The organism is Priestia sp. TSO9 (assembly GCF_021029645.1).
Taxonomy (GTDB): Bacteria; Bacillota; Bacilli; order Bacillales; family Bacillaceae_H; genus Priestia; species Priestia megaterium_E.
Window position 1 is genome coordinate 57,672 of the sequence record NZ_JAJEKD010000009.1, and the last position, 57,671, is coordinate 115,342.

The following is a 57,671-nucleotide window of genomic DNA, read 5'->3' on the forward strand; positions in this document are numbered from 1 at the left end:
TTTGCTTTGGACATCAGTTAATTGGGCTTGCTTTTGGGGCACAAACCAAAAAGCTAGCGTTCGGTCACCGAGGAGCTAATCAGCCTGTAATTGATTTAACGAATAACAAAGTGTGTATGACGTCTCAAAATCACAGCTATGTCGTAGACGAACAGACGATTACGTCTACGCCATTAAACGTTCGATTTAAAAATGTGAATGACGGATCGGTTGAAGGTTTAATGCATAAAGACCTTCCTGTTATGTCAGTTCAATACCATCCAGAAGCACATCCTGGACCAAGTGACAGCACGTATATCTTTGATGAATTTATGACGAAAGTACAGCAAGTAGGGAGCGGAAAAGTATATGCCTAAAGACCAAACGTTAAAAAAGATTTTAGTAATCGGATCAGGACCAATCGTAATTGGGCAAGCAGCAGAATTTGATTATTCAGGAACTCAGGCATGCTTGTCATTAAAAGAAGAAGGTTACGAAGTTATCTTAATCAATAATAATCCAGCTACCATTATGACGGACACTCACGTAGCAGATCGAATCTATTTTGAACCATTAACAGTAGACTGTGTGGAGAAAATTATTGCAAAAGAAAAGCCGGATGGTTTGTTAGCAACATTAGGCGGACAGACGGGTTTAAACTTAGCCCTTGAGCTTCATGAACAAAACATTTTGCCGAAATACGATGTGAAACTTTTAGGAACACCGATTGAATCAATCAAAAAAGGTGAAAGCCGTGAAGAGTTCCGCGCATTGATGAATGAACTGAATGAACCCGTGCCGGAAAGTGAAGTTGTTACAAAAGTAGAAGAAGCGTTAGCTTTTGCCAAGAAAATTGGTTTTCCTGTTATTGTACGTCCTGCTTATACATTAGGCGGAACGGGCGGAGGAATTGCTCATTCTATGGAAGAGCTTGAAAAGCTTTCAGCGTCAGGTTTGCGTGAAAGTGCTATTACTCAGTGCTTAATTGAAAAAAGCATCGCTGGATTTAAAGAAGTTGAGTATGAGGTTATGCGCGACGTAAACAATACGTGCATCACAATTTGTAATATGGAAAACATCGATCCCGTAGGCGTCCATACTGGAGATTCGGTAGTCGTTGCTCCTTCTCAAACACTAACAGACGTGGAATATCAAATGCTTCGCTCTGCTTCAGTTAAAATTATTTCATCGCTTGGCATTATTGGCGGTTGCAACATTCAGTTTGCGCTTGATCCAAAAAGCAAGCAGTACTATTTAATTGAAGTAAATCCGCGTGTGAGCCGTTCGTCTGCTCTTGCATCAAAAGCAACTGGCTATCCAATTGCTAAAATTGCTGCAAAGCTATCGGTAGGCTACACGCTTCATGAGTTATTAAATCCTGTGACAGGAGACACGTATGCAAGCTTTGAACCTGCTCTTGACTATGTAGTAGTGAAATTTCCAAGGTGGCCGTTTGACAAGTTTTTCTACGCTGAAAGAACGCTTGGCACACAAATGAAAGCAACTGGAGAAGTAATGGCTATTGACCGTAACTTTACACGTAGCTTCCAAAAGGCATTATCTTCTTTAGAAATTGACTTACAAGGATTAGAAGTAGAAGAACTGCAAGAACTTTCAACAGATGAATTAAAAAGCAAGCTGGGCGAACAAAGCGATGAGCGTATTTTTGTTATCCTTGAGCTTTTACGCCGAGGCACAACGTCTGAGTATATCCATGAAGTAACACAAATTGATTATTTCTATTTAACACACTTTGCACAGCTGATTAAAATGGAAGCCTCTTTAAAAGAAGTACGTTTTGATTCGATTACAGCTGAACACTTTAAACAAGTGAAGGAGCATGGTTTTACAGATGCGTATCTAGCAAACGTATGGAATGTGCCAGAACTTGACGTAAGAGCGAAACGTAAAGCATTACATATTACGCCAAGCTATAAAATGGTGGATACATGTGCAGCGGAGTTTGAATCTTCAACGGCTTATTTCTACTCTAGTTACTACGGCGAAAGTGAGATTGAACCATCAACGAATAAAAAAGTTGCGATTATCGGTTCTGGACCCATTCGTATTGGGCAAGGAGTAGAGTTCGACTACAGCTCTGTACACGGTGTGCTAGCTCTTGAAAAAGAAGGATACGAAACGATTTTAATTAACAATAATCCAGAAACGGTAAGTACGGATTTTGAAGTAGCAGATCGCTTATATTTCGAACCTGTAACAGTAGAAGACGTATTAAATGTTCTTGATGCTGAAAATGTGACGGATGTAATTGTTCAATACGGAGGTCAAACAGCTATTTCGCTTGTTAAAGGTCTAGAAGAAGCTGGCGTTAATTTATTAGGTATTACAAATGATGTCATTGATGCACTTGAAGATCGTGACCTGTTTTATAAGCTCTTAGATGACTGTGATATTCCTCATATTCCAGGTGAAATGGCGAAAGATGCGAAAGAACTTGTACAAAAAGCAAAAGATATGGGATTCCCATTACTCATTCGTCCTTCTTACGTGATTGGCGGAAAAGGTATGCTGACAATTCAAAACGAAACCGAGCTTCAGGCTTGTTTACCGGCTATTAAAGCGTCTCATTTCCCAATGCTTATTGATGCTTACTTCCCTGGAAAAGAAGCAGAAGTTGATGTGGTAGCAGACGGAAAAGATGTGTTGATTCCGACAATCGTTGAACATATTGAAAAAGCCGGCGTTCATTCAGGAGACAGCTATGCGCTTTTACCAGCAAAAACAGTAGAAGCAGCACATAAAGAAAAAATAGTGAGCTACGCTCAAAAAATTGTAAACAAACTTCAATATAAAGGGATTATGAATATCCAATATGTTATTTACAACGATGAAGTCTACATGCTGGAAGTTAATCCGCGTGCCAGCCGTACAGTCCCTGTAGTAAGCAAAGTGTGCAACACGCCGCTTGTTTCGCTATCAACTCAAATATTGCTTGGGAAATCATTGTCGGAAATTAGTGAAAAGCTAGGTTTATTGCCGGATCCAGCTTACACAACTATCAAGTTTCCAGTGTTTTCGACAAGTAAATTATCAGGAGTTGATCCACTTGTTGGACCGGAAATGAAGTCAACTGGTGAAGGAATTGCGATTTCTTCAACGATTGAAGAAGCAGCAAAAAAAGTATTCCATCAGTATGTGTTAAGTAAAAAAGGTGCTGCAGAAGTGTATATCAACGGAGAAGCGCAGGGCCTTGAAGAACTTGTGCAAAGCGCGGGCTTAACTCTTGTTAAAGATAAAGAAGTTAGTGAATGGGTGAAAACGAAAGAAGCTTTATTATATGTAAGTTTACAGCCTGAAGATAAAGAAAGCCGTATGTCAGCGTTAAAACACGGTTTAATGGTTATGACGGAGGCAGAAACGGCTTCGCTATTTTTCCAATCGTTCCAAGTAGATGAATATCACGTTTCATCACTGCAAGAATGGTTTCAAAAAACTAAAAAGGAAGTGACAGTATCATGAGTACAGTATCGGTAAATACCAATTTAAAAGGAAAAGATTTGCTTACGCTTAAAGATTTATCATCAGACGATATTACGTCACTTTTGGAAAGCGCCATTGAGCTGAAAGAAAAGCATAAAAATGGTGAAATCGTAACATCGTTAAAAGGAAAAACGCTGGGGCTCATTTTTGAAAAATCTTCAACAAGAACAAGAGTCTCATTTGAAGCGGGAATGATGCAGCTTGGAGGAAACGCCCTCTTTTTAAGCAGCCAGGATTTACAGATTGGACGCGGAGAAACGATTGCTGATACAGCGCGCGTACTATCTGAATTCATCGATGCTATAATGATTCGTACGTTTGAACACAGCAAGATCGAAGAGCTTGCAGATTACGCATCCATTCCCGTTATTAATGGTTTGACAGATGATTATCATCCTTGTCAAGCTCTAGCTGATTTATTAACGATTTACGAGCACAAGAAATCATTTGAAGGGCTAAAAGTAGCTTACGTTGGAGACGGAAATAATGTAGCGCATTCGTTAATGATTGCATGTGCAAAAATGGGGATAGATATTTCAATTGGATGCCCTGATGGATATGAGCCAAAAGACTTTGTAACAGCTTATGTTAATAAAATAGCTGCTACAACAGGGGCAAAGGTTACGATTACAAAAGATCCTGTAGAGGCTGTGAAAAATGCCGATGCTATTTATGCAGACGTATGGACAAGTATGGGACAGGAAGAAGAAGCACAGCAGCGCTTGAAAATATTTGCTCCTTATCAAGTAAATGAAGAGCTAGCTGCCTATGCTAAGCCAGACTATTTATTTCTACACTGCTTGCCTGCGCATCGTGAAGAAGAAGTAACAGCAAGCATTATTGATGGACCAAATTCTGTTGTCTTTCAGCAGGCTGGAAATCGTATGCATGTACAAAAAGCTTTGCTTCAAGCAATTTTAGGCTAAGAAAAAAACCTTTCTGATATTCTCAGAAAGGTTTCTTTGTTTAAAGGGAATTAATTGTGGGAACACCAATTGTATACTAAACAGAACGAAAGGTGATTTATGATGAAAGTATTAGTTGTTGGAGCAAACGGAACAACGGGAAAACAAGTGGTAGAAAAAGTCGCAAACAGCAAACAGCACGAAGCTTATGCGATGATTCGCGACGAAAAACAAGCAGACGCTTTAAAAAAGCTGGGCGCTAACGTTGTACTTGGTGACTTGGAGCAAGATGTTTCAGATGCTTTAAGAGGTATGGACGCTGTCATATTTGCAGCAGGTTCTGGAGGAAATACCGGAGACGAAAAGACAATCGCTGTAGATCAAAACGGTGCTAAAAATATCATTGATGAAGCAAAAAATCAAGGTGTAAAGCGCTTTGTTATGTTAAGTTCAATGGGAACAGACACACCTGAACAAGGACCAGAAGGCTTACAGCTTTACCTGCGTGCGAAAGCGATAGCGGATGAATACCTAAAGCAGTCTAATCTGCAGTATACAATTGTACGACCAGGAACTTTATCGAATGATCAAGCTACTGGGAAAATTGATATCAATAATGATATTCAAGATAAATCTCAGACGATTCCTCGAGCAGATGTAGCAACCGTGCTTGTAGAATGTCTGAACGAAGAAGCTACGATAGGAAAAACGTTTGAAATGTTAGCTGGAGAAACTGAAATCGAACAAGCTATTAAATTTACTCATTGATACAAAAGGGCGGATCTAAAGGTCTGCTCTTTTTCTCTTCCTAATATGAAAACATCTCCATTATGAAACAGAAATCTTAAGGGAATAGTATAGGAGAACATTTCATTTCAGGAATGAGGAGGCAGGACAATGGGACAAAATCGTCATTTTACACCAGGTCAAAAAGCTCCTAATAACGGAGTGTATATTGAAATTGGTGAAACAGGAAGTAACGTAAATAATCCTCAAAAGGTTAAATTAAAAGCAGGAGAGCGTTTTCCAGAGACGGCAAACGATGATCGCCACTGGACATATACGCGCAAGCCTTAATAGTGAAAAATAAAGAAGCCATTCTAAATTGAATGGCTTTACTTGTTTTCCTATTGCTGGGTATAATGAAATAAAGGTCAATAAAGGTCAAATGTATCGAAGGAGGATGTTTAATGGATATAAATAAAATGACCCAAAAATTGCAAGAAGGCGTGATGGAAGCGCAGTCCGAAGCTATTAAACGAAATCAGCAGGAAGTCGATATTGCTCATTTGCTTTATACGCTCATTCATCAGCAAGATGGTATTGCTCCTCGCATATTAGATCATTTACATATCGATCATCAATCTTTTCAGCAGCAGGTAAATCAATTGCTTGCGAAAAAACCAGCCGTTACAGGAAGCGGTGCTGAAGCAGGGAAGGTTTATATTACAAATAAACTTCAGCAGCTGTTTGTTAAAGCTCAAGAAGAAGCATCTCGTCTGCAAGATGATTATGTTTCAGTTGAACATATCTTTTTAGCGTTAGCCCAGGAACCTTCTTCTAGTGAATATGGCAAGTTATTTTCAAGTCACGGTATAACAAAAAAAGCCTTGCAAGATGTGCTTACTAATCTTCGAGGGAATCAGCGTATTACAAGCCAAAACCCAGAAGTTACATATGAAGCGTTAGCTAAATATGGAAGAGACTTAGTAGCAGAAGTACGAGCAGGGAACATTGATCCCGTCATTGGACGAGATGGAGAAATTCGCCGCGTTATCCGCATTTTATCGCGAAAAACAAAAAACAATCCAGTTTTGATTGGAGAACCTGGCGTTGGTAAAACAGCGATTGTTGAAGGTCTAGCACAGCGTATTGTTCGTAGAGATGTGCCTGAAGGATTAAAAGATAAAACCATCTTTTCATTAGATATGGGAGCTTTAGTAGCAGGAGCGAAATTCAGGGGAGAATTTGAAGAGCGTTTAAAAGCTGTTCTTCAAGAAGTTAAGAAAAGCAACGGTCAAATTCTTTTATTCATTGACGAGCTTCATACAATCGTTGGCGCAGGCCGTACGGATGGAGCGATGGATGCAGGGAATATTTTAAAACCAATGCTTGCTAGAGGAGAACTTCACTGTATAGGAGCTACAACTCTTGATGAGTACCGTCAGTATATTGAAAAAGATCCAGCGCTTGAAAGACGCTTTCAACAGGTGCTGGTTGAAGAACCTTCAGTAGAAGATACAATCTCTATTTTGCGTGGTTTAAAAGAACGATTTGAAATTCATCACGGTGTAAACATTCATGACCGAGCGATTGTTTCAGCAGCGGTTATGTCTGATCGTTATATCTCAGACCGCTTTTTACCTGATAAAGCAATTGATTTAATTGATGAAGCATGCGCAACCATTCGAACAGAAATTGATTCGATGCCATCAGAATTAGATGAAGTAACACGACGTGTCATGCAGCTCGAAATTGAAGAAGCGGCATTAAGTAAAGAAACAGATCAAGCAAGCATCACAAGGTTAGAGGCAATTCGAAAAGAAGTCTCTGATTTAAAAGAGCGTGCAGATACAATGAAGCTGCAGTGGGAAAAAGAAAAGCAGTCGATTCAAACGGTGCAAGATGTTCGGGAGCAGCTTGAAAAAGCGAAGCGAGACCTAGAAGAAGCTGAAGGGAAATATGATTTAAATAAAGCAGCTGAACTTCGCCACGGACGCATTCCAGCTCTTGAAAAAGAACTAAAACAGCTGGAAGAAACAGCAGCTGAAAAAGCACAAGAAAACCGTTTGTTAAGAGAAGAAGTAACAGAAGAAGAAATTGCTGAAATTGTAGGAAGATGGACGGGAATTCCGGTATCAAAACTAGTTGAAGGAGAAAGAGAAAAGCTGTTGAAGCTTGAGTCAATTTTACAGCAGCGTGTAATTGGACAAGACGAAGCCGTATCCTTAGTGACGGATGCTGTGATTCGTGCACGGGCAGGCATTAAAGACCCGAACCGTCCGATTGGATCATTTATTTTCCTAGGACCTACCGGAGTAGGAAAAACGGAGCTAGCCAAAACGTTGGCACATTCTTTATTTGACAGTGAAGAACAAATGGTTCGGATTGATATGTCTGAGTACATGGAAAAGCATGCGGTCTCTAGGCTCATAGGAGCTCCTCCTGGCTACGTAGGATACGAAGAAGGCGGGCAGCTAACGGAAGCGGTAAGACGCAAGCCTTATTCAGTCGTTTTGTTGGATGAAATTGAAAAAGCCCATCCCGAAGTATTTAATGTGCTCCTTCAAATACTAGATGATGGAAGAGCGACAGATTCAAAAGGAAAAGTCATTGATTTTAAAAATACAGTTATTATTATGACGTCGAATATCGGTTCTCAATTTTTATTAGACGGTTTAACAAGTGAAGGCGAGATTACTGAAAACGCCAGAGAGCAAGTGATGGCTCAATTGAGACAGCATTTTCGTCCAGAATTCTTAAATCGAGTAGACGACACTATTTTATTCAAACCGCTAACTGTTCATGAAGTAAAAGGGATTATCGATAAGCTATTGCTTCAGCTTGAAAAGCGTTTATCCGATCGTCATATTTCGTTAACGTTAACAGAAGAAGCAAAAAATTATATTGCAGCCTCCGGGTTTGATCCGGTATACGGAGCTCGCCCTTTAAAAAGGTTTATTCAAAAATATATTGAAACAAAAATTGCTAGAGAATTAATTGCAGGGCAAATTGAAGATTATAGTCAAGTGACAGTTGATGTAAAAGATGATGAGTTTGTTGTCAGCGTATAAGTTTCCTAAAAAGATCATTCATGATAAACTGAATGGTCTTTTTTTGCTATCAAAAGCAGCTCTCCTTTTAAAATAAATAAAAGAAAATACGTGAGAGCTAAGTGTAAAAACTTATTCAGTTTTAGGTTGTAGAATATATCTAATTCATTTATGATAATACAAAATGGGCAAAGGAGCATGAATGAGCACATGAAGGACCGTATAGAGCTTATATATGACGAAGCATACGATTTTATAGATCAGGCATTAACTAAAATAAGAGCGCTGGATAAAAATGATCTTCAAGCTGAAAATGAAGAAGTGCAGGAAAAGGCAGAACGGACAGAGTTTGCACTTCAAGCTGCACGAGATATTTTAGAAAATATGATTATCCCGGGTAAAAAATTGACTTTTATTTACGAAAAAGGTTCTGTAGTAGTAGAAATTCCCGATAAAAAATAAAAACGACTTCCTTTTATGGAAGTCGTTTTTATTTTGGCAATGCAAAGTGCTCATCAATGGATGCATCACTTTTTCGATACTGCCCGGGTGTCATATTGGTCGTTTTGCGAAATACTTTTGTTAAATAATTGGCATTTGCATAGCCGACGTTTTCAGCAATTTCTTCGATTGAGTACTTGGTTTGATGCAGTAGCTCGGCCGCTTTTTGAATGCGAAGCTTCGTTAAGTATTGAATCGGCGTAATCCCAGTCGTTTGTTTGAATAACCGGCTAAAATGATAGCGAGATAAATGAGCTGCATCTGCCATTTCATCCGGACCGATTTCTTCATGATAATGATTACGGGCAAATAAAATAGAGCTAATGATACTTTCAGGCCAATCTTCTGTAAAACTGTCCATGCTTTTAATATATTGGTACAGCTCCATTACAAAGCGGTAAGATAAGCTTGAGGCATGAAATGGATCTGCTATATGTTTTTCACTTGCCCGCTTATATATTTGAGCAAGCAGCTGAACAGGTGCTGATTCAGGATGAAACCGTATTACAGGGGAGTGGGTTGACTGAATATAATCCCAGCATTTTTGTACTTCATCTCCGTATAATGTAAGAAAAATAAACTCCCAGTTTTCACTTTCCTTTGGTAAGTAATAGCGATAATTTCCAGGTATATTGACGATGAATGCTTTCCCAGCATCCACTTTATATTCTTGTCCATCTATTTCAATCATTCCGTATCCAGAAACCGTGTATTGAAAAATATATTTCCCTACGTCTTTTCGCTGATTTCCGCTCCAGTTATAAAGGGGAGAGAAAACTTCATCCCACCCAACAGACCATAGCTGCGCAACTTCATTTGTGCGGGATTCTAAAAACCTGTATGCGTACGTTGAATATTCTTGAGCTTGGAAATGTGAGAGCAAATTTTCACCTTCTTTTTGAAATAAAGTAGTACTTAATTCTTACTTTAACGTAATCGCTTTCATTTTTCTATAATTTTTTGAAAATATCGTGATTATTTTTAGGGAATGTCTCTAAATCTATTATTTTCTTATAATTTGCAAGTCAAGGCTCACATAAAGATAACACCTTTTTGGCGCAAGAGTAGTTCATCGTCAATTCAAAAGAATCATTTTTAAAGGGATAAGCAAAAAAGTACCGATTATCGATAGTAATTTTACCATTGAGGCAAGGAAAATTGGACTTTACAATGTACATATGAATCCGTTTCCAAAAAACTACTTAAAATAGGTGATAATAAATGCTGGGAAAATTAATCGAAGAGTTCAAACAAATATTTCATTCGTCAGAAGCTATTCGCTGCTTTTTTGCGCCAGGACGTGTCAATTTAATTGGAGAACATACTGATTATAATGGAGGGCATGTTTTTCCTTGTTCATTGAGTATAGGAACGTATGCGGTAGTACAAAAACGTCACGATCGACAAATACGTATGTACTCTAAAAACTTCTCTGAAGCAGGCGTTATTGAATCCTCTTTAGAGCAATTAACGTACAAAATCGAAGATGATTGGGCTAATTATCCAAAAGGAGTAATGGATACCTTTAAAAAGCACGGATATGACCTTCCTTTTGGTTTTGATATCTTGTTTTTTGGCAACATTCCTAATGGAGCAGGGCTTTCATCATCCGCATCAATTGAGTTAGTCACATGCGTACTTTTAAATAAAATTCTTGAATTGAATATCGATATGATGGACCTTGTAAAAATGGCGCAGCAAGCTGAAAATGAATTTATCGGCGTAAGCTGCGGGATTATGGATCAGTTTGCAATTGGAATGGGAAAAGAAAATCAAGCCGTATTGTTAAACTGTCAAACTCTTGAATACCAGTATAGCTCGCTGCAGTTAACAGATGCTGTGCTCGTTATTTCTAACACAAATAAGCGAAGAGGGCTGGCAGATTCAAAATATAATGAGCGCCGTATGGAGTGTGAAAGAGCGCTGTCAGATTTACAAACGTCACTTTCCATTAATTCGCTTGGTGATTTAACCAAAGAACAATTTGAAAAGCATAAATCTTTGATACAAAACGAAGTAGATTGTAAGCGCGCTAAACATGCGGTATATGAAAATGAACGCACAAAAGAAGCGGTTGCTAAATTGCAAAACGGTGATTTAAAAGGGTTTGGTCAATTGATGAATGAGTCGCACCGTTCGCTGAGAGATGACTATGAAGTAAGCGGAAAAGAACTAGATGCTCTTGTAGAAGCAGCTTGGCTGCAAGAAGGCGTGATTGGATCACGCATGACAGGTGCAGGCTTTGGGGGCTGTACAATCAGCATCGTAAAAAAAGCACAGGTTGATAGGTTTATTGAGGAAGTAAAAGAAGCCTACTACAAGAAAACAAGTTTAGAAGCTGAATTTTACGTGGTTACCGTTGGAGAAGGAGCGCGTGAACTCACATTAGAAGCAGTATAAGAAAAAACAGATAGAGAAAGGAACGAGTGTATGTCAGTCAACATTCATGAAGAAATCACCCGACTTATTCAATATGGTCTGCAAAAGAATCTATTAACAAAATGGGATATAGATGTGGTGAGAAATAAACTGCTGGAAGTGTTAAAGCTCGATGAATACATCATGGTAAAAGTCAAACAAGAACGTCTGGAACATCCAGCTGCTATTTTAGACAACATGCTTGATTGGGCTGCCAAAAACAATCGAATTGCCGAGAATTCTATCACGTATAGAGATTTATTCGATACCAAAATAATGGGATGCTTTGCAAGCATGCCGTCAGAGGTTAATCGACTATTTTATGATTATTATCAACAAAGTCCTCAAAAAGCCACAAGCTACTATTATAAGCTGTCAAAAGACATTCACTACATTCGCCAAGATCGAATTGCTAAAAACGAAAGATGGGTAACAAACACTGATTTTGGAGAGCTTGAAATTACGATTAATTTGTCTAAGCCGGAAAAAGATCCAAAAGCAATTGCAGCAAGCAAATCGTTGAAGGAAAGCAACTATCCGCTGTGTCTTCTCTGTAAAGAAAATGCTGGTTATGCAGGTCGTATTAACCACCCAGCTCGTCAAAATCATCGGATTATTCCTGTGGAATTGCAGGAAGAGATGTGGTACATGCAGTTTTCACCGTATGTTTATTATAATGAGCATGCTATTGTTTTTGCGAGTGAGCATACACCTATGCATATTTCAAAGCAAACGTTTGAGCGGCTGCTTGCCTTTGTTGAACAATTCCCACATTACTTTTTAGGGTCAAATGCAGATTTACCCATTGTAGGAGGGTCCATTTTAACGCATGATCACTTTCAAGGAGGCTATCATGAGTTTCCTATGGCTAAAGCAAGAATAAATAAATTGTTCTCTCTCAAAGCGCATCCAGATGTGAAAGCTGGAATTGTTCATTGGCCGATGTCGGTTGTTCGTCTTCAAAGTCCGCACCTTGCACCATTAGTGGAAGCAGCAGATTTTATTTTGAAGAAATGGAAATCATATAGTGATCAAAGCGCTGGCATTTTAGCTTTTACAGATCAAACTCCTCACAATACAGTCACACCTATTGCTAGGAAAAGAGGAGATTTGTACGAATTAGATTTAGTACTGCGAAACAATCGAACAAACAGCAAACATCCAGATGGCATTTATCATCCGCATGCAGAAGTTCATCATATCAAAAAAGAAAATATAGGTTTAATTGAAGTAATGGGGCTTGCAGTTTTACCTGGTCGTTTAAAAGACGAAATGAGTCTAGTGGCCAAAGGATTAGTTCAGAATAATCTGAGCGAGTTAGCCAGCAGGCATGATCAAGTGCAAAAACACGTGGAGTGGGCTGAGCACATCAAGAAAAAGTATCCGCATATTGAAGAGAAAAATGTTCACGAGATTCTCCAACAAGAGCTTGGTTTAGTCTTTGCGACTATTTTAGAACATGCAGGTGTGTTTAAACAAACTGCTGAAGGACAGCTTGCATTCAGTCGCTTTATGAATTCGTTAAATCAAGAGTAAATTATTAATAAAAACAGGCAGCTCATTATGAGCTGCCTGTTTTTATACAGTTATGGCATGCTGTTTTAACAGGGTATATAGAGCCTGCGTTCCTTTATTTTCATCGCCTTGTTTTTCAAGCTGTTCATAAAGCGATTTTGCTAATTTTAATCCTGGTGTATACAGCTCCATTTCTTCAGCTGATTCGATGGCAATCTTCATATCTTTAATAAAGTGTTTAATATAAAAGCCCGGTTCGAAGTCTCCTTTAATCATGCGAGGGGCTAAATTGCTTAATGACCAGCTTCCCGCTGCGCCTGTTTCAATACTTTTTAGAACGGTGTCCGGATCTAATCCTGCTTTTTCAGCATAAAGTATCGCTTCGCATACACCCATCATATTGGAGGCAATAGCAATTTGATTGCACATTTTTGTGTGTTGACCAGCTCCAGCGCTGCCTTGAAGAACGATATTTGTTCCCATTTTTTCAAGAATAGGCGTAACGGCAGAGAACGCTTCAGCATCGCCTCCTACCATAATCGCTAATGTTGCGTTTCGAGCTCCAATATCGCCTCCTGAAACAGGAGCGTCAAGCGCATGAATGTGCTTCTCTTTTGCTGCTTGATAAATCTCACGTGCAAGGATAGGGCTTGATGTTGTCATATCAATTGTATAGCAGCCTTTCTTTGCATTATGTATAATACCGTCTTTGCCTAAATAAATCTCTTTTACATCGTGAGGATAGCCTACCATGGTGATAATAACATCAGATTGTTCAGCCACTTCTTGAACGGTTTCTTTCCAGATGGCCCCTTTTTCAAGTAGTGCTTGAGCACGAGTTTTTGTTCGCGTATAAACAAGGACTTCATATCCTGCGTCAATTAAATGCCCGGCCATGCTTTGACCCATAACGCCTGTTCCGATAAAACCAATTTTTTCTTTAGTCACAGCAGTATTCACTCCTAAAATTAATAGTTTGATTATTCTAAAATTATATAGTTAAAGGTTGGGATAATCAATGATTATGAATGTATAAAAATGTAAAAAATAGCTTCAGTCATTTGTTTTGAATACGAGTTAACGAAAGAAATTGCTGAGAAAAGCCTATGCCAAAAGATAAAAAAAGCGCTGGCTTTACAGCCAACACTTTTTAGTGATGATTATTTGCTGGTTTATTCGGTACACCCAGTTCTCCAATCAAAATTACAACTAGCGTGAAAACTACTCCAAGGATGGAAGCGGTTGCGAAACTGTAAGTACCGCCCGTCATTGCAGAGATTACGTACACTGCCATATTCATTAGTAAAAAGCCCCAAACAAAAGCCATTACGACACGCATTCTATTCACCTCGTTTACAGTACAGTTTGATTTCATTTTAGCATATAGCAGTCAAATAAGAAATTGAATTTTTTATGAATAAATAAGGGGCGTGTTCCCATATAGAAACAAAAGAGCAATAAGTCAGAAATAGGCATTATTCTAGTGCGCTTTTTGATGGTTCTATCATACACTGTATGGAACAACTAGTAAGTTACGGAGGAAGAGCTATGATACATCGACGCTTTTTTAGCTTAGATACGCAATGGAATGTCGTACATGTCCCTGAACGACCGAATGGTTTCGGTGTGTTAGTATTGGGTGATAAAGATCATTTTGTTGAAAGTTCAACTAGCTTATGGATTCAGCACGGCGGAAGGTCACAGCTGTTGCAATGTTTACAAGATGAAGGATACACAGTATTTTATTCCAATTTATATGGCCGACATTGGGGGTCTCCTGAAGCATATCACCTTGCAAAACAACTTTATCATTTAGTAATGAAACAAGAAATTTTAAATAAACGAATTCATATTTTAGCTGAAGGAATGGGGGCTCTGTTAGCGCTGCAGCTAATGGAAAATGACGGGAATACGTTCGTTCGATCAGCTGGTTTACTAAATCCATGTATTGATCTTCATACGCATGCAGAACATGAAAAAAACAATAAATTCTTTTATAAACAATTCACGAAGGACTTGACTCAAGCTTATAAAGTGGAGCGTAAGCAAGTATCAAAGTTAATTAAGGAGTACCCTTCTGTTACAGAATTAAAATCAACGCTGCCCGTGAAGATATGGACGGCGCCTAATGCCTCTACTCATTATCCAATTGCACACAGTAAAAAATATGAACTACATCGTGAAGAACTTCACTCTCCGATTATGCTTTCACTTTATTTACCGGAAAAAAACTATTTGTTTGAACGGTCCCTTCTCCAATTTTATAAACAACATGAAAAAGTGTTATAAGCAAAGCTTCTATGATTATACATATCATAGGGGCTTTTTGTATAAGAGATAAAATGAAAAAAGAGTTCATGATGCTTTTACAGGTGAGCTTCTTTGAAATAAGGAATGAGTGGCCTTCATAACTATAGGGATTTAAGCTTTTTGTTGAATAAATGATGAATGAAGAATTGGAGGAAGCGATATGGGAAATGTAGTAGTAATAGGGGCAAACCGCTTTATTGGTTTTCATTTATGTATGGCTTTTTTAGACGAAGGTACAGAAGTAAAAGGGTATACACATTCTGCTCATAAAGAAGAAGATGATTTGCAGGAAGAAATGAAATTTTTCTTAGGGCGAAACGCTAATTATGCATCGACTGAAGTAGGAGAGTCATTAGATATGATTACCTCAGAAACGGATATTGTCTACTTTACGTATTTCGATGGAGGAGATTTTTATCATCCTGATTTTTTAAGACAAGAAATGCAAAAAGCGCAGCAAGTGCTCATTCAAGCGCTTAACAAATGCCGTCAATTCAACATTCGATTTGTATTTGTTTCTACCATGCGCGTATTTGGAGACCAGCAGCGAAAGATTGAAGAAACAACGATTCCAGAACCGGACAGTAGTGAAGGAAGGCTATACGTTCATTTTGAGCGAATGATAGAGAAATATAAAGATGATGGATGGCCTATTATAATTGTTAGAACGCCGACTCTTTACGGACCTTGGCAGCCTTTGTCAATGTGCTATTCCAAAAATATTGCCGGGTACGAAGAGGCATTTAACATTATGGAAGGCACGGATTTTATTATTTACATTGAAGATGCCGTCAGTGCACTTAGACGCTGTAAAACTGCTGCATATTCATATGAAGTGGTTCATTTAGTGGAAGAAAAGTTACAGCCCTGGAGCGCAGGAGCAAATATTACTCATATGGAGGTGAAGGAAGAAGCAGCTCAGGAAAAATATGAAATCAGCAGGAAAGCGAAAGAACTGCTGCATTTTTCTTCAAAAGTAACGGCTAAAGAAGGCATTTATCTGCAAAAAAAACATATGAGAACATTCTTTTTACCTCTTCATTAAAAGGAGAAAGTTGTACTTATAGAATAGATTCGCTAATATAAGGAGGAATACATGTTTTTAATAAAGGAGATTTCACTATGGAAGAGCAAAATATGCAATTCATGCAAATTGCAATGAAGTACTTGCCAGAAGCAAAGCAAATCTTAGACGAAACAGGCGTTGAGTTATCAATGGAACACGTACAGCCGGTGTTGACATTACTAACAAAAGTAATGAACGACGCTTATGAGCTTGGCAAGCAAGATGCATTAGCTGAAAATGAAAACAACTAAAGAAAACAGCTCGGTAGAATCCGAGCTGTTATTTTTGTTTGGAAAATAAATCGACTAAAGGGGCAAACTGTTTAAGAAGAGGAGCTAGTTCTTCGACGGCGAGTATAATTTCATCGATTTGTTTAAATAATCGTTCCCACTCCTCTCGTTCTCTTTCTTCTCTTGATTTTCTGCGCCCAGCTCCAAACATAAAATCAGAAAAACCTTCATTTCTTTGTCTTCTTGCCATGATACTCATTCCTTTCACTATTTTAATGGTGGGTAAGTTCTTACCTAATGTTCCATACTAGAGTAAGAGGGTCCCGTATGATTACTATATGTAGCATGATAGATACCTGAGTAGGACGAACACCTATATAGACAAAAAATAAAAAATGAAGTAAAATTAGTACCAACTCATAATAATTGATTATATAATCGATAAATGAAATGACGGATATAGGTTTTATAGGAATATAAGCCTTTTATTTAAAGGAGAGGTTGATATGAACGCTGGTGTTCTAGGAATTGGACGTTATGTACCAGAGAAAGTTGTAACAAATTTAGATCTTGAAAAAGTAATGGATACATCAGATGAGTGGATTCGTACGCGCACAGGTATTCAAGAGCGCCGAATTGCAGCCGATAACGAGGACACATCTGATTTAGCTTATAAAGCAGCAGTTGAAGCTTTACATAAAGCTAACGTCGAGGCAGAAGATATTGACATGATCATTGTTGCTACGGTAACGCCAGATCAACCGTTTCCTACAGTATCATGTATGCTACAAGAAAAATTGGGAGCAAAAAAAGCAGCTTCTTACGATGTGAGTGCCGCATGTGCAGGGTTTATGTACGGCATGATTACAGCTAAGCAATTTATTGAAACCAATGCTTACAAGCATATTTTAGTGGTCGGTGTAGAAAAGCTTTCTAAGATTACAGATTGGGACGACCGTAACACGGCTGTTTTATTCGGAGACGGAGCAGGTGCAGTTGTAATGGGACCTGTATCAGAAGGACGAGGCATTTTATCCTTTGAACTAGGGTCCGACGGTACGGGAGGCAAGCACTTGTATCAAAACGAGCTTGATCATATTGTCATGAACGGACGTGAAGTATTTAAGTTTGCTGTTCGACAAATGGGGGAATCTGCTGTTAATGTAATTGAAAAAGCGGGTTTAACAAAAGAGGATGTGGATTTTCTTGTACCTCATCAAGCGAATATTCGTATTATGGAAGCTGCAAGACAGCGATTAGATTTGCCTGAAGAAAAAATGTCTAAAACAATCCAATACTATGGCAATACATCAGCAGCATCGATTCCAATTTCAATTGTTCATGAACTTGAAGCAGGGAAAATTCAAGATGATGATTTAATTGTAATGGTTGGCTTCGGAGGCGGCTTAACATGGGGAGCTATTGCTATTAGATGGGGAAAATAACACTACATTTTTAAAGCAACTGAAGGAGATGAATGTACGATGAATAAAAAACGTGTAGTTGTAACAGGACTTGGTGGGCTTACACCAATTGGAAATGACGTAGAAACAGCTTGGAAAAACGCAGTAGCAGGCGTGTCTGGCGTTGGTCCTTTAACAAGACTAGATGCAGATGAATTCCCGGCTAAAGTAGCAGCTGAAGTAAAAGATTTTAACGTGGAAGATTTTATTGATCGCAAAGAGGCTCGTAAGATGGATCGCTTTACTCAATATGCAATGGTAGCTGCATTGGCGGCTGTTAAAGATGCGGATTTGACTATTACAGAAGAAATTGCTCCAAACGTCGGCGTTTGGATTGGTTCTGGAATTGGCGGTATGGAAACGTTTGAAAACCAATATTCAACGTTATTAGAAAAAGGTGCCCGCCGTGTAAGTCCATTTTTCATTCCGATGATGATTCCTGATATGGCAACAGGACAAGTTTCTATTGCTTTAGGGGCGAAAGGCGTGAACTCTTGTACGGTAACGGCATGTGCAACAGGTACAAACTCTATTGGTGATGCGTTTAAAGTCATTCAACGCGGAGATGCAGACGTGATGGTGACGGGCGGTACGGAAGCGCCAATCACGCGTTTATCTATTGCTGGTTTCTGTGCGAATAAAGCACTTTCTACAAATCCAGATCCTGCAACAGCATCTCGTCCGTTTGATAAAGACCGCGACGGCTTCGTTATGGGAGAAGGTGCGGGTGTTATTGTGCTTGAAGAGCTTGAACATGCACTAGCGCGCGGCGCACGTATTTATGCTGAAATTGTGGGCTATGGTTCAACAGGAGATGCTCACCATATCACAGCGCCAGCTCCAGGAGGAGAAGGCGGCGTTCGTGCAATGCGTCATGCCATTGAAGATGCAGGCCTACAGCCAAGTGATATTGATTACATCAATGCTCACGGTACAAGTACAGGATACAATGATAAATTTGAAACAATGGCTATTAAAGAAGTATTTGGTGACCACGCTCAAAAAGTAGCAATTAGTTCAACAAAGTCAATGACTGGCCACTTGTTAGGAGCTGCTGGCGGAGTAGAAGCTATTTTTAGTGTGAAGGCAATTCAAGACGGTATTCTTCCTCCAACAATTAACTATCAAACACCTGATGAAGAGTGCGATTTAGACTACATTCCAAACAAAGCCCGTAAGCAAGAAGTAAAAGCGGTGCTAAGCAACTCACTTGGATTTGGCGGTCACAATGCAACAATCATCTTTAAAAAATACGAAGCATAATGAAAAATTCTAGGCTGATGCCTAGAATTTTTTTTATTTTTAATAACCAAAAGAGTAGCTGTGAACATATCATGAAACAAAAGGATGAAGAAAGTGTGGGGAAAACATGCCGATTGTTTCAACTTCTACTTGGACGGAGCCGAAAGAAATAAGCCGTTATCTTGCGCGCTATTTTAAGAAATTAAAAGAAAAAGAATATATGGAATTACTTTTTAACTATGGAATGTGTCCGCCTTCTTTAATGTTTATAAAAGAATTAGAAGAAATGAAGAAAAGACAGGTTTGGAAGAAAGTTAAAGCACATTATGAAAAGCTTAAAAAAGCATGGAATGGACCCGATGTAGCGGTGCTAGTGCTTCCAAGCAATCCTAGAAATCGAAAAATGCAGCGTGAATTTAATGGAAGAGCAGGTGTCGCTTTTACCGATAAATTATTTGTATTTATGACAAGTCATACATCCGATGAAGAAATGTTAGCGGTACTTACCCATGAATACCATCACGTTTGCAGGCTAAAAGCCATTAATAAATCTGATGAAACGATTACTTTGTTAGACGCTATGATGATGGAAGGGTTAGCTGAAAGAGCTGTAGAGGAGTATTGTGGTAAAAAATATTTAGCTCCTTGGACAAATTATTATACCATTGAAGAAGCTAAAAAAATGTGGGAAAAGCATGTTAAACCTTATTACAATCTGCGCGCTGACGAAAAAAAATATGATCAACTGTTATTCGGCCAAAATTGGTATCCAGAAATGATGGGCTACAATATTGGTTATCATCTTGTTACTTCATGTATGAAGCCTCACACTCTAACTACTACCCAGCTGCTTCCTCTTAGCACCAATACTATCTTAAAAAAATCTGCGTTCCAACTGTAAAAAAACAAGTTCTATATACCTAAAAATAAAAATAGTAAATTTTATCCTATTTTCAACAAAAAATTAGGAGGTTTATGCGTTAAAGTGCCGAAGAGATATTCGAAAATTATTATTTTAAAAATAAAAAATATAATTAATTTTCAAAATATATTGATTTTGTAATGAAATTGTAATAATATCTTATTCAAATATAACAATTTTTAGAAAAATGAGGTGTGTACTATAAATGGATAAAAAGCCCGTCGAATCAACACCTTTACTAGAAGTGAAAAATTTACAAACTGCTTTTTCCATTAATGATTCCTGGCATAATGCTGTGGACGACGTGTCGTTTCAAGTCGGACGAAAGCGAATTGTAGGAGTTGTCGGAGAATCTGGCTGTGGAAAAAGCGTATTGTCTTTATCCGTTATTGGACTATTACCTAAAGTAAATAGTCAAATTAGAAGCGGAAGCGTTTTATTTAACGGAAAGAATCTTACGCACTTATCAGAAGATGAGATGAATGATGTTCGGGGGAAAGACATCTCAATGATTTTCCAAGAACCGATGACATCCCTTAATCCTGTGTTAACCATTGGGTATCAGCTGCAGGAAGTATTGTTTAACCATATGAATATATCGAAAGCGGAAGCGCGTGAAAAAAGCATTGCGCTTTTAAAAAGCGTTGGTATTTCGAGATCCGAAAAGCTCATCGATGAATATCCGCATCAGCTGTCAGGAGGAATGAGGCAGCGTGTCATGATTGCCATGGCGGTAGCTTGTCAGCCTAAACTTTTAATTGCTGATGAGCCGACCACGGCCCTAGATGTTACGGTTCAAGCTCAAATTTTAGAATTGCTAAAAGAAATTCAAGAAAGCAATGATATGTCTATTATTATGATTACACATGATTTAGGAGTAGTTGCTGAGATGTGTGATGAAGTGATTGTCATGTATGGCGGAAAAATTGTGGAACATACAGATGTTGATACGTTATTTTATGCCCCGAAACATCCGTACACGAAAGCGCTTCTTCACTCAATTCCACGCATGGAAGATGATGTAGAAGTATTAAATACGATCAAAGGAATTGTGCCTTCTCTTGTAAACATGCCGCGGACAGGCTGTCGTTTCGTTAACCGATGTCCTCATGCAATGGAAGACTGCAGTTCCGTTACGCCTGTTCTTCGCCAGGATTCACAGGGGCATGATGTCGCATGTCTGCTGTATAAAAATAGCTATCCGTCAAAAGGAGTGAAGACAAGCTAATGACTAAAGCGGTGAAAGATGTATTGCTAGAAGTTCAGCATTTAAAAACCTACTATCCTATTCACGGCGGATTTTTTCGAAAGAAAATTGGTGATGTAAAAGCAGTTGATGGTATTTCTTTTGCAATTCGAAAAGGAGAAACGCTCGGTCTAGTAGGAGAATCTGGCTGTGGAAAATCCACGGCAGGAAGAACGATTCTAAGACTATTGGAACCAACTAGCGGAAAAATTATTTTCGATGGTAAAGATATCACAGAAGCAAAAGGAACTTCTCTCCGTAAAATTAGACAAGATTTTCAAATGGTTTTTCAAGATCCCTATGCTTCCCTCAATCCAATGCAAATGGTTGGAGATGTTATTTCTGAACCAATTCGGAATTTTACAGGAAAATCAACCAATCAATTAAAATCAGAAGTTATGAATCTACTTACAAAAGTAGGGTTACCGGAAGATGCATACTATAAATATCCTCACGAATTTTCCGGTGGACAGCGTCAGCGGATTGGAATTGCACGTGCACTTGCACTTCGTCCAAAACTTATTATTGCTGATGAACCGGTATCGGCACTCGACGTTTCTGTCCAATCACAAGTTTTAAACCTTCTAAAAGAACTTCAACAAGAATTCGACCTAACCTTTTTATTTATTGCCCATGATTTGAGTGTTGTTAAACATATGAGTGACCGTATCGGCGTTATGTACCTAGGCGGTTTAGTGGAAATTGCTGATAAGAAAAGTCTATACGCAGAGCCATTGCACCCTTATACGCAAGCACTTGTATCGGCTATACCTGAACCAGATCCACGAAAGAAAAAACAACGTATTATTTTGCAGGGAGATGTGCCAAGTCCAATTGATCCGCCAAAAGGCTGTGCGTTTCATCCTCGCTGTATACATGCAATGGCAGAGTGCAGCCAAACGAAACCTGCCTTAAAGGAGGTGAGACCTGGCCATCAAGTAGCTTGCCATTTATATAACTCGTAAAAGCTACATACGAACAGATTATTAGTTAAATAGGGGGAACGTCATGATGAAAAAGAAATCGTTTTTATCACTTGTTTCCATTTTGCTTGTGCTATCGCTTTTTCTAGCGGCATGCAGCGGTGGAAGCAGTTCTTCATCTTCTAGTAATAAAGAAGGCGGAGAAACAAAAACTGCAGGTGCAAAAACAGACAAGCCAAAAGATGGCGGGACGATTACGTATGGGATTGATGGAGCGCCGGAAGGGCTTTTTGAGTACGCATTGTATGGTAGTGCATATGATAGCCAAATCTTAGAATTTATCAATGAAGGTCTCTTTACTTATGATAAGAAATTAAAGATTAAATCTGACTTAGCTACTTGGGATGTGAGTGGTGATAAACTAACTTACACGTTTAAATTAAAAAAGGGGATTAAGTGGCATAATGGAGATCCATTAAGTGCAGATGATTTTAAATATACGTATGAAACGATTGCCGATAAAGACTATACAGGTCCACGCTATGTAAACGTTGAGCACATTAAAGGCGCTCAAGAATATCACGACGGCAAAGCGGATTCTATTTCCGGAGTTGAAGTAGTAGATCCACAAACATTTAAAGTAACGTTTAAAGAAGTTCGTGTAAATAACTTAGACAATTTGTGGCCGTATCCAATGCCGAAAAAGTACTATGAAGGAATTGCTGTAAAAGATCTTGCAGAGTCCAAACAAGTTCGTAAAGAGCCTATTGGTGTTGGACCGTTTAAAGTGAAAAAAGTGGTAGCAAGTGAATATGTCCAAATGGAACGTAATGATGATTATTGGAATGGTAAACCTCACCTTGATGGTGTTGTTGTAAAAGTACTGGATCCATCTGTTTCCGCCGGAGCATTGAAAAAAGGCGATGTCGACATTATGGATGTTCGCCCAGCTGATCTAGGGCAAGTTGAAAAAGCAGAAAACTTAGACTTTTTGGAAGGGAAATCAACTAGTTATTCGTATATTGGTCTACGATTTGGACATCGTGATCAAAAAGCTGGTAAAAACGTAGATGATTACGAAAAGTTCAAAGATCTAAAACTTCGTCAAGCATTGCTTTATGCAATAGATAGAAAAGCAATGGTAAAAGCATTTATGAACGATAAAGCGGTTGTTTCTAACACAGTTATTCCATCTGTATTTTGGATTGCTGCTGACCAAAAAGATTTAACAAAGTACAAGTATAGTCCAGAAAAGGCTAAAAAATTATTAGCTGAAGCTGGTTATAAAGATAAGAATAATGATGGTTTTGTAGAAGATCCAAACGGAAAACCATTTACGATCTCATTCGGTCACTATGCTGGTCCAGCCAACTTCGAGGGTCGTGCGAAGGCTATAATGCAAGCATGGAATGATATTGGTATTAAAACAAAATTAGCAACGGGTTCACTTGTTGAATTTAACTTGTACAATGAAATGAAAGATAACGACGATAAGGCGTTAGAAGCGTTCTTTGGTTCTTGGGACACTGGTTCAGATCCAGATCCTACAGGATTATGGAGCTCTGATGCTGAATGGAACTATGGACGTTGGGTAAATAAGGAATCTGATGAAATGCTTAAAGACGGTTTGAGTGAAAAATCATTTGATGATAAATACCGTAAAGGTGTATATGTAAAATGGCAAAAATTCTTTAATGAGCAGCTGCCAGCACTTCCTTTATGGGAAAACATCAATATTTATGCTGTGAATAAGCGTGTGAAAAACGTAACTCTAGATCCATCAACGGTAGTTGTAGATCCGGAGAAATGGTCTGTAACGGAATAAGTATTTTACATGTAAAGGAGAGTCAACGATGCTGCAATACTCACTAAGACGTATTTTAGGGATGATTCCAATGTTGATTCTGATCTCCTTTGTTGTGTTTTCCCTGGCAAAAATGATGCCAGGGGACCCTTTTGGGGGAGAAATCAACCCTAGTAATACAGATCCAAAATACATTGAGGAAATGCGTGATAAGCTAGGATATAACGATCCTATCTACGTTCAATATTGGAACTGGGTAAAGGGAGTGGCACAAGGAGATTTAGGAAAGTCAACAACTCATAAGTTACCGACATTAGATATTATTTTAGAGCGTATGCCTAATACTATCTTTTTAGCTTTGACTTCGCTTTTGATTACGTATGTGTTTGCATTTATTTTAGGTATGTATGCAGGAAGAAAACCGTATACCTTAGCAGATAACTTTATTGCAGGATATAATTACTTTGCATTAGCGGTTCCATCGTTTATCGCAGGGATCGTAGGCATTTATTTATTTTCCTTTCAGTTAGGTTGGTTTCCATTTAGCGGTTCTGTTGAAGTAGGACTGAAAGAGGGATCATGGGAATTTATTCAAAGTAGAATTCATCACGTTATATTACCCGCGCTGATTCTTGGTTTGATGTCGACCGCGCAGTATACCCAGTTTTTGCGCAATGATATTATTGAAAACAGTCGCAAAGATTTTGTGCGCACTGCTAGAGCAAAAGGGACAAAAGAATCTAAAATTTATAATGTTCATATCTTACGCAACTCAATGATTCCGCTTATTACGTTTTTAGGGTTTGATCTTGTAACAATCATTAGCGGTTCTATCATTACAGAGACGATCTTTACGTATCCAGGAATTGGAAAGTTGTTTGTTGACTCTGTAGCAACGCGTGACTATTCAGTTATGATGTCGCTTACAATGTTGTTTTCAATTTTAACACTGGTTGGGAATCTAGTTGCTGATTTGTTATACGGCGTAGCAGATCCGCGTATTCGTTTGGATTAGGAGGAGAAAGTATGGAAATTGTAACGAAAAAAGATGCACAGCCAGAAGTGAATATGAAAGCTCCTAAAAATCTTTCTCCATGGGCGATTGCGCGAAAGAAGTTTGTTAAAAATAAACTGGCCATGATAAGTTTAGCTTTTATGATTGTGATTACGCTTCTTGCCATTTTTGCACCGCTGCTTACAAAAGCAGATATTACACGTATTGACTATATGGCGATGAATCTAGCGCCTTCTAGTGAGCATTGGTTTGGAACGGATACTAATGGGCGAGACGTATTTGCACGTACGCTGTATGGAGGAAGAACTTCGTTACTGATTGGAGTTGCTTGTACAACGCTCGTTATTTTAATCGGAACTCTTATTGGTTCGATTGCGGGTTATTACGGGGGCAAAGTGGATCAATTCTTAATGCGTTTTACAGACTTTGTATTAAACTTTCCGCTAATTGTTTTCGTTGTAGTGTTAAATACAATCCTAATTGGAAAGATCTCAGGCGTTTGGACGCTCATCCTAGTTGTTAGTTTCCTAAGCTGGGGAAGTACGGCCCGGCTGGTTCGAAGCAAAGTCTTGGCTGAAAAAGAAAATGAATATGTGCTTTCAGCTATTTCCATTGGGTGCAGCCCGTTTAAAATCATCTTTAAACATTTGCTGCCAAATGTGTTTTCAACGATTGTGGTTCAAGCCAGTTTGCAGATGGCTATCCTTATTGTGTTTGAGTCAGCGATTAGCTTTATCGGTTTTGGCGTGCCGGCTGATACGCCAAGCTGGGGGAATATGCTGACAGAAGCAAGGGAATCAGATGTGCTGCAGAATAAGCCTTGGATGTGGGTTCCGCCAGGTTTAGCTATTACATTTACAATCCTAGCTATCAACTTCATTGGTGAAGGATTAAAAGATGCTTTGAATCCAAAATCTCTTCGTTAAAAATCTATCACAAAAGTGTGATAGATTTTTTTAGGTTTGTCAGACCTTCTGACAAACCTATTACTATAGAAGAAACTCGGATTTTTTTCTGCTTATAGGGGTGGATATAGCTCATGAAGCCTTTAGGAATCCTTAGCACTGGCGTTATATCTGTGCTTCGAAATAAGTGCATTTGAATAATAGCCAAAAACGAAGGTATTTTACAATTAATTTTTAGAAAAATAACATCATTTGGAATAAAAATTCCTTTCTCTGCCTATACTGATGGATAACAAACAGATAGTAAGTGAGGGGTAAATTATGCTATATCTTCATGATGTATGGGTTAATTGGTTTGAAGGCGAAGAAAACGGTTATAATGTGTGTCATTTCCATGAGTGGAGAAAAGACGATTGTGTAGAACTGCTCGATCAAGCACCGTTATTAAAAGTAAATCCGCTTTTATTTCATTACATTGAAAATGATCTTTCCGAGCTACCTCAACAACTACTACAAGATGTCTATCAGAAAGCATACATTCGGAAAAATCATGAACGCACGCAGGTTGAATATTGTTTTATCGTTACAGATGGAACGAATATTTTAGCAATTGATACGATGGGATATCATATTCCGATTCGAAAAAGCCGCTTAATTCCAAGACAGGAACAGTTAGTCTATGAGATGATTGCGGATCAAGAAGAGCTAGAATATAAGTTCAGTGAAGACGAGCTAAATAAAAAAGAGCATCATATTCTTTCACCGTCTCCTGAAACGATGAGAGGACTAACACGTAAAGAACGTCAGCTAAAACAGCTGTTATTTATGGCACTTGATCAGCTACATACCACAAAAAATACAGCTCAAATCCGCTACTGGTACACGGAGTGGAATCCAACGAAATACGAAGACATTCAAGAGATGTCGTTTCAAGACGTATGGAGTCAGCTATACGATGAAACGAAGTCAGGGTGGTCACCGAAGCATAAATTATTATGCGAGCGCTTAGTAAAAGGACAACCTTTCTTTGAGAAACTTTGGGAAATTGAACAAGAGCCAAAAGTTAATTAAAAAAAACGACTGCATAGCAGTCGTTTTTTTAACGTTTACGGCCAATTCCCATTGCGTTTCGCATTTTGCGAAGCATTTTATTAGCCGTTGCATTTGCTTTATCGGCACCTTGATCTAAAATATCATCTAGCTCGCTAGAATCAACTAATTCATAATATCTTTCTTGAATTGGAGCGAGTGCTTCAGCTACCACTTTAGCTGTGTCAGCTTTAAAGTCACCATAACCTTTGCCTTCGTACATTGCTTCAATGTCTTCGATCGATTTATTGGCTAGGATTGAATAAATACTTAATAAGTTTGAAATACCTGGCTTATTTTCTTTATCATAGCGAACAATACCTTCTGAATCTGTTACGGCACTTTTGATTTTCTTTTCAATTGTTTTTGCGTCATCCAAGAGCGTAATGAAAGCTTTTTGGTTTGGATCGGACTTGCTCATTTTTTTCGTAGGATCTTGAAGAGACATGACGCGTGCTCCCACTTTTGGAATACGTACTTCAGGAATAGTGAAGATATCATTGTATTTTTTGTTAAAGCGCTCAGCTAAGTCACGCGTTAATTCTAAATGCTGCTTTTGATCTTCACCAACTGGAACCAAATCGGTGTTGTATAAAAGAATATCCGCTGCCATTAATGGAGGATAAGTTAGTAATCCTGCTGATACTGCTTCTTTTCCAGCGGACTTATCTTTAAACTGAGTCATACGTTCAAGTTCACCGATATACGCTACGCACTGTAACATCCATCCCGCTTCTGTGTGGGCAGGTACTTCCGATTGAATAAATAAAGTCGATTTTGCTGGATCAATTCCTACCGCTACATACAGAGCAGCAAGGCTGCGAATGTTTTTACGAAGTGCTAAACGATCTTGAGGCGTTGTAATCGCATGCTGATCTACAATACAAAAATGACAGTTATAGTCATGTTGAAGTTCAACAAATTGCTTCATCGCTCCAATGTAGTTACCTAAAGTGATTGTACCGCTTGGTTGAATACCTGAAAAAATTGTTTTCATCAAATCTTCCTTTCATCTGCACATATATGATGCTAATTTACGAATACAACATAAAAAGGCCCATCCGCTCCTAGCATAAGCTAGGGGCGAATGGACCGCGTTGCCACCCTAATTAGCACACATAATTGTGAACTATCTTTATTCATATAACGTTGAGGTCAACGTTCAAGCTTTGCACTTGAAAGCTCCAAAGTCCATTCTGCAGGTTTCAATGTTTGTTCTCACCAGCCACAAACTCTCTAAAAATGAAAATTCTGCATACTACTCTTTTTCACAGCTTTAATTATATAGTTATTCGTTATTATAACGCGAAAAAGCAGGAATTTAAACATCTTATCGCTAAAAAGTTTTATAAGACAATTTACTGGAATTTTTCAGCGGCAAAAAAAGACAAGAACCTTTTAATTAAAGCATTTCTTGATGAAAATTTGGTGGAGGATTTGGTAAAAATCTTTTATTTAGTATTTCTAATAGCTTTGTAATACTATCGTAATACCTATACTACAAAAAAGATTTTAGAAGTCTGACAAGTAGGCACAATCCTTATAAGATAAGGTTTTTTCCCTCATGACAAAAAAATACCATTAAATAATAGTATTGCAATAAATTTTTAAAATATTTATAATAGGCGTAACAAACATATTTTTTACAAAGGTATTACAATTTCTTAATTTTTCAGAAAACACAAAATAGACAATGTTTTGTTTCAATTAGCGAATTTTGTAATGAATGAGTCTTCTACATATTAAGCGCATACATTGGATTTACAGCATGTAAACAATTGATGACAGTTTCATAGGGTAGAAGAATAATTTTGCAGCGAGGTCTTTAACGCTCTACTACGTGAAAAAATAACTGATTATTTTGTATTGAAAGAGGATTAAGAAATTAGTGCATATCAAAAAAATATGGTTGCCACACAAACAAAACTTAATAGGGGGTAACACGCAATGAAGAAAAGGTTGTCGATTCTTTTCAGTTTGCTGCTTGTAATGAGCTTGTTTTTAGCTGCATGTGGATTTAACAAAGAATCTGGTGGCAGTGAAAATGCTAGCAGTGATGGCGGCGACAAGAAAAAAGAGCAAGAGCTTCGCGTAAACATTAAAACTGAGCCTTTTTCACTAAACCCAGGCTTAGCTAATGATTCAACGTCATCAAACGTATTATTACAAACATTTGAAGGTTTAACTCGTATCGGTAAAGATGGAAAACCTGAAAATGCAATGGCGAAAGATGTGAAGGTCAGCGATGACCAAACTAAATATACGTTTACGATTCGCGACGATGCAAAATGGTCAAATGGTGACCCTGTAACAGCAAAAGATTTCGAATATGCATGGAAATGGGCGTTAGATCCTAAAAACGAATCTCAATATGCATATCAATTATACTATGTTAAAAATGCACAAGCTGCCAATGAAGGAAAAGGTTCATTAGAGGATGTTGCCGTTAAAGCAACAGATGATAAAACGCTTGAAGTAACATTAGAAAACCCAACGCCATATTTCTTAGAATTAACAGCTTTTTATACGTACTTCCCAGTGAATACGAAAATTGCTGAATCAAATGAAAAATGGTACACAAATGCAGGCGAAAACTATACGTCAAACGGTCCTTTCAAGCTTAAAGCTTGGAAACATAATGACAAAATCGAGTTAGTTCCTAATGAAAACTATTGGGATAAAGATGCTGTAAAACTTAAAAAAGTTGAAATGTACATGATCAATGATAATAACACTGAACTTTCAATGTTTAAAAACGGTGAGTTAGACTGGGCGGGTATGCCTACTGGTCAATTACCGGCTGATGCACTTCCTGAATTAAAGAAAGACGGTTCATTAAACATTCAAGAGATTGCAGGTACTTACTGGTACAAGTTTAATACAGAACAAAAACCTTTAGACAACGTGAACATTCGTAAAGCATTAGCTTATGCAATTGATCGTAAAGGTATTACAGAACAAATTACAAAAGACGGTTCAGTTCCAGCGATGGCGGCTGTACCACCAACAATGTTTGAAGATAACAAAAAAGGTTACTTCAAAGACAACGATGTGAAAAAAGCAAAAGAATATTTAGAAAAAGGCTTGAAAGAAATGGGCCTTAAAGATGCTTCAGAACTACCAGCAATTAAGGTTTCATACAACACGGATGAAAAACATGCAAAAATTGCACAAGCTGTTCAAGATATGTGGAAGAAAAACCTTGGTATTAAAGTACAGTTAGACAACTCTGAGTGGGCTGTTTACATTGAAAAATTACACCAAGGAGATTATCAAGTTGGACGTATGGGCTGGTTAGGAGATTTTAACGATCCAATCAACTTCTTAGAATTATTCCGTGATAAAAAAGGTGGAAACAATGATACAAACTGGGAAAACCCAGAATATAAAAAGTTATTAATTGACTCTCAAAAAGAAACAGATCCTAAAAAACGTCTGGAAATGTTGAAAAAAGCAGAAGGTATTTTCATGGATGAAATGCCAGTGGCACCAATCTACTTCTATACAAACGCTTGGGTACAAGACAAGCAGCTGAAAGATGTTGTGATGTCTGGACTTGGAGACATTCAGATTAAGTGGGCTCATTTTGAGTAAGTAACATCAATTGTGACAAAGGGTATATGGGGCCTGGTGCTCCATATACTTTTCTTTCTTGTGCGCGAATTTTGTAAAAATATGGAGGTGTGTCAGGGTGTTCAAATATATAGGAAAACGACTTATTTATATGTTTCTATCATTATGGCTGATCGTAACAGCGACCTTTTTCTTAATGCGTGCTGTTCCAGGAGGTCCATTCACATCAGAAAAGCAGCTTCCCCCTGAAATTCAAAAAAATCTAAATCAGTATTACGGTTTAGACCAGCCTTGGTACCATCAGTACTTTGATTATTTAACATCAATTTTAAAGTGGGATTTTGGTCCATCTTTCAAATATAAAGGCCAAACGGTAAATGATTTGATTAACGGCGGCTTCCCTGTTTCATTCATGCTAGGGATGGAAGCTATTTTAATAGCAATTGCTATTGGGGTAGTACTTGGTGTTATTGCTGCTTTAAAACATAATAAGTGGCAAGATTACACGGCGATGGTTATTGCAGTTCTAGGAATCTCAGTTCCGAGTTTTATCATGGCAGCGGTATTACAATACGTTTTGGCTATGAAACTACAAATTTTTCCGGTTGCACGCTGGGAATCTTGGGCACACACGGTGTTACCAGCTCTTGCGCTTGCTTCAACCCCTATGGCGTTTATCGCACGATTAACTCGTTCGAGTATGCTTGAAGTATTAAGCAATGATTATATTCGTACAGCAAAAGCAAAAGGTTTAAGCAGAGGCGTTATTACAGTTAAACACGCCATGAGAAATGCGATGCTTCCAGTTGTATCCTATATGGGGCCTTTAGTAGCAGGGATTTTAACGGGTAGCTTTGTTATTGAAAAGATATTTGGTATCCCGGGATTAGGTTCACACTTTGTACTCAGTATCTCAAACCGAGATTATACAACGATTATGGGCGTAACGGTGTTCTACAGTATTTTACTACTTTTTTGTATCTTGCTTGTAGATATTGCATACGGCTTCATTGACCCTCGAATTAAACTTACAGGTGCTAAGAAAGGAGAGTAACTATGCAGCAACTTCCGAAAATTCCTAAAGAAATGTTTGAAACAGCAGGGATTGACCGCGCTCAGGCAGAAAAGATTGAAAAACCGAGTCTTTCATTCTGGCAAGATGTTTTTATTCGTTTTCGCAAAAATAAGCTTGCTATGTTTGGTGTAGTACTAATGGTTCTCCTTGTTTTTATGGCTATATTTGGTCCATTGATGGTGAAATATGATTATGCAACCAATGATTTACTGAATGCCAATCAGGCTCCATCTTCTGAGCACTGGTTCGGTACAGATGAATTAGGGCGTGATGTTTTTGCTCGTACGTGGGAAGGCGCTCGTATTTCATTATTTATCGGATTAGCAGCAGCTCTAATTGATTTATTCATCGGCGTAGTTTGGGGAAGCATCTCTGGATACCGCGGCGGCCGTACGGATGAAACAATGATGCGTGTTGCGGATATCTTATATGGTGTTCCTTACCTTTTACTGGTTATTATTTTAATGGTTATGCTTGGCCAAGGGTTAGGCACGATGATTTTGGCGATGACCATTACCGGCTGGATTAACATGGCCCGTATTGTACGTGGACAAGTATTGCAGTTGAAAAATCAAGAGTACGTAATGGCTTCACAAACATTAGGAGCAACAACAAAACGTATTTTATTTAAACATCTTATTCCTAACGCAACAGGTCCAATTTTAGTAACAATGACACTAACGATTCCTTCAGCAATCTTTACAGAAGCATTTTTAAGCTACTTGGGACTAGGCGTTCCGGCACCGCTTGCAAGCTGGGGAACAATGGCTTCAGAAGGCTTACCTGCTTTGGAATACTATCCTTGGCGCTTATTTTTCCCAGGTTTGTTTATCTGTTTAACAATCTTAGCGTTCAACGTAATTGGTGATGGATTACGAGATGCGTTAGATCCAAAACTACGTAAGTAAGGAAGTGGACTCATATGTCACGTTTATTAGAAGTAAAAAATTTAGCTGTATCATTTAAAACATATGGCGGAGAAGTTCAAGCTGTTCGCGGCGTTAACTTCCACTTAAATAAAGGTGAAACTTTAGCAATTGTTGGTGAGTCAGGATCTGGTAAAAGTGTAACTTCACAAACGATCATGCGCCTTATTCCGATGCCTCCTGGCCGAATCAAAAGCGGTGAAATGCTGTTTGACGGTATTGATTTAGCTAAGAAAACGGATAAAGAAATGGAAGCTATTCGCGGTAAAGATATCGGTATGATCTTCCAAGATCCGATGACTTCCTTGAATCCAACGATGAAAGTTGGGGCTCAAATTGGTGAAGTCGTAATCAAGCATTCCAAAGTATCTAAAGCAGAAGCAAAAAAAAGGGCAGTCGAGTTATTAACGCTTGTAGGAATTCCTTTTCCAGAACAGCGTGTGAATCAATATCCGCATGAATTCAGCGGCGGGATGAGACAGCGTGTTGTTATTGCAATGGCTCTTGCTTCTAATCCGAAACTCTTGATCGCTGATGAACCAACAACGGCGCTTGATGTAACAATTCAAGCTCAAATTTTAGAGTTGATGAAAGACATTCAGAAAAAAACGGATACATCTATTATCTTTATTACCCATGATCTTGGTGTAGTAGCAAATGTAGCAGATCGAGTAGCCGTTATGTACGCTGGTCAAATTGTTGAAACCGGCACAGTGGATGAAGTGTTTTACGATCCAAAACATCCGTATACATGGGGACTGCTAGCTTCTATGCCAAGCTTAGATAACGAGGCAGAAGAAGAGCTTGCTGCTATTCCTGGAACGCCGCCAGATTTAACGAATCCTCCAAAGGGAGATGCATTTGCAGCGCGAAATCCATACGCAATGAAAATTGATTTTGAGCAAGAACCTCCAATGTTCAAAATATCTGATACGCACTATGCGAAAACATGGCTGTTACATCCCGATGCACCAAAAGTAGAGCCGCCTGCTTCAGTTCAGCGCCGCATGCGTAAAGTTGATAATGTATACAGCACACCTGTACTCGTAGCGAAGGATGGTGAATAATATGACAGATAAATTATTAGAGATTAAAGGCTTAAAGCAACATTTTTTCACAAGTAAAGGAACAATTAAAGCAGTTGATGGTCTGACGTTTGACATCTTCCGCGGAGAAACATTAGGGCTTGTAGGTGAATCCGGTTGTGGAAAGTCAACGACAGGCAGAACGATTATTCGTTTATACGATGCTACTAGCGGTGAGGTGCTATTTAATGGCGAAAATGTACATGGTCGCAAATCCCGCTCAGAGCTTAAAAAATTCAATCGTAAAATGCAAATGATTTTCCAAGATCCATATGCGTCGCTTAACCCTCGTATGACCGTAGCAGATATCATAGCAGAAGGCATTGACATTCACGGTTTAGCTAAGACTAAAAAAGAGCGTATGGCAAAGGTTCACGAGCTTCTTGAAACAGTCGGGCTTAACAAAGAACATGCCAATCGCTATCCACATGAGTTTAGTGGCGGCCAGCGTCAGCGTATCGGTATCGCAAGAGCACTGGCAGTAGAACCTGATTTTATCATCGCAGATGAACCAATCTCAGCTTTGGACGTATCTATACAAGCTCAAGTTGTTAACTTAATGAAGAAGTTACAGCGTGAACGTGGACTAACATATTTATTTATCGCCCATGATTTGTCAATGGTAAAATACATCAGTGACCGCATCGGCGTTATGTACAGAGGTAAGATTGTAGAGCTTGCACCAAGTGATGAACTTTATCGAAACCCTGTTCATCCATATACAAAAGCATTGCTTTCAGCTATTCCGCTTCCCGATCCTGACAGTGAAAAAACACGTCAGCGCAAAATTTATGATCCAAGTATCCATGACTATAACGGTGAAGAACCGGAGCTTAGAGAAGTATCTCCAGGTCACTACGTGTCTTGTTCTCAAGCAGAGTTTGCCACATATACAACATAACAAAACGATCTCACAACGAGGTCGTTTTTTATTTAATTATCAAAGAACACTAAGCTTCAAGTTGCAAAAAAACATGTAAGAACAAGTAACATTAGCGCTTTACAGGTATTATACAGTAAAGGATTGAAAAATACTATTAAAAATTTTCAGAATTTTATATTTAAGACAAAATATCTATGTATAAACCTTATAACTAAAGGAATATAAGTGGTTAATAATGTTATATGTTGAATAATAATTCAAAAAATATAAAAAGAAGGTAGACGCATGTCTACCTTCTTTTTATAAATCTGCTAAGATATCGCCGTCTTTACGATTCTTATCAATTTTTAGCACTTGATCTGCCGGCTGATAGGACGCACCGTATATTTCTTTGTCTTTGTACGTATGAATTAACTCGTACGTTTTTTTCATTTTATTTAAAATGCTTTCCTCTGTTTCAGAGGTAGGAGACCAATATAGAATTTCCATTTGGTTAATTTCATTTGTAGCTAATGACCGACGGTTATAGCCAATTGTTTGAGCATGCTTAAAGTCTGCACGTTTATAAAAGTGCAGTCGTTTTGCTGAGTCTGAATCTTTATAGTCTACAGGCTCTACTTCTAAGATAATTGGTTTGTTGTGCTGTTTTAACTCATCAATTAATTTACCGCCAAGCCCTTGACCTCGAGCGTCTTTTGAAACAAAGAGGTAATCGATAAAGATAAATTGGTTTGTTTCCACGTACATTAATACGTGATGAGGTCCTTCATTTTTATGATAAATATCGCTGCGTTCTTGTAAAAGAGTTTCGATATGCTTCTTTGATTTCATTTCTTCAATGGGAAAATATTGACTTAATTTTTCATACCAATTCATAGCACCCTCCTACTGATCTTTTCATGATGATGTTCGTAATAGTGTTTAAACAGTTATCTTATCTTTACCCTTTTTAGGGAAAAGTAAGCATCTATAATTGAAAATATAGAAGAATAATCGATTGATTATTCTTAATAATTAGATAATTATAGTAGAATAAGAACATATAATGTAAAAAATGGTTTTTATTACATTTATATCGTAAGTTTATTTGTGGAAATCACAAAAAACTATCGCATTTTTTGTGATTTTTGATAAAATGAACAAAGTAAAGTTTTTTTAATATTGTATTTTATAGATGTGATAGCGATAAAAGTGCAGGTGTGAAACTTGTAATATTAGATTTTTAATACATATACCGCCTAGAATTATTTAGCTGAAAAATAAGTTAATGCTATACACGTAGCCGCTATCGCTATTAAATGAAATGGATATGTTAGGAGAGAGAATTATGCAAGGGAACACGCAAGAAAAAGAATTAAGCCGTGGACTTGAGGAAAGACATATTAGCTTAATGTCTTTAGGTGCAGCTATCGGAGTTGGATTGTTTTTAGGTTCTGCATCCGCTATTCGGTTAGCGGGTCCTGGTATTCTTATCATGTATGGAATCAGTGGTCTTGTTATGTTTTTTATTATGAGAGCGCTAGGTGAAATGGCAGTGCAAAATCCAGTAGCAGGTTCTTTTAGTAAGTATGCTAACGATTATTTAGGACCACTTGCTGGTTATTTAACAGGCTGGAACTACTGGTTTATGTGGATTATTACATGTATGGCTGAAATTACAGCTGTTGGAGTATATATGGAGTTTTGGTTCCCGGGTGTACCTCAGTGGATATGGGCACTTGCAGCACTCGTTATTATGACAGGGGTTAACTTTTTAGCTGTAAAAGCATATGGCGAACTAGAGTTTTGGTTTTCTCTTATTAAAGTAGTGACGATTATCCTTATGATCGTGCTTGGACTAGGCATGATTATCTTTGGAATTGGAAATGGCGGTATTGCAACAGGAATCAGTAATTTATGGAGTCACGGGGGCTTTTTCCCGAATGGTATGAAAGGTGTTCTTTTATCACTTCAAATGGTTATGTTTGCTTACCTTGGTATTGAAATGATTGGGGTAACAGCAGGAGAGGTCAAAAATCCAGAAAAGACATTAACAAAAGCAATTGATAATGTACTATGGAGAATTTTGATTTTTTACATCGGAGCTTTGTTTGTCATTATGTCTATTTATCCTTGGCCAGAGATCGGAACACAAGGAAGTCCGTTTGTTTTAACATTTGATAAAGCTGGAATTCCCGCTGCAGCAGGGATTATAAACTTTGTAGTGTTAACAGCGGCTTTATCTTCTTGTAACAGTGGAATTTTTAGTACAGGCCGTATGTTATTTAATTTAGCTCAGCATGGGGAAGCTCCAAAACGCTATGCCAACTTAACAAAAGGCGGCGTGCCTGGTGCAGCAGTTATTGCTTCAGCTGTTGTACTGCTAATCGGAGTTGGCTTAAACTATGTTGTTCCTGATAAGGTGTTCACCTGGGTGACGAGTATTGCTACTATTGGAGCAATTTGGACATGGGGAATTATTTTACTTTCTCAAATTCGCTTCCGCAAGGGATTAAGGGATCACCAAGTAAGTGATTTAAAATATAAGCTTCCGTTTTTCCCGTATACGTCATATCTCTCTCTTGCTTTCTTAGCGGGAGTAGTAGTGGTGATGGGTTTTTCCTCTGATACAAGAATCGCCCTTATTGTAGGTCCGGTATGGTTTGTTTTATTGGTTGTTGTCTACTATTCAAAAGGTTTTCATAAAAGATAAAAAATAAAGCTCGGACAAAAGTAATTTCGTTGAAGGAAGATCCGAACGAGTTGAATTCTTGATTAAGAATCCAACTCGTTCGGATTTTTTTATGGTGATTGTTAACGTAGGTTACTGTATGTAGGGCTTCTAGCTGTTGATTGGAGGGCAAGGTGAAAACTCCTCCGAGGAAAAGCGAGAACCTGCAGGAGCGGAAGCAACGAGGAGGCTCGCCGGCCGCTCGCGGAAAGCGAAGTCTTGTACGGAAATTAGCAGCGGTGTAACAAGGGTGATTCATACGAACTCATATATCCCATTTGTTCATCTTTAGATTGATGTAGTTGTGTCCCAGCCGCATTTTTTTCCAAAAGAAAATGAAGGATTTATTATTTCACTTTTTGCTTTAGTGTGCTAATATATTATATTGTTAAACGAATGAAGAGATGAATGAAGAAACAAATAATTATTACGTGTTAATAGATTAGCATCGAGCTTTCTATCTCAAAAGTTTAAGCTTTTAGAAAGCAAAAGGAGACACAGCAAATGAAAGATAAAAAATGGGGACTTTGGTTTTTAACAGCCTTTGTAGTTGGTAATATGGTAGGCGGCGGAGTATTTATGCTTCCTTCTAATTTAGCAAACGTATCAAGTCCAGTCGGTTCAACACTTGCTTGGATTGCAACAGGTCTTGGCGTGTTCATGATTGCTCTTGTATTCGGGAATTTAGTCATGAGAAAGCCCGAATTAAAAGGAGGGCCTCAAAGTTATGCGGCGAATCTTTTTTCATCGCCTAAAGCAGGTAAAGTAGCAGGGTATAGCATGGCTTGGGGGTACTGGGCAGCCAACTGGGCTGCAACAGCATCTGTCATCATATCGTTTGCGGGATATTTAACAACGTTCTTTCCAGTAATGGAGAGTAAGGATATTTTATTTTCAGTTGGAGATTTTCAATTAGAAGCTGGAAAATTCATTACGTTTTTAGTATGTTCTATTGTCCTATGGGGAATTCAAGCTATTTTGCAGCGAGATATCAATAGCGCCGGTAATATTAACTTTATCACAACGGCAGCTAAAATTATTGGGTTCGGTTTATTTATTGTTGTGGCGCTATCGCTATTTAGCGCATCCAACCTGGTCAGTACAGAATTTGTTAATTCAAAGGGTATAAATGTAGGATTGGGAAGTCAGGTCAATGGGGCAGCCATTGCTACGCTGTGGGCGTTTATCGGAATTGAATCGGCTGTACTGTTATCTAACCGTGCAAAATCCCAAAAAGTAGTGAAGAAAGCAACACTGCTTGGATTATTGATCTCAATGGTTATCTATGTGGGGATTACGCTTCTAGCTATGGGGATTCTTTCAACAGCTCAGCTTCAGCAGTCTCAAAAACCTTTGGTAGATACGTTAGAAATGGTGATTGGACATAAAGGTGCTTACGTAATGGCCATTTTAGCACTTATTTCTTTATTAGGTTCTACGGTTGGATGGATTGTTGTTAGTGCAGAAGTTCCTTATCAAGCAGCAAAATCAGGGTTGTTTCCACAGTGGTTTGCTAAAACAAATCAGAACAATAGTCCAGCCCGCTCACTAACATTAACAAATGGCTTAACACAGTTGTTTTTGTTTGCGACTATTTCAGGTACAGTTTCGCAAGCCTATAATTTCGCTATTGTTGTAGCTACTCTCGCTTATTTAGTTCCTTATTTCGTGACGACAGTTTATCAATTAAAGCTTATTGTGACGGGTGAGACGTACGACACGATTAAAGGATCCCGAGTAAAAGACGGAATCATTGCCTCGTTAGCACTTATTTATTCACTTTGGGTGATTAAGACAGGGACAGCTGATTTAAAAACATTTTTCTTAGGTATTGGCTTATTTGTAATCGGGCTGTTACTGTATCCTATCTTAATGAGACGAGGAAAAAGCAGCACATCAGCTATTAAATAAATAAGAGGTTATCTCAAAAGCTTTGCAGAAAAGTCAGTTCTTCTGCAAGGCTTTTTTAGTGACTGAAAAATTTCAGGAATTTGTAAAAGAAAAAAATAATAAAAAAATGAAACTAATCTACAGGTTTATTCGTAATAGTAGTGTGGTAAATAAATAATGAAGAAAATCGGCAATGAAAATAATGACAGTGAAGGAACGAACTAATGTACTAGTCCACTTCAAAAAGTATATCATTCCGATGAAGTTTATAGTATAATGCAAATAGATATTATTTTTTAAAAGTAATTATAAAGTAGTATCGATTTTCATTATCAGTCATTAAATATTTACACTCGTTGAAGTTTGTATAAAACAACATGATTTACAGTTCATGTTTTAAATGTTATGACCGATTATGATAGAAGGAGTGAAGGAGTAAATGGTTACATTATATACATCACCAAGTTGTACATCTTGTCGTAAAGCGAAAGCTTGGTTAGAGGAAAATGATATTGGATATACAGAGCGTAATATCTTTTCAGAGCCGTTATCAATCGACGAGATTAAAGAAATTTTACGTATGACAGAAGATGGAACAGATGAAATCATTTCAACACGTTCGAAAACTTTCCAAAAACTAGACGTTCAGGTAGACGCTATGCCTTTGCAAGATTTGTATGAATTAATTCAGCAAAATCCTGGCTTATTGCGCCGTCCGATTATCATTGATGAAAAACGTCTACAAGTTGGTTACAATGAAGACGAGATCCGTCGTTTCTTACCACGTAAAGTGCGTACTTTCCAACTTCGCGAAGCTCAAAGACTTGTGAATGGTTAATTTTTATATTTGTCTGTTTAAGATTTAAATAAGGAACCAACCAAGTAACGTTTGCTTGAAGTTGGTATATAAAAAATAAGCAGCAGGGAGCCACTGGCTCCCTGCTGCTTATTTTTTGTCGAAATAGCAGGGAAAATGAAGTATGTATGTAATTAGTAAAGAAAGAGAGTAACTAAACACATAAAAGTGGTGGTGAACGGATTGGAGCTTTTACAGCTAAAATATTTCCAAGTAGTTGCTAGACTAGAACATATCAGTAAAGCTGCCGAAGAGCTATACGTATCTCAGCCTGCACTCAGCAAAACGATTTCACAGTTAGAAAAAGAGCTAGGCATTCGTTTGTTTGATCGAAACGGTAAATACATTAAATTAAATCGGTATGGTAAAGCATTCTGTGCCAAAGTAGAACTTGCTTTAAAAACATTGGAAGACGCAAAGCACGAGCTAAAGGATATGTCGAACGATCCATGTGAAGAAATTCGCCTTGTTGTATTAGCTAGTTCACATTTACTTCCAGAGCTATTAAGCAGATTTCGGGAGCAATATCCTCAGGTGCGTTTTCGACTGATGCAGCATTTGACTAATTCTAATTCACAGCCTGATTTTGATTTATGTATTTCAGCTTTTCCATTAACAACCCGTCAGATCGAACATACTCCTTTGCTCCGTGAATCGATTTTGCTTGCAGTGCCTCTTGATCATCCTTTAGCCAAGCAATCACGTGTAAAGTTAAATGAACTTAAAAATGAGAAATTCATTGTGCTAAAGAAAGGAAAAGAGCTAAGGAAAATAACGGATGTAATTTGTAAGGAACAGAATTTTGTACCTCAAATTACGTTTGAAAGCGATGACCCAGCAACAGTGAGAGGTTTGATTAGAGCGAAGCAAGGAATAGGTTTTATTCCTGAAGTAACTTGGGGAGGTTCTACAGGGAAAGATGTAAAACTGCTGAAAATTGAAGAGGAAACATTTGAACGTACTATCTTTTTAGCTTGGAACAACGGAGGCTACGTGACGGATTTACAACAAATCTTTAGGCAGTTTGTGATTGATTATTTTAAACATTTACCCTCCGGTATACCTCATGAATACATATAAGAATCATGACTAAATGTCATGATTTTTATTTCTTTTTCGAATAAATCTAAAGTGAACAGTAGAGAAAAACTGTATTATGTCATTTTTGATATAAGTATATAACTAAAAACGCATAGGTTATTCAACTTTTTTCCTTTACACTATTTTTAAACCATAAAGTAAACGCTTTCAATGATGGGTTAGGGAGGAAGTAATATGATAATCTTCGGTGTAGCGCTGCTGTCTATTTGCATGTTGATAGGGGTAGTTGTAGGGGACGCATTAGGAGGGCTGATGGGAGTAGAAGCCAACGTTGGAGGAGTAGGGGTATCTATGCTTCTTCTTGTACTAGCGGTGGATTATTTAAAGAAGAAAAATAAGCTCCAAGTAAAATCCGAAGAAGGCATTGCTTTTTGGGGAGGTATTTATATTCCTATCGTGGTAGCAATGTCTGCACAGCAAAATGTTGTAGCTGCTCTTGATGGAGGAGGCATGGCGCTTCTTGCAGGGTTGGTAGTAGTCGTAGTAGGCTTTTTATCCATACCATTTATCAGCAGAATAGGAGAGAAAGCGAAGGTGAAAGAACAAGAAATAGAGCTTTCTATTTTACCTAAGGAGCAGATGAAATGATGAATATGATCAAAGAAGGATTAGAAAATAACGGACTGATTACGGCATTTGCTATTATTGGGATTGTCATGTATATTGCTTATTTTTTATCAGATAAATTAACAAAAGGAAGAGTTCACGGATCTGCTATTGCTATTATGTTTGGATTAATCCTTGCTTATATCGGTGGAGTGAATACAGGAGGAGAGAAAGGGATTTCTGATATACAGTTATTTTCAGGAATTGGTTTAATGGGCGGAGGAATGCTGCGAGATTTTGCCATTATTGCTACTGCATTCGGCGCCAATTTTAGCGAAGTCAAAAAAACGGGAATCAGCGGTATTACGGCCTTGTTTTTTGGGGTTTTCTATTCCTTTGTAATAGGTGTAATTATTGCTCTTTGTTTTGGATATAGAGATCCCGTTACTTTGACCACAATCGGAGGAGGAGCCGTGACCTATATTGTGGGGCCGGTTTCTGGAACTGCGATTGGAGCCTCTTCTGATATTATCGCGTTAAGTATAGCAGTAGGATTAATTAAATCCATTTCAGTTATGATTTTAACACCGGTATTTGCTAAGAAAATTAAATTAAACAACCCTCGTACAGCAATGATCTATGGAGGAGTTATGGGGACGACGAGCGGTGTAGCAGCTGGTTTAGCCGCGACAGATGTAAAACTTGTACCTTACGGAGCCATGACAGCTACATTTTATACAGGTCTTGGTTGCTTACTCGTACCATCTATTCTTTTTTTACTCACAGAGATTATTTTTTAAGTGTACAAAGTGTTTTATGAATAAAAGACTGCTGTGCTCATTAAACTAAAGAAAAGGCCATACTAAATAAAAATGTTTAGTATGGCCTTTTCTTTATCATTTAGTTGAACGAAAGCTATTAACAACCATGCCGCTTATTAGCACGACAGCAATTGTTATAAACGGAATAAATGTTCCTAGAGATGTATGGTCTGCAAAGAATGAATGTAAGTTCTTTTCATGCCCAATCATATTTCCAGCAGTATAAGCTAAAATAGCTGCCCCACCATAAACGAGCAGGGGAAATCGCTCCATCAAATACAAAATGAGCTTGCTTCCCCAAACAATAATGGGGACGGATACGAGTAATCCGGTAACAACCAAGATAATATTTCCATGAGCTGCGCCTGCTACAGCTATTACATTATCTAGTCCCATTACAATATCAGCAAATACAATCGTTCTTACAGCGGCGCCTAATGTCACACCTGCACGGATTGAAGATGCATCATCACCTTCTGATACAAGAAGCTTAAAGGCAATGATCAATAATAAAAAACCGCCGATGAGCTGCAAGTAAGGAATAGTTAGTAAATAAACAGCTAAAATAGTAAGTACAATGCGAACGATCACAGCTAAGCCAGTCCCTAAAAAAATAGCTTTATTTCGCTGATATTCAGGTAAGTTGCGGCTTGCTAAGGCAATAACAATAGCGTTGTCTCCACCTAATACAATATCGATACCGATAATAAGAAGAATGGAGGTTATTAATTCTAAATCCAATAGTCTTCCCTCCCAATATGTAAGGATAAGTAGCTTATATTGCTTTATCTGTGTTCATTTTTAACAAAAAGCGTTCATAGGGTAAAGAAATTATGTATATAACAAAGTAAGGTGTAAGGTGGCTATGAGTTGTCAGAGTATTTTTTATTTCCTTTCTTTCGCATTTTGTCATAAAATAGATATACAAGGTTCACTCAAATAGTGTATGCTTGTATATCCCAAGTTAGAATGCTTTACAAAGTGAGAAAGTACATGTAATATTGCTTTAACACGGGGGTAAAATAGTCCCTTCATCGTTTAGGGGTAATGTTCGAAATGGCCGGATTACCTTCACTGATTTTTCCGAAGGGAGAGATGATAATGGAAATCGAACGCATTAATGAAAACACAGTAAAATTCTTTGTCACTTACGTAGATATTGAAGAACGTGGATTTGATCGCAATGAAATTTGGTTTAGCCGAGAGCGCAGTGAAGAACTATTCTGGGAGATGATGGACGAAATTCATCAAGAAGAAGAGTTTGTAGCAGAAGGTCCTCTTTGGATTCAAGTACATGCGCTTGAGAAGGGGCTAGAAGTTATTGTAACGAGAGCACAAGTTTCAAAAGACGGTCAAAAGTTCGAAGTACCTGTTGGTGAAAATGATAAAATCGATATCCCTGTAGATGGAAAAATTGAAGCGTTACTTGATCATCAAGCGAATCAAAATAAAAAAGCTGATTTTGAAGAAGAAATTATAGAAGACGAAGGGCTACAGTTCGTCGCACGCTTTCAAGACTTAGAACATTTAATTTCCTTAAGTCACCATTTAGAGTTAGATGATATCATCAACAGCATGTACGTGTTTGAAGGAAAATATTATTTATACGTTGAGTTTACAGACGATGAAGATTTTGTAGCTGAAATTGATAACATTTTAAGTATCATTTTAGAATATGCAAATGAATCAAACGTAACAGTTCATCGTTTAATGGAGTATGGAAAAGAATTAATCAGTGAAAATGCACTTGAACAAGTAAAGCAGTATTTTCCTTTACGATAATAGCAGCCGATTTCATGTATATGAAATCGGTCTTTGTTTTGTCTTCATTTTGGGAAAAGCTCTCTGCTTGTATGAAACGAACATAAGTGGAGAAAGAAGGAAACTAGTTCCTGAACGAGAAAAGTGTAGGGTTAAAATCCCCAGTTTGAGGATAATAACGGTACATGGATCCGGTGTTAATGACGAAAGATTGGTTTTAGGATAGGTGAAAACAAGTTGAAAAATAGATTACAGCTTTTAATTTTTGTTGTTGGTATCATTGCGCTACTTTATTTTACAAAAGGATATTGGGACGGGAAATTTATCGGCGTGCTAAGTATCTTAATTACGATTAGTGTTGTTTTCATCGGTCTTGTTATTTCATTAGAAAACCGTCATCCAACTCAAACGCTAACGTGGCTCGTAGTATTAGGCGGTTTCCCTGTAATAGGCTTCTTTTTTTATTTGTTATTTGGACGCAATACGCGAAAACGTCGTTTATTTGCCAAAAAAGCAAAGCTGGATGAACAGGTACTTTTAAAGATGGAAAGAGATTCTGGGGTATTAGACAATCACTTTGAACAGTTAGGCACAAGTAGAAAACAAATGCTGAAGCTAGCCGTTAAGCTTGGTAAAAGCCCCATTTCTTTTTCATCCGATACGCGCGCATTAACGAATGGAAAAGAGACGTTTCATGAAATTATCGAATCATTAAAGCATGCAAGGCATCATATCCACTTAGAATATTACATCGTACGTCATGATCACTTGGGAGAACAAATTAAAGATATTTTAATTCAGAAAGTACAAGAAGGCGTCTATGTACGTTTTTTATATGATGCCGTGGGGAGTTTTCAACTTTCATCGCACTATATTCATGAGTTGAGAAACGCCGGCGTAGAAATGATTCCATTCTTGCCCGTTAGGCTTCCATTTCTCAACAATAAAATTAACTTCCGTAATCACCGTAAAATTGTAGTCATTGATGGAACAATTGGGTTTGTGGGAGGTTTGAATATTGGTGATGAATACCTGGGGAAAAGTCGCCATTTTGGCTTTTGGAGAGATACCCATTTGATGGTGAAGGGGGAGGCAGTTCGTTCATTACAGCTTATTTTCTTGCAAGACTGGTATTATATGACAGGTCAGACGATGCTTACTCAAACGTATCTATCGCCGGATTTAATTGACATTGATATGGAAAAGTGCGGCGGTGTTCAAATGATTGCTGGCGGACCAGACCGTGAGTGGGAAATTATCAAACACTTATTTTTTTCGATGATTACGTCTGCGAAAGAGTCCATTTGGATTGCTTCTCCTTACTTCATACCTGATGAAGATATTTTTACTTCCCTCAAAGTAGCTGCTCTAAGCGGTATAGATGTAAGGCTTCTTGTACCTCAGAAGCCCGATAAAAAAATTGTTTTTCATGCATCACGCTCTTATTTTCCGGAGCTCCTAGAAGCAGGTGTGAAAATTTATGAGTATAAAAAAGGATTTATGCACAGCAAGATTGTGATTGTTGATAGAGAAATTGCCTCTATTGGAACAGCTAACATGGACATGAGAAGCTTTCATTTGAATTTTGAAGTAAATGCTTTTTTATATCGCACAGCTAGTACTCAAAAGCTCGTATATGAATATATGCAAGATTTAGAAGAAACGAGTGAGCTTCACTTTAAAGACTTTGAAAAGCGGCCATTTATACAGCGGTTATTTGAATCAACAGCCCGTTTGCTTTCACCGCTATTATAATCGCTGTAAACCACATTGCGTATGCTGTAATGTGGTTTTTTTCTGAAAGAAAAGGGTTTAGTAGAAAGGTGTCGAATACAAGGATATAGCTCGCTGCTATAGGAAGGAGAAATGTACGATTGTTAGTTGCCCAAACAGAAGAAGGCCTCATTTCACTAGCTCAGCGCTTTTCGCTTGAACAGCTTAAGCTGTGGAAAAAAGAAAAGCAGTTCTACTGTCCCTCTTGTCAATCCCCTGTACAGTTAAAGGTAGGTACAAAAAAAATCCCTCATTTTGCTCACCTGAAAAAAACGTGCGTCGCTCAGCATGAAGGTGAAACAGATTATCATCTCGATGGAAAACGAAAGCTGTTTCACTGGTTTAGTTCTCATGTTGAAGTCGAGTTAGAAAGTTATCTTCCTGACATTATGCAGCGTCCAGATCTTCTTGTAGATACGCCCTCGCAAAAATATGCAATCGAATTTCAATGTGCTTCCTTATCTTCCTCAGTGCTAACCAAACGTTCTATTCATTATGAGAAAGGAAATTATATGCCTCTTTGGATTATGGGGGCAAAAAGAATGAAGCGCTTATCCACTTACATGTATCAACTTTCTTTTCAAGAGTGGCAGTTTCTTACTCTTTCCGATTATACGCCCACACTTCTTTATTTTTCACCTTCTACTAATCAACTGTTGAAACTTGAACATCTTATTCCTTTTTCATCTCAGATTTGTTATGCACAGCTTGTCGTGCTTTCTCCTCACGAGCATACCTTTCATGATCTTTTTTCTACACATACACAACCTCAATTTTTCTCTTCATGGATAAAGAAAAAGAAGGCATGGAGAACGCATTATATCCTCTATCCTAATCAGAAGCTTCAGCCTTTTTTACACGCTCTTTATGAAAAAAATATTCCTCCCTCCCATATTCCAGCAGAAGCAGGCATGCCGCTGTCTTCTTTATACATGGTTGAAACGTCTGCTACTATATGGCAAACGTGGCTGCTCCTTGATTTAATGCAGCAGAAGCAAGTAGGGGATTTAGTTACAGAACAAGAGTTATGCCGGCTATGGCTCTACAGAATTCATAAGAGGCATATTATATTTCGGTCTTTAACCATGGCTCCTGTTGCTATGGAACAGCCCCTGTTTGAGTATATAGAGGTATTATGCCGGCTAGGAATGCTAACGTATATAACTTCTGGAGTATACAAAATCAGAAGGCCCTACACGATTCCAAAGCAAACATCTGATGCTTTTTTAGAAGATGGACAAATGATGAAAAGGTGGTTAAATCAAGCAAAAGAAGTGACATAATCACTGAAAATCAGTACGCTTAAGAAAGAATCCTTTTTTCAAAAGCGTACTGACTTTTGATTAATTCTTTTAAAACAACATACAATAACGAGAGAAATAAAAAGGATTCGCCTTAGAAAAAGCGAACAGTTATAGACAGGTAGAAAAAGATGGAGGGATGACCATGAGTGAACAATCAAAAGTAAAAAAGTTACCAAGTAGAAGCGAGATAAAAGTAGAAGATACGTGGAAACTAGAGGATATTTTTGCTTCAGATGACGCATGGGAAAAAGAATTTGAAGAAGTAAAAGCTCTTATTCCGCAAATGGAAAAATTCAAAGGAAAACTTGGAGAGTCCGCTCAAACTTTATATGACGCTCTTCAAGAGCAAGACGAGCTCACAATGCGCGTTAGTAAACTTTATACATATGCTCATATGCGCTACGATCAAGATACCACTAACTCTTTTTATCAAGGGTTAAATGATCGCATCAAAACACTTTATACCCAAATTGCAAGTGCACTATCGTATGTAACACCAGAAATTTTGTCTATTGAAGAATCAAAAATTAAACAGTACATGGCGGAACATAAAGAGCTAAAGTTATATGCTCATGCATTAGATGAAATTACTCGCGAGCGTCCGCATATTTTATCAGAAAGTGAAGAAGCGCTTCTTGCTCAGGCTTCTGAAGTGCTAGGATCTTCAAGCAACACGTTTGGAATGCTAAACAACGCAGATTTAGAATTCCCTTCCATTAAAGACGAAAATGGAGAAGAAGTAGAAATTACGCACGGACGCTATATTCGTTTCCTAGAAAGCAGCGATCGCCGCGTACGAGAAGAAGCGTTTAAAGCGGTGTACGAAACGTACGGTAAATTTAAAAATACGTTTGCAAGTACATTAAGCGGCACGGTGAAGAAAGATAATTTTAGCGCCCGCGTTCGTCACTATAATTCAGCTCGTCACTCAGCTCTTAGCACAAATAACATTCCAGAAGAAGTATACGATAACTTAGTTAAAACAGTGAATGATAATTTGCATTTATTGCATCGATATATTGATTTACGTAAGAAAGTATTGGGAATTGAAGAGCTTCATATGTATGATCTCTATACGCCTTTAGTAAAAGACGTAAAAATGGAAGTAACCTATGAAGAAGCAAAAGACTATATTTTAAAAGGTCTGAAACCACTAGGTGAAGACTACCTTAACGTGTTAAAAGAAGGATTTGAAAATCGTTGGGTAGACGTCCATGAGAACAAAGGCAAACGAAGCGGTGCGTATTCTTCAGGAACGTACGGCACCAATCCTTATATCTTAATGAACTGGCAGGATAATGTAAATAACTTGTTTACACTAGCTCATGAATTTGGCCATTCTGTACACAGTTATTACACAAGAAAAACGCAGCCATATCCTTACGGAGATTATTCAATCTTCGTGGCAGAAGTAGCTTCAACGTGTAATGAAGCGCTTCTAAACGATTATTTACTAAAAACAATTGATGATGAAAAGCAGCGCTTGTACTTGCTTAACCATTATTTAGAAGGGTTCCGCGGTACGGTATTCCGTCAAACGATGTTTGCTGAATTTGAGCACGATGTGCACGTGCGTGCTCAAAACGGAGAGCCGCTTACACCTGAATTGTTAACAAAATTGTATTATGACTTAAATAAAAAGTATTTTGGAGACAACTTAGTAATTGACGAAGAGATTGGATTAGAATGGGCTCGTATCCCTCATTTTTATTACAATTACTACGTTTATCAATATGCTACAGGATTCAGTGCAGCAGCAGCATTAAGTAAGCAAATCCTTGAAGAAGGAGATGCAGCTGTTGAGCGCTATGTAGGTTTCTTAAAGTCAGGAAGCTCTGATTATCCAATTGAAGTGTTGAAAAAGGCAGGAGTGGACATGACAACATCTCAGCCTATTGAAGAAGCGCTAGCCGTATTTGAAGAGAAATTAACGGAAATGGAACGTTTATTAAATCAATAAAATTAAAATGAAGCAGGAGCTGTATCCTGCTTCATTTTTTAAATCCTCGAAACTTGTTGTGATTGTTAAGCAATGTAAAAATAATAAGAATAGCTAAAAATAAGAGAGGGCCTGCGATAAGGAGCGGAACAAGCTGCATAAGAGATAAAATATAGAATAAAAAAGAAAACAAAAGAATAACAACCCCTAGAGTAATTCCAGCAATTTTCATAGTTAACACCTCTATTAAAAGCATAATTGGTTGTACTATATGAGTGAATCTGGCTGTTTATGAAGTTTTTTTATAAAAAAATGAATAAAATTGAAAAAAGGGGTTGCCAAAAGTCGACATAATTTGCTATAGTATTAATCGTGAAGTTTATCACAAAACAAACATATACCCCTTTGTTTGACCGTGAAAAATTTCTCCCATCCCCTTGTTGTCTTAAGACAAACGAAAAGACTTGGCGAAAGCCAAGTCTTTTTTGTTTAGTTGATGCTTAGGATAAGCATCAACATGTAATGATTAACAGCTCTTTTCAGTACTTCTCCAAAAGGTTCCGTATTTGACAGGAACTCTCTCAACAACTTGCTGAAGCTGAAGTTTTTTCAATTCTTTTTCAGCCTCTTCTAATGATAAACCATACACAACTGCAACTTCTTTTGAAGCAACAAATTGAAAGTAGCTTAAAAATGAACGAAGAGGCGGAAGACAAGCTGGATCTGGGTCAATTTCTAACATCTCTTTAATGATGTGTACATATGTTTCGTACGAATAGTATCCTGATATCTTAATGCCTTCTTCTTCAACTTTTTCGTTGAAGAACACAAGAGTTGGAATCTCATCGACATCCATTTCCGACGTGATTTTTAAATCACATTGAAAGGCTTTCGCAGCGTAATCTGAATGCAAATCTTTTACAAATTCATTAACATCTAGCCCCACATGTTTTGCACATTGTATTAAGACAGATTCTTCTGTAACATTTTGTTTTTCTAAAAATACTACTTCTTGAAGTCTTCTCAAAAAGCGAATGCCCTGTTTCTTTCCTTGCAGACCGGCCGCTTTAATCGCAATTGATGCAGCGTAAGGAGTATCGATTGGGTTTTCAAGCCACAGATTGCCGTCACATGACATACCGGAACGGCTTCCAGTTTTCTCCCACGATTTTGCAATATGTTCAAATTTCTGCTGTGCTCCAATATTTAATTGCTGTAAGTTTCCTCCAAGCACATGCTTGAGGGATAGCAGCTGACCATATTCTATTTGTAACTTCTTTAGAATAGGCTCGAGTGCCCAGCATTCCGGGCAAAGAGGGTCAACAAATACATAGATTTCAAGCGGTTTTTTATTTGAACCTTGACAAAGCTGATGCAAGGATGGGTATTGGCTATTTAGATTACTCAATGTGAAAATCCTTTCTCATCTGTCTGTTCCGGTGAATTAATCATGTGTTGGGCAGTTAAAATAAGACGATGATAAAGTTCATCTCTCTCAGGGCCTTCTAAATTAATTTCGTCCATTGCTTCATGCATACACGTCAGCCAAGCTCTAGCTCTTGACGGTGTAATTTCAAAAGGAAGATGCCTAGCTCTCAGCATAGGGTGACCATGCTCTTCAGTGTATAACGAAGGCCCTCCTAAATATTGTGTCAGAAATTGCTTTTGCTTTCGTGCTGTTTCTGTTAAATCATCAGGAAAAATTGGCGCGAGCTCAGGATGTTGTCCAACGCGTGTATAAAAAGCATCAACAAGTTTTGAAATCGTATGTTCACCGCCTAATAATTCGTAAGGGGAGTGGATTTTTTCTCTCATGTTGATAACTCCTTTGTTATAAGAAATATACGTCTTAACTCTTTGGTGTTTTTTACTTTCCTTAATTTTAGCAGTGTCATTTGGTTAACTCAAACTATCCGCTTACTTCTTCTACTGGAAAAGAGATAAAGTGGAATTTTACATAAGAAAAGTCTATCATGCTGTGGCGAATCACTAATTATGAGAAACAAAGGAATACTTTCACAAACGTTTCCTTCTATTTATATAGTGTAACCTCGGCAAACTATAGCCATTCCATGTTCGAGTGGCGAATGATTTGGCTCTTTTACACAAGATAAGAAGACATAATTTTATTTACATATTTTTGCGTTTCTTGAAAAGGAGGTACTCCGCCGTATTTATCGACATTACCTGGTCCAGCATTATAGGCCGCCAACGCTAATTTCACGTTTCCATTGTATTTATCTAACATTTGTCGAAGATATTTGGCTCCTCCAAATACATTTTGCTTGGAGTCGTACGGATCTTCTACACCAAGAGCTTTAGCGGTTGCTGGCATTAGCTGCATAAGCCCAGCCGCTCCTACAGAACTTTTGGCAGATGGATTAAAGTTTGATTCTTGTTTAATAACAGAACGAATAAGTTTAGGATCCAGCTGGTAGCGTGCCGCTGCTTCTGTAATGATCGTTTGTAAATCCTGAGAACTGGCCTTTGCCGTTTCGTTTTTTTGTGCAGGTAAGGCAGCATTTGAAGCCGCTGCCTCACCTGAAGAAAAAACAGATGGCTCGGACTGCATTTGAACTGCCGTAGATGGAAACAACTGCGCTGCTTTCAAGTAAAGATTGGTACTCATTTGAGGCTCTTGATTGACGTAGTCTTGAAAAAGCTGAGCAAATACAGAGAGTAAAGTTGTACCAAGCATCACGTTAGCTGTTGGCAGCTGGTTGTTAACTGAAAATGGCTGCGTTCCAGGAAATTGAACGGAAGACATGTAATTGTTAATATTCATGCTCATAAATTTATTCTCCATCCATTAACGTATACTTTCGCTTGTAAAACCGTCGAATTTTGTTTTCCGTTGGTTTCTTTTTAATATCAAGCTCCGTAAGCAATTGCTCAAAGTGTTTTGCTCCTTCATTGGCATCGGTTACTTCGTATTCAAGTTCATAATCCTCAGCACCTAGATAAAAGCTATGATCGAGTACAAGTAACCCATTTTTATATGGAATTTCTGCTCGACTTGTACGCAAAGTGCCAAAATAAGTTAGCGCATGGCTATCAACTTGTAAATCAGTAATAAGCTGTTGAATTGTTGACGGAATCTTGGCACTGCCATCTAGCAATTCTTTAGCTTGTTCATTTGTTAATGCTTCATGTGTTTCTAAAAGACCCTCTTGATGAGGCTGTTTGAGCGTGAGAACGAACTTATCTTTTTTGCTTCGAATTCGCAGGGCAGCCCCGCAGTCTTTTAATGAGAAAGCAGGTGTATCAAAATAGTGGTTTTCTTGAGAAACAAACTGATCTTCAGTTAATTGAAAGTATGAGCGGAGACGATCAAACTCTTCTTTCGTTACTATATTTTTAAATTCAATTTCAATTTCTTGTTTCAATGAAATCATCCTTTTAATTTAGGTCTTTTAGTAAGGCACTTTACATCTTAATTTATCACACTTTTTGAGACAGTAAAACTACATTTCCTAACAGGAATATCCAGATGGGGAACTTGGAAAATGAAGAAATACGGATTGTTTAGGTTTTACCTTTATTAAACGTTCCTGGAATGTGTTAAAATAGTAACGAATTGTATAGTTGGAAGGAGTTTATTTATGCACAATCGAATTGACATCACTACCTGTGTGATGAAATCAAATGAATTACATTTAAAAGCAGACCCTATTGAGACGAAAATTGAACAATTGGAAGATACAAAACAAATGCTTGTTGACTCAGATAACATGTCATTTGTATATGTTGTAGATATTAATGATCAATTTATGTATGTTGGCCTTAGTGACAATATTTGGGCGAATTTAAAGCACGTCTTACATAAAGATATGAAAGTATTTTTAGAAATTAATAAGGAAGTAATTGAGCTATCAGCCGTTAAAGAAGAGCTGTCTTATCTCATCAGTAACATCGAAGGAAATGTGAATTATGGAGACGAGATGGTAGCAAGAGTAGAGGAAGTTTTTTTAGATAAAGAAAATAAGTAATAGAGAGAAAAGAGGGGGGTGTTATTAATGATCAGGCATTGGGATTTATTTTTAGCACCGTATAAACAAGCCGTTGAAGAACTTAAGGTGAAGTTAAAAGGAATTCGTTCACAGTATGATATGAAGTCTACGCATTCACCTATTGAGTTCGTGACGGGACGAGTAAAGCCTGTCGCCAGTATTTTGGATAAAGCGACTCGAAAAGGAATTTCTCTCGATCGCTTAGAGGAAGAGATGCAGGACATTGCGGGACTCCGTATGATGTGTCAATTTACGGACGATATTAAAGCGGTCGTAGAGCTCCTGCGTCAGCGCACAGACTTTGAATTGATTGAAGAAAGAGATTATATTCTTCATAAAAAAGAAAGCGGCTATCGTTCATATCATGTGGTCGTATGTTATCCTGTTCAAACAATTAAAGGTGAAAAGAAAATTTTAGTGGAAATTCAAATTCGTACACTGGCTATGAATTTTTGGGCTACAATTGAGCATTCTTTAAATTATAAGTACAGCGGGAAATTTCCTGAGAATATCAAAAAGCGACTTCAGCGTGCTTCTGAAGCGGCTACTCAGCTCGATGAAGAAATGTCTCAAATACGAGGTGAGATTCAAGAAGCTCAGGCTATTTTCTCACGAAAAAAAGAATCGGCGGAAGAATCTTAGTTATGACTCAGCAACAGCTTTGTACATTGGATGGATAGGGGGAGAGAATTAGGTGGAGAAAATAAAATTTGCTATTACATCAAAAGGCAACCAAATATCAAATACGCTTATGCAAAAAATGAAAACGTATTTATTAGATTTTCATTTAGAATATGATGAAAACCAGCCTGATATTGTAGTGTCAGTAGGAGGGGATGGAACGCTTCTCTATGCGTTTCACCGCTATCGAAACCGACTTGACAAGACCGCTTTTATTGGGGTTCATACCGGCCATTTAGGTTTTTATGCAGATTGGACACCTGATGAGATTGAGAAGCTGGTGATTGCTATTGCAAAGACACCCTATCAGACTGTAGAGTATCCACTGCTCGAAGTGATTATTCGCTACACAAACGGTGGACGCGAAGCTCGATACTTAGCTCTGAATGAATGTACGGTAAAAAGTGTAGAAGGTTCTTTAGTAATGGATGTGGAAATTAAAGGGCAGCGATTTGAGACATTCCGAGGAGATGGCCTTTGCGTATCCACTCCCTCGGGAAGTACAGCTTACAACAAATCCCTGGGAGGCGCGATTTTACATCCTTCGCTTCAAGCTATTCAAATTGCTGAAATGGCTTCTATTAACAATCGAGTGTTCCGTACGATAGGTTCTCCATTGGTTCTTCCTGGACATCATACAGCGCTGTTAAAGCCTGTCAACGACGCAGACTTCCAAATTACCATTGATCATTTAACTCTTTTACATAAAGATGTAAAGTCGATTCAATTTCGAGTAGCAAGCGAAAAAATTCGATTTGCTCGCTTTCGTGCGTTTCCTTTCTGGCAGCGTGTCAGAGACTCTTTTGTATGTGATGATTAAAGGCAGGGAAGAGAATGAAACAAGTTTTTACGTTGAGTTGGACCGTAGATCATTCTTTCGAGGGTGTAGCGGTTCGTGAATTTTTAAAAGAACATGATATTTCCAAAGCTTCTCTGACGGATATTAAGTTCAGAGGAGGAGCAATTGAAGTAAATGGAAAGCATGCAACGGTTCGATATATTCTGCAAAAAGGTGACGAAATCAAGGTGGCGTTTCCACCAGAAAAAGCAAGTGAAAGTCTTCTTCCTAAAGCTATACCTTTGGATATTGTATACGAAGATGAGTATATTTTAGTTTTGAATAAGCAGCCAAATATGCCAAGTATACCTTCTCGAGAACATCTCACGTGGTCACTAAGTAATGCTGTGCTCTATTATTATGAGAAAAATAACATTAACTCGACTGTTCATCTTGTAAATAGGTTGGACCGAGACACATCTGGACTGCTTATTGTCGCTAAGCATAGGCACGTTCATTACTTATTCTCTAAAGCACAAAAAGAACATGAAATTAAACGCGTGTACCGAGCTTTTGTTCATGGTAAGCTTGTTGGCAAAGAAACGATAGAGGCACCGATTGGCCGAAAAGAGTCAAGTATCATCGAACGAGAAGTAAGAGAAGATGGGCAATTTGCTATTACGCACTATACGGCGCTTCGTCAGTATTCTTCTTTTACAGAAGTTGCTCTTTCGCTTGAGACGGGGAGAACTCACCAAATTCGTGTTCATATGGCTTATAAAGGATATCCCCTGCTTGGAGATACTTTATATGGCGGAACGAATCATCTTATTTCTCGTCAAGCTCTTCACAGCTATGAACTCACTTTTTTTCATCCTTTTTTACAAAAAACTTTGTCTTTTACAGCACCTTTGCCGCCAGATATGCAGAAACTTCAAATCGTAAAAGAAAGTCGCTTTTTTAAATGAAAAGCGACTTTCTTTTTACCCGAAGTGATTAAATTTTTCCTCTACATAAGGCATAGATGACGGTACAGATATAATATTCCTTTCAGGATACTGAAACGCCGTTAAAGCCCCTCCAAAAACTGCGCCTGTATCAATATTAATGGTATTGTGAATTTTTCTGGCTTTTACTACGGGTGTATGCCCATACACGATAAACGGTTTTCCGTTATAATGTTGGGCCCAATCTCGTCGGACAGGCATGCCGTTTAGATGTTTTTCACCCGTAATGTCTCCATATAGCACAAAGGTTTTTACTTTTTTATCCGTTCTGCCGATGTATTCAGCTTTAAGACCGGCGTGAGCAATAATTAATTGGTTTTGATCAAGCTGCACATATAGAGGTGATTGTTCATAAAGCTCAATGAACTTTTTTTTAATGAATTTCTGTTCTCTTGAAGGTAAAGCTTCGTACTCAGCAACGGTCGTTTCTAACCCATGAGTAATTTGCACTTTGTTACCGCAAAAGAAGCGATATAGCTTATTGCAGTGATTGCCTGGACAGTAGTAAGCTTGCTGATGCTTTATTACAAGTGACCATACGAGCTCAATCACTTTTAGTGAATGAGGTCCTCGGTCTGTTAAATCACCTACGAATCCAAGGCGCCGTCCGTCAGAATGGACAGGAATCCCGTCTTGCCACTCATACCCAAGTTTTTCTGTTAACGCTTTTAATTCATCATAGCACCCATGGATATCCCCTATTATATCTACTTTCATCTTTTATCCACATCCTTAAAAGGTTTTTCCTTTGACGATATAAAATTACCCTTATATGGAGCAAACTATGTGTAGAACTTATATATTATTGGGAAAAGAGTAAAGAGCTGTGAGTTGAAAAAAAACAAAATTCATCATAAAGTTAAATGAGTTTTGTGCGACAGGGAGGTTGAAGACATGACAGATTCAATTGAAAAAGAAGAAAAGGCATGGTTCGCCGAACATTTATTATCACTTTTAGAAAAAAATGAAATCGATGCATTTCGTGAAGAATTTTTACATATGCATACGTATGACCAAGCTCAATTTTTTGAAGAATTAGATGAGCCTTCTAGATTTGCGCTGTACGAGATGTTATCTCCGGAAGAAATGGCGGATATCTTTGAAAATGTAGAGATACGAGAAGAAGATTATCAAGAAATTCTCTCAGAGATGCATCCCAATTTTGCAGCAGACATGCTGTCGGAAATGTCGGCGGATGATGCCGTTGACGTATTAAATGAATTGGATAAAGAACAAGTGGCGAGCTATTTAACGATTATGGATGAAGAAGCAGCCGATGAAATTAAAGAGTTGCTTCATTACGAGGAATATACCGCTGGAAGTATTATGACGACTGAATTTGTAGCCATTCGTGAAAATCAAACCGTACATTCAGCTATGCACATTCTACGCAGGGAAGCTCCAGAAGCGGAAACGATTTATTATGTATTTGTTATTGATGAACAAAAGCATCTAGCAGGTGTTATTTCTCTTCGTGATTTAATTATAGCAGATGAAGATACGATGATAAGCGAAGTGATGAATGAACGAGTCGTATCCGTGTCAGTAGCAGAAGACCAAGAAGAAGTTGCGCGTATTATGCGCGATTACAACTTTCTTGCGCTTCCAGTTGTTGATTTTCAGCAGCATCTTCTCGGGATCATTACGGTTGATGATGTGATGGATGTTCTGGATGAAGAGGCATCGGATGACTATTCTAAATTAGCGGGTATTAGTGATGTAGATGATACGATTGACCACAATCCTTTAGTAGCGGCCAAAAAGAGGCTGCCTTGGCTTATCATTTTGCTGTTTTTAGGAATGATGACAGCGAGTTTAATTGGACGTTTTGAAGATACGTTGAATCAAGTAGCTATTTTAGCTGTATTTATACCTTTGATTGGCGGTATGGCTGGTAATACAGGAACACAGGCACTAGCCGTTGCGGTTCGCGGACTGGCGACGGGAGAAATCGAAGAAGAAAGCAAATTTAAGCTGTTAATCCGAGAAGCAGCTACGGGAATGATTACGGGCGCATCATGTGGACTTTTAGTTGTATTAATTGTTTATATTTGGCAAGGTGATCTTATTTTAGGCGCTTTGGTAGGCGTCTCTGTATTTTCAACATTGATTGTGGCTACACTAGCAGGAGCGTTTATCCCCCTT

At 38.1% G+C, this 57,671-nt stretch carries 55 protein-coding genes and 1 other annotated feature (2 of these 56 cut by a window edge); of the genes, 42 read left to right on the forward strand and 13 right to left on the reverse strand.

Translation table 11 applies throughout. The features are described 5' to 3' along the window. From LJC66_RS03145 to LJC66_RS03175, 7 genes are all read left to right on the forward strand, one after another. On the forward strand, nt 1-356 hold the end of the coding sequence (locus LJC66_RS03145) for a carbamoyl phosphate synthase small subunit (RefSeq protein ID WP_121944379.1). 718 nt of this gene lie to the left of the window's left edge; only the last 356 of its 1,074 coding nucleotides appear in the window; its start codon lies beyond the left edge, outside the window; the stop codon is at nt 354-356. Continuing rightward, the gene (locus LJC66_RS03150) at nt 349-3,459 is read left to right on the forward strand and encodes a carbamoyl-phosphate synthase (glutamine-hydrolyzing) large subunit (protein ID WP_230931778.1); all 3,111 of its coding nucleotides are present in this window, start codon (nt 349-351) and stop codon (nt 3,457-3,459) included. The genes LJC66_RS03145 and LJC66_RS03150 overlap by 8 nt, the downstream gene beginning before the upstream one ends. Next, nucleotides 3,456-4,406, forward strand: a complete 951-nt coding sequence (gene argF / locus LJC66_RS03155; protein ID WP_230931779.1) for an ornithine carbamoyltransferase — start codon at nt 3,456-3,458, stop codon at nt 4,404-4,406. Before LJC66_RS03150 ends, argF begins: the two co-directional genes overlap by 4 nt. 102 nt (nt 4,407-4,508) lie before the next feature. Next, complete coding sequence (locus tag LJC66_RS03160; RefSeq protein WP_230932158.1) at nt 4,509-5,153, forward strand: SDR family oxidoreductase; 645 nt, start codon at nt 4,509-4,511, stop codon at nt 5,151-5,153. Nucleotides 5,154-5,282: 129 nt separating this feature from the next. Continuing rightward, the gene (locus tag LJC66_RS03165) at nt 5,283-5,462 is read left to right on the forward strand and encodes a YjzC family protein (protein WP_195695372.1); all 180 of its coding nucleotides are present in this window, start codon (nt 5,283-5,285) and stop codon (nt 5,460-5,462) included. A gap of 113 nt (nt 5,463-5,575) precedes the next feature. Continuing rightward, entirely contained in the window at nt 5,576-8,179 is a 2,604-nt protein-coding gene (gene clpB, locus LJC66_RS03170) for an ATP-dependent chaperone ClpB (protein ID WP_195695371.1), read from the forward strand. 189 nt (nt 8,180-8,368) lie between these two features. Further along, nucleotides 8,369-8,620, forward strand: a complete 252-nt coding sequence (locus tag LJC66_RS03175) for a hypothetical protein (RefSeq protein WP_014461601.1) — start codon at nt 8,369-8,371, stop codon at nt 8,618-8,620. A gap of 28 nt (nt 8,621-8,648) precedes the next feature. Here the strand turns inward: LJC66_RS03175 and LJC66_RS03180 are convergent, their stop codons facing one another. Continuing rightward, the gene (locus tag LJC66_RS03180) at nt 8,649-9,542 is read right to left on the reverse strand and encodes a helix-turn-helix domain-containing protein (protein ID WP_013081740.1); all 894 of its coding nucleotides are present in this window, start codon (nt 9,540-9,542) and stop codon (nt 8,649-8,651) included. A gap of 338 nt (nt 9,543-9,880) precedes the next feature. Here LJC66_RS03180 and LJC66_RS03185 point away from each other — a divergent pair, with 338 nt between their 5' ends. Both LJC66_RS03185 and galT read left to right on the forward strand, forming a co-directional pair. Continuing rightward, a complete protein-coding gene (locus LJC66_RS03185) occupies nt 9,881-11,059 on the forward strand; it encodes a galactokinase (RefSeq protein ID WP_230931780.1) in 1,179 nt (392 codons plus the stop codon). Between the two features lie 30 nt (nt 11,060-11,089). Further along, nucleotides 11,090-12,613 (forward strand): UDP-glucose--hexose-1-phosphate uridylyltransferase, encoded by a 1,524-nt coding sequence (gene galT, locus LJC66_RS03190; RefSeq protein ID WP_230931781.1) that lies wholly within the window; start codon nt 11,090-11,092, stop codon nt 12,611-12,613. Nucleotides 12,614-12,655: 42 nt separating this feature from the next. Here galT and LJC66_RS03195 read toward each other — a convergent pair whose 3' ends face one another. Continuing rightward, complete coding sequence (locus tag LJC66_RS03195; RefSeq protein WP_230931782.1) at nt 12,656-13,540, reverse strand: NAD(P)-dependent oxidoreductase; 885 nt, start codon at nt 13,538-13,540, stop codon at nt 12,656-12,658. A gap of 202 nt (nt 13,541-13,742) precedes the next feature. After that, nucleotides 13,743-13,931, reverse strand: coding sequence for a YjzD family protein (locus tag LJC66_RS03200; protein ID WP_013055400.1), 189 nt, complete (start codon nt 13,929-13,931; stop codon nt 13,743-13,745). A 209-nt stretch (nt 13,932-14,140) separates the two neighbouring features. Here LJC66_RS03200 and LJC66_RS03205 point away from each other — a divergent pair, with 209 nt between their 5' ends. The 3 genes from LJC66_RS03205 to LJC66_RS03215 all read left to right on the forward strand — a co-directional run bounded on the left by LJC66_RS03205 (nt 14,141) and on the right by LJC66_RS03215 (nt 16,219). Next, nucleotides 14,141-14,881: a hypothetical protein gene (locus tag LJC66_RS03205; protein WP_013081744.1), complete on the forward strand. Its 741-nt coding sequence runs from the start codon at nt 14,141-14,143 to the stop codon at nt 14,879-14,881. Between the two features lie 181 nt (nt 14,882-15,062). Then, nucleotides 15,063-15,947: an NAD-dependent epimerase/dehydratase family protein gene (locus tag LJC66_RS03210; RefSeq protein ID WP_028407462.1), complete on the forward strand. Its 885-nt coding sequence runs from the start codon at nt 15,063-15,065 to the stop codon at nt 15,945-15,947. Nucleotides 15,948-16,024: 77 nt separating this feature from the next. Further along, nucleotides 16,025-16,219 (forward strand): ComZ family protein, encoded by a 195-nt coding sequence (locus tag LJC66_RS03215; RefSeq protein ID WP_013081746.1) that lies wholly within the window; start codon nt 16,025-16,027, stop codon nt 16,217-16,219. A gap of 28 nt (nt 16,220-16,247) precedes the next feature. Here LJC66_RS03215 and LJC66_RS03220 read toward each other — a convergent pair whose 3' ends face one another. Continuing rightward, complete coding sequence (locus tag LJC66_RS03220; RefSeq protein ID WP_230931783.1) at nt 16,248-16,448, reverse strand: hypothetical protein; 201 nt, start codon at nt 16,446-16,448, stop codon at nt 16,248-16,250. A gap of 256 nt (nt 16,449-16,704) precedes the next feature. Here LJC66_RS03220 and LJC66_RS03225 point away from each other — a divergent pair, with 256 nt between their 5' ends. The 9 genes from LJC66_RS03225 to LJC66_RS03265 all read left to right on the forward strand — a co-directional run bounded on the left by LJC66_RS03225 (nt 16,705) and on the right by LJC66_RS03265 (nt 26,789). Then, complete coding sequence (locus LJC66_RS03225) at nt 16,705-17,643, forward strand: beta-ketoacyl-ACP synthase III (RefSeq protein WP_013081747.1); 939 nt, start codon at nt 16,705-16,707, stop codon at nt 17,641-17,643. 39 nt (nt 17,644-17,682) lie between these two features. Then, complete coding sequence (gene fabF, locus LJC66_RS03230) at nt 17,683-18,924, forward strand: beta-ketoacyl-ACP synthase II (RefSeq protein WP_013055405.1); 1,242 nt, start codon at nt 17,683-17,685, stop codon at nt 18,922-18,924. 106 nt (nt 18,925-19,030) lie between these two features. Continuing rightward, a complete protein-coding gene (locus LJC66_RS03235) occupies nt 19,031-19,804 on the forward strand; it encodes a DUF2268 domain-containing putative Zn-dependent protease (protein WP_016763040.1) in 774 nt (257 codons plus the stop codon). A gap of 226 nt (nt 19,805-20,030) precedes the next feature. After that, nucleotides 20,031-21,053: an ABC transporter ATP-binding protein gene (locus LJC66_RS03240; protein ID WP_057241313.1), complete on the forward strand. Its 1,023-nt coding sequence runs from the start codon at nt 20,031-20,033 to the stop codon at nt 21,051-21,053. After that, nucleotides 21,053-22,036, forward strand: a complete 984-nt coding sequence (locus tag LJC66_RS03245) for an ABC transporter ATP-binding protein (RefSeq protein ID WP_016763042.1) — start codon at nt 21,053-21,055, stop codon at nt 22,034-22,036. The genes LJC66_RS03240 and LJC66_RS03245 overlap by 1 nt, the downstream gene beginning before the upstream one ends. A gap of 43 nt (nt 22,037-22,079) precedes the next feature. Continuing rightward, nucleotides 22,080-23,819 carry an oligopeptide ABC transporter substrate-binding protein gene (gene opp4A, locus LJC66_RS03250; protein ID WP_230931784.1) on the forward strand — a complete coding sequence of 580 codons (1,740 nt, stop codon included), beginning with the start codon at nt 22,080-22,082 and terminating at the stop codon, nt 23,817-23,819. 28 nt (nt 23,820-23,847) lie between these two features. Next, entirely contained in the window at nt 23,848-24,813 is a 966-nt protein-coding gene (gene opp4B, locus LJC66_RS03255; protein WP_013055410.1) for an oligopeptide ABC transporter permease, read from the forward strand. Nucleotides 24,814-24,824: 11 nt separating this feature from the next. Then, the gene (gene opp4C, locus LJC66_RS03260) at nt 24,825-25,739 is read left to right on the forward strand and encodes an oligopeptide ABC transporter permease (protein WP_230931785.1); all 915 of its coding nucleotides are present in this window, start codon (nt 24,825-24,827) and stop codon (nt 25,737-25,739) included. Between the two features lie 300 nt (nt 25,740-26,039). Next, nucleotides 26,040-26,789 (forward strand): YjbA family protein, encoded by a 750-nt coding sequence (locus tag LJC66_RS03265; RefSeq protein ID WP_050689374.1) that lies wholly within the window; start codon nt 26,040-26,042, stop codon nt 26,787-26,789. A 28-nt stretch (nt 26,790-26,817) separates the two neighbouring features. Here LJC66_RS03265 and trpS read toward each other — a convergent pair whose 3' ends face one another. Next, the gene (gene trpS / locus LJC66_RS03270) at nt 26,818-27,807 is read right to left on the reverse strand and encodes a tryptophan--tRNA ligase (RefSeq protein ID WP_029324755.1); all 990 of its coding nucleotides are present in this window, start codon (nt 27,805-27,807) and stop codon (nt 26,818-26,820) included. A gap of 76 nt (nt 27,808-27,883) precedes the next feature. Further along, nucleotides 27,884-28,088: a binding site (T-box leader), on the reverse strand. Between the two features lie 666 nt (nt 28,089-28,754). Here trpS and LJC66_RS03275 point away from each other — a divergent pair. The 5 genes from LJC66_RS03275 (at nt 28,755) to LJC66_RS03295 (ending at nt 34,367) form a co-directional block, all read left to right on the forward strand. After that, the gene (locus tag LJC66_RS03275; protein WP_195695359.1) at nt 28,755-30,401 is read left to right on the forward strand and encodes a peptide ABC transporter substrate-binding protein; all 1,647 of its coding nucleotides are present in this window, start codon (nt 28,755-28,757) and stop codon (nt 30,399-30,401) included. A 97-nt stretch (nt 30,402-30,498) separates the two neighbouring features. Further along, nucleotides 30,499-31,434 (forward strand): ABC transporter permease, encoded by a 936-nt coding sequence (locus LJC66_RS03280; protein WP_013055415.1) that lies wholly within the window; start codon nt 30,499-30,501, stop codon nt 31,432-31,434. Nucleotides 31,435-31,436: 2 nt separating this feature from the next. After that, a complete protein-coding gene (locus LJC66_RS03285; RefSeq protein ID WP_013055416.1) occupies nt 31,437-32,363 on the forward strand; it encodes an ABC transporter permease in 927 nt (308 codons plus the stop codon). A gap of 14 nt (nt 32,364-32,377) precedes the next feature. After that, nucleotides 32,378-33,448, forward strand: coding sequence for an ABC transporter ATP-binding protein (locus tag LJC66_RS03290; RefSeq protein ID WP_028407470.1), 1,071 nt, complete (start codon nt 32,378-32,380; stop codon nt 33,446-33,448). A gap of 1 nt (nt 33,449) precedes the next feature. Continuing rightward, entirely contained in the window at nt 33,450-34,367 is a 918-nt protein-coding gene (locus LJC66_RS03295) for an ABC transporter ATP-binding protein (protein WP_028407471.1), read from the forward strand. A gap of 282 nt (nt 34,368-34,649) precedes the next feature. Here the strand turns inward: LJC66_RS03295 and LJC66_RS03300 are convergent, their stop codons facing one another. Then, nucleotides 34,650-35,225, reverse strand: coding sequence for a GNAT family N-acetyltransferase (locus LJC66_RS03300; protein WP_028407472.1), 576 nt, complete (start codon nt 35,223-35,225; stop codon nt 34,650-34,652). A 451-nt stretch (nt 35,226-35,676) separates the two neighbouring features. On the opposite strand from LJC66_RS03300, the gene LJC66_RS03305 reads away from it, so the two are divergent. The 7 genes from LJC66_RS03305 (at nt 35,677) to madM (ending at nt 42,252) form a co-directional block, all read left to right on the forward strand. Next, the gene (locus tag LJC66_RS03305) at nt 35,677-37,041 is read left to right on the forward strand and encodes an amino acid permease (RefSeq protein ID WP_195695358.1); all 1,365 of its coding nucleotides are present in this window, start codon (nt 35,677-35,679) and stop codon (nt 37,039-37,041) included. A 136-nt stretch (nt 37,042-37,177) separates the two neighbouring features. Continuing rightward, nucleotides 37,178-37,351, forward strand: a complete 174-nt coding sequence (locus LJC66_RS03310) for a hypothetical protein (protein WP_195695357.1) — start codon at nt 37,178-37,180, stop codon at nt 37,349-37,351. Nucleotides 37,352-37,563: 212 nt separating this feature from the next. Next, on the forward strand, nt 37,564-38,970 hold the full coding sequence (locus LJC66_RS03315; RefSeq protein ID WP_195695356.1) for an amino acid permease: 1,407 nt from the start codon (nt 37,564-37,566) through the stop codon (nt 38,968-38,970). A gap of 418 nt (nt 38,971-39,388) precedes the next feature. Next, nucleotides 39,389-39,787 carry a transcriptional regulator SpxA gene (gene spxA / locus LJC66_RS03320; protein WP_013055422.1) on the forward strand — a complete coding sequence of 133 codons (399 nt, stop codon included), beginning with the start codon at nt 39,389-39,391 and terminating at the stop codon, nt 39,785-39,787. Between the two features lie 201 nt (nt 39,788-39,988). Beyond that, nucleotides 39,989-40,885, forward strand: a complete 897-nt coding sequence (locus tag LJC66_RS03325; protein WP_269067431.1) for a LysR family transcriptional regulator — start codon at nt 39,989-39,991, stop codon at nt 40,883-40,885. A 195-nt stretch (nt 40,886-41,080) separates the two neighbouring features. After that, the gene (madL, locus tag LJC66_RS03330; RefSeq protein ID WP_195695354.1) at nt 41,081-41,494 is read left to right on the forward strand and encodes a malonate transporter subunit MadL; all 414 of its coding nucleotides are present in this window, start codon (nt 41,081-41,083) and stop codon (nt 41,492-41,494) included. Beyond that, the gene (gene madM / locus LJC66_RS03335; RefSeq protein ID WP_195695353.1) at nt 41,491-42,252 is read left to right on the forward strand and encodes a malonate transporter subunit MadM; all 762 of its coding nucleotides are present in this window, start codon (nt 41,491-41,493) and stop codon (nt 42,250-42,252) included. Before madL ends, madM begins: the two co-directional genes overlap by 4 nt. Nucleotides 42,253-42,348: 96 nt before the next feature. Here the strand turns inward: madM and LJC66_RS03340 are convergent, their stop codons facing one another. After that, nucleotides 42,349-43,014, reverse strand: a complete 666-nt coding sequence (locus LJC66_RS03340) for a TerC family protein (RefSeq protein ID WP_195695352.1) — start codon at nt 43,012-43,014, stop codon at nt 42,349-42,351. 360 nt (nt 43,015-43,374) lie between these two features. On the opposite strand from LJC66_RS03340, the gene mecA reads away from it, so the two are divergent. The 4 genes from mecA to pepF all read left to right on the forward strand — a co-directional run bounded on the left by mecA (nt 43,375) and on the right by pepF (nt 49,071). Then, nucleotides 43,375-44,055 carry an adaptor protein MecA gene (mecA, locus tag LJC66_RS03345; protein WP_013055427.1) on the forward strand — a complete coding sequence of 227 codons (681 nt, stop codon included), beginning with the start codon at nt 43,375-43,377 and terminating at the stop codon, nt 44,053-44,055. Nucleotides 44,056-44,271: 216 nt separating this feature from the next. Further along, nucleotides 44,272-45,789 carry a cardiolipin synthase gene (gene cls / locus LJC66_RS03350; RefSeq protein WP_195695351.1) on the forward strand — a complete coding sequence of 506 codons (1,518 nt, stop codon included), beginning with the start codon at nt 44,272-44,274 and terminating at the stop codon, nt 45,787-45,789. 119 nt (nt 45,790-45,908) lie between these two features. Continuing rightward, complete coding sequence (locus tag LJC66_RS03355) at nt 45,909-47,090, forward strand: competence protein CoiA (RefSeq protein WP_195695350.1); 1,182 nt, start codon at nt 45,909-45,911, stop codon at nt 47,088-47,090. 163 nt (nt 47,091-47,253) lie between these two features. Continuing rightward, on the forward strand, nt 47,254-49,071 hold the full coding sequence (gene pepF, locus LJC66_RS03360; RefSeq protein ID WP_028407481.1) for an oligoendopeptidase F: 1,818 nt from the start codon (nt 47,254-47,256) through the stop codon (nt 49,069-49,071). Nucleotides 49,072-49,102: 31 nt separating this feature from the next. Here the strand turns inward: pepF and LJC66_RS03365 are convergent, their stop codons facing one another. The 5 genes from LJC66_RS03365 to LJC66_RS03385 all read right to left on the reverse strand — a co-directional run bounded on the left by LJC66_RS03365 (nt 49,103) and on the right by LJC66_RS03385 (nt 52,436). Continuing rightward, nucleotides 49,103-49,282: a hypothetical protein gene (locus LJC66_RS03365; protein WP_028407482.1), complete on the reverse strand. Its 180-nt coding sequence runs from the start codon at nt 49,280-49,282 to the stop codon at nt 49,103-49,105. A gap of 294 nt (nt 49,283-49,576) precedes the next feature. After that, nucleotides 49,577-50,428 (reverse strand): ClpXP adapter SpxH family protein, encoded by an 852-nt coding sequence (locus tag LJC66_RS03370; protein ID WP_013055432.1) that lies wholly within the window; start codon nt 50,426-50,428, stop codon nt 49,577-49,579. A 26-nt stretch (nt 50,429-50,454) separates the two neighbouring features. Next, complete coding sequence (locus tag LJC66_RS03375) at nt 50,455-50,865, reverse strand: globin domain-containing protein (protein ID WP_230931787.1); 411 nt, start codon at nt 50,863-50,865, stop codon at nt 50,455-50,457. Nucleotides 50,866-51,151: 286 nt separating this feature from the next. Then, nucleotides 51,152-51,841 carry a lytic transglycosylase domain-containing protein gene (locus LJC66_RS03380; RefSeq protein WP_230931788.1) on the reverse strand — a complete coding sequence of 230 codons (690 nt, stop codon included), beginning with the start codon at nt 51,839-51,841 and terminating at the stop codon, nt 51,152-51,154. A gap of 4 nt (nt 51,842-51,845) precedes the next feature. Continuing rightward, nucleotides 51,846-52,436 (reverse strand): CYTH domain-containing protein, encoded by a 591-nt coding sequence (locus LJC66_RS03385; protein WP_195695346.1) that lies wholly within the window; start codon nt 52,434-52,436, stop codon nt 51,846-51,848. 216 nt (nt 52,437-52,652) lie between these two features. Between LJC66_RS03385 and LJC66_RS03390 the strand changes: the two genes are divergently transcribed. The 4 genes from LJC66_RS03390 to LJC66_RS03405 all read left to right on the forward strand — a co-directional run bounded on the left by LJC66_RS03390 (nt 52,653) and on the right by LJC66_RS03405 (nt 55,487). After that, entirely contained in the window at nt 52,653-53,039 is a 387-nt protein-coding gene (locus tag LJC66_RS03390; RefSeq protein ID WP_028407485.1) for a UPF0738 family protein, read from the forward strand. Nucleotides 53,040-53,066: 27 nt separating this feature from the next. Next, complete coding sequence (gene yjbM, locus LJC66_RS03395) at nt 53,067-53,702, forward strand: GTP diphosphokinase (protein WP_028407486.1); 636 nt, start codon at nt 53,067-53,069, stop codon at nt 53,700-53,702. A gap of 61 nt (nt 53,703-53,763) precedes the next feature. Beyond that, nucleotides 53,764-54,561 carry an NAD kinase gene (locus LJC66_RS03400; RefSeq protein ID WP_025749877.1) on the forward strand — a complete coding sequence of 266 codons (798 nt, stop codon included), beginning with the start codon at nt 53,764-53,766 and terminating at the stop codon, nt 54,559-54,561. A gap of 14 nt (nt 54,562-54,575) precedes the next feature. Next, nucleotides 54,576-55,487, forward strand: a complete 912-nt coding sequence (locus LJC66_RS03405) for an RluA family pseudouridine synthase (RefSeq protein ID WP_195695345.1) — start codon at nt 54,576-54,578, stop codon at nt 55,485-55,487. Between the two features lie 15 nt (nt 55,488-55,502). On the opposite strand, the gene prpE is transcribed toward LJC66_RS03405, so the two are convergent. Beyond that, the gene (prpE, locus tag LJC66_RS03410; protein WP_195695344.1) at nt 55,503-56,243 is read right to left on the reverse strand and encodes a bis(5'-nucleosyl)-tetraphosphatase PrpE; all 741 of its coding nucleotides are present in this window, start codon (nt 56,241-56,243) and stop codon (nt 55,503-55,505) included. 177 nt (nt 56,244-56,420) lie between these two features. On the opposite strand from prpE, the gene mgtE reads away from it, so the two are divergent. Beyond that, a protein-coding gene (gene mgtE, locus LJC66_RS03415; RefSeq protein WP_014461563.1) for a magnesium transporter crosses the window boundary here: on the forward strand, nt 56,421-57,671 show its 5' portion. Its footprint extends 126 nt past the window's final position; the window shows 1,251 of its 1,377 coding nt (coding positions 1-1,251); its start codon is at nt 56,421-56,423; its stop codon lies beyond the right edge, outside the window.

Coding starts and splice junctions, on each gene's coding strand:
- LJC66_RS03150 (WP_230931778.1), top strand. CDS start 349: ATGCCTAAAGACCAAACGTTAAAAAAGATTTTAGTAATCGGATCAGGA.
- argF (WP_230931779.1), top strand. CDS start 3,456: ATGAGTACAGTATCGGTAAATACCAATTTAAAAGGAAAAGATTTGCTT.
- LJC66_RS03160 (WP_230932158.1), top strand. CDS start 4,509: ATGAAAGTATTAGTTGTTGGAGCAAACGGAACAACGGGAAAACAAGTG.
- LJC66_RS03165 (WP_195695372.1), top strand. CDS start 5,283: ATGGGACAAAATCGTCATTTTACACCAGGTCAAAAAGCTCCTAATAAC.
- clpB (WP_195695371.1), top strand. CDS start 5,576: ATGGATATAAATAAAATGACCCAAAAATTGCAAGAAGGCGTGATGGAA.
- LJC66_RS03175 (WP_014461601.1), top strand. CDS start 8,369: ATGAAGGACCGTATAGAGCTTATATATGACGAAGCATACGATTTTATA.
- LJC66_RS03185 (WP_230931780.1), top strand. CDS start 9,881: ATGCTGGGAAAATTAATCGAAGAGTTCAAACAAATATTTCATTCGTCA.
- galT (WP_230931781.1), top strand. CDS start 11,090: ATGTCAGTCAACATTCATGAAGAAATCACCCGACTTATTCAATATGGT.
- LJC66_RS03200 (WP_013055400.1), bottom strand. CDS start 13,931: ATGCGTGTCGTAATGGCTTTTGTTTGGGGCTTTTTACTAATGAATATG.
- LJC66_RS03205 (WP_013081744.1), top strand. CDS start 14,141: ATGATACATCGACGCTTTTTTAGCTTAGATACGCAATGGAATGTCGTA.
- LJC66_RS03210 (WP_028407462.1), top strand. CDS start 15,063: ATGGGAAATGTAGTAGTAATAGGGGCAAACCGCTTTATTGGTTTTCAT.
- LJC66_RS03215 (WP_013081746.1), top strand. CDS start 16,025: ATGGAAGAGCAAAATATGCAATTCATGCAAATTGCAATGAAGTACTTG.
- LJC66_RS03220 (WP_230931783.1), bottom strand. CDS start 16,448: ATGGCAAGAAGACAAAGAAATGAAGGTTTTTCTGATTTTATGTTTGGA.
- LJC66_RS03225 (WP_013081747.1), top strand. CDS start 16,705: ATGAACGCTGGTGTTCTAGGAATTGGACGTTATGTACCAGAGAAAGTT.
- fabF (WP_013055405.1), top strand. CDS start 17,683: ATGAATAAAAAACGTGTAGTTGTAACAGGACTTGGTGGGCTTACACCA.
- LJC66_RS03235 (WP_016763040.1), top strand. CDS start 19,031: ATGCCGATTGTTTCAACTTCTACTTGGACGGAGCCGAAAGAAATAAGC.
- LJC66_RS03240 (WP_057241313.1), top strand. CDS start 20,031: ATGGATAAAAAGCCCGTCGAATCAACACCTTTACTAGAAGTGAAAAAT.
- LJC66_RS03245 (WP_016763042.1), top strand. CDS start 21,053: ATGACTAAAGCGGTGAAAGATGTATTGCTAGAAGTTCAGCATTTAAAA.
- opp4A (WP_230931784.1), top strand. CDS start 22,080: ATGATGAAAAAGAAATCGTTTTTATCACTTGTTTCCATTTTGCTTGTG.
- opp4B (WP_013055410.1), top strand. CDS start 23,848: ATGCTGCAATACTCACTAAGACGTATTTTAGGGATGATTCCAATGTTG.
- opp4C (WP_230931785.1), top strand. CDS start 24,825: ATGGAAATTGTAACGAAAAAAGATGCACAGCCAGAAGTGAATATGAAA.
- LJC66_RS03265 (WP_050689374.1), top strand. CDS start 26,040: ATGCTATATCTTCATGATGTATGGGTTAATTGGTTTGAAGGCGAAGAA.
- LJC66_RS03275 (WP_195695359.1), top strand. CDS start 28,755: ATGAAGAAAAGGTTGTCGATTCTTTTCAGTTTGCTGCTTGTAATGAGC.
- LJC66_RS03285 (WP_013055416.1), top strand. CDS start 31,437: ATGCAGCAACTTCCGAAAATTCCTAAAGAAATGTTTGAAACAGCAGGG.
- LJC66_RS03290 (WP_028407470.1), top strand. CDS start 32,378: ATGTCACGTTTATTAGAAGTAAAAAATTTAGCTGTATCATTTAAAACA.
- LJC66_RS03295 (WP_028407471.1), top strand. CDS start 33,450: ATGACAGATAAATTATTAGAGATTAAAGGCTTAAAGCAACATTTTTTC.
- LJC66_RS03300 (WP_028407472.1), bottom strand. CDS start 35,225: ATGAATTGGTATGAAAAATTAAGTCAATATTTTCCCATTGAAGAAATG.
- LJC66_RS03305 (WP_195695358.1), top strand. CDS start 35,677: ATGCAAGGGAACACGCAAGAAAAAGAATTAAGCCGTGGACTTGAGGAA.
- LJC66_RS03315 (WP_195695356.1), top strand. CDS start 37,564: ATGAAAGATAAAAAATGGGGACTTTGGTTTTTAACAGCCTTTGTAGTT.
- spxA (WP_013055422.1), top strand. CDS start 39,389: ATGGTTACATTATATACATCACCAAGTTGTACATCTTGTCGTAAAGCG.
- madL (WP_195695354.1), top strand. CDS start 41,081: ATGATAATCTTCGGTGTAGCGCTGCTGTCTATTTGCATGTTGATAGGG.
- madM (WP_195695353.1), top strand. CDS start 41,491: ATGATGAATATGATCAAAGAAGGATTAGAAAATAACGGACTGATTACG.
- mecA (WP_013055427.1), top strand. CDS start 43,375: ATGGAAATCGAACGCATTAATGAAAACACAGTAAAATTCTTTGTCACT.
- pepF (WP_028407481.1), top strand. CDS start 47,254: ATGAGTGAACAATCAAAAGTAAAAAAGTTACCAAGTAGAAGCGAGATA.
- LJC66_RS03365 (WP_028407482.1), bottom strand. CDS start 49,282: ATGAAAATTGCTGGAATTACTCTAGGGGTTGTTATTCTTTTGTTTTCT.
- LJC66_RS03375 (WP_230931787.1), bottom strand. CDS start 50,865: ATGAGAGAAAAAATCCACTCCCCTTACGAATTATTAGGCGGTGAACAT.
- LJC66_RS03380 (WP_230931788.1), bottom strand. CDS start 51,841: ATGAGCATGAATATTAACAATTACATGTCTTCCGTTCAATTTCCTGGA.
- LJC66_RS03390 (WP_028407485.1), top strand. CDS start 52,653: ATGCACAATCGAATTGACATCACTACCTGTGTGATGAAATCAAATGAA.
- yjbM (WP_028407486.1), top strand. CDS start 53,067: ATGATCAGGCATTGGGATTTATTTTTAGCACCGTATAAACAAGCCGTT.
- LJC66_RS03405 (WP_195695345.1), top strand. CDS start 54,576: ATGAAACAAGTTTTTACGTTGAGTTGGACCGTAGATCATTCTTTCGAG.
- prpE (WP_195695344.1), bottom strand. CDS start 56,243: ATGAAAGTAGATATAATAGGGGATATCCATGGGTGCTATGATGAATTA.